41 protein-coding genes (1 of these 41 cut by a window edge) are annotated in these 40,764 nt (G+C 24.9%); 9 read left to right on the top strand and 32 right to left on the bottom strand.

Features of this window, described 5'->3' with window-relative positions; translation table 11 throughout:
• Positions 1 to 263: 263 nt before the first annotated feature.
• The 6 genes from AYC60_RS01290 to AYC60_RS01265 are packed head-to-tail and all read left to right on the top strand — an operon-like array spanning position 264 to position 4,909.
• Positions 264 to 800, top strand: coding sequence for an NUDIX hydrolase (locus tag AYC60_RS01290; RefSeq protein WP_067320332.1), 537 nt, complete (start codon positions 264 to 266; stop codon positions 798 to 800).
• Entirely contained in the window at positions 790 to 2,244 is a 1,455-nt protein-coding gene (gene mgtE, locus AYC60_RS01285; protein ID WP_067320327.1) for a magnesium transporter, read from the top strand. The genes AYC60_RS01290 and mgtE overlap by 11 nt, the downstream gene beginning before the upstream one ends.
• Positions 2,245 to 2,252: 8 nt before the next feature.
• Positions 2,253 to 2,684, top strand: a complete 432-nt coding sequence (locus AYC60_RS01280; RefSeq protein ID WP_067320325.1) for a hypothetical protein — start codon at positions 2,253 to 2,255, stop codon at positions 2,682 to 2,684.
• The gene (locus AYC60_RS01275) at positions 2,677 to 3,348 is read left to right on the top strand and encodes a M48 family metallopeptidase (RefSeq protein ID WP_231724607.1); all 672 of its coding nucleotides are present in this window, start codon (positions 2,677 to 2,679) and stop codon (positions 3,346 to 3,348) included. Before AYC60_RS01280 ends, AYC60_RS01275 begins: the two co-directional genes overlap by 8 nt.
• A 17-nt stretch (positions 3,349 to 3,365) precedes the next feature.
• A complete protein-coding gene (locus tag AYC60_RS01270; RefSeq protein WP_067320323.1) occupies positions 3,366 to 3,869 on the top strand; it encodes a peptidylprolyl isomerase in 504 nt (167 codons plus the stop codon).
• Positions 3,870 to 3,877: 8 nt separating this feature from the next.
• Positions 3,878 to 4,909 (top strand): M42 family metallopeptidase, encoded by a 1,032-nt coding sequence (locus tag AYC60_RS01265; RefSeq protein ID WP_067320322.1) that lies wholly within the window; start codon positions 3,878 to 3,880, stop codon positions 4,907 to 4,909.
• A gap of 24 nt (positions 4,910 to 4,933) precedes the next feature.
• Here the strand turns inward: AYC60_RS01265 and AYC60_RS01260 are convergent, their stop codons facing one another.
• The 20 genes from AYC60_RS01260 to AYC60_RS09435 all read right to left on the bottom strand — a co-directional run bounded on the left by AYC60_RS01260 (position 4,934) and on the right by AYC60_RS09435 (position 26,304).
• Positions 4,934 to 5,554, bottom strand: coding sequence for a deoxynucleoside kinase (locus AYC60_RS01260; RefSeq protein WP_231724606.1), 621 nt, complete (start codon positions 5,552 to 5,554; stop codon positions 4,934 to 4,936).
• A gap of 118 nt (positions 5,555 to 5,672) precedes the next feature.
• Entirely contained in the window at positions 5,673 to 6,539 is an 867-nt protein-coding gene (locus AYC60_RS01255; RefSeq protein WP_067320319.1) for a tRNA 2-thiocytidine biosynthesis TtcA family protein, read from the bottom strand.
• Between the two features lie 42 nt (positions 6,540 to 6,581).
• Entirely contained in the window at positions 6,582 to 7,766 is a 1,185-nt protein-coding gene (gene coaBC / locus AYC60_RS01250) for a bifunctional phosphopantothenoylcysteine decarboxylase/phosphopantothenate--cysteine ligase CoaBC (RefSeq protein ID WP_067320317.1), read from the bottom strand.
• 340 nt (positions 7,767 to 8,106) lie between these two features.
• A complete protein-coding gene (locus AYC60_RS01245; protein WP_067320313.1) occupies positions 8,107 to 9,561 on the bottom strand; it encodes a bifunctional ADP-dependent NAD(P)H-hydrate dehydratase/NAD(P)H-hydrate epimerase in 1,455 nt (484 codons plus the stop codon).
• Entirely contained in the window at positions 9,558 to 10,451 is an 894-nt protein-coding gene (gene galU / locus AYC60_RS01240; RefSeq protein WP_067320310.1) for a UTP--glucose-1-phosphate uridylyltransferase GalU, read from the bottom strand. The genes AYC60_RS01245 and galU overlap by 4 nt, the downstream gene beginning before the upstream one ends.
• A gap of 1 nt (position 10,452) precedes the next feature.
• On the bottom strand, positions 10,453 to 11,310 hold the full coding sequence (gene truB / locus AYC60_RS01235) for a tRNA pseudouridine(55) synthase TruB (RefSeq protein WP_067320307.1): 858 nt from the start codon (positions 11,308 to 11,310) through the stop codon (positions 10,453 to 10,455).
• 38 nt (positions 11,311 to 11,348) lie between these two features.
• Positions 11,349 to 12,878: a sensor histidine kinase gene (locus tag AYC60_RS01230; protein ID WP_067320304.1), complete on the bottom strand. Its 1,530-nt coding sequence runs from the start codon at positions 12,876 to 12,878 to the stop codon at positions 11,349 to 11,351.
• Complete coding sequence (locus AYC60_RS01225) at positions 12,865 to 13,539, bottom strand: response regulator transcription factor (protein WP_067320303.1); 675 nt, start codon at positions 13,537 to 13,539, stop codon at positions 12,865 to 12,867. The genes AYC60_RS01230 and AYC60_RS01225 overlap by 14 nt, the downstream gene beginning before the upstream one ends.
• A 17-nt stretch (positions 13,540 to 13,556) precedes the next feature.
• Positions 13,557 to 14,876: a peptidase U32 family protein gene (locus tag AYC60_RS01220; protein WP_067320300.1), complete on the bottom strand. Its 1,320-nt coding sequence runs from the start codon at positions 14,874 to 14,876 to the stop codon at positions 13,557 to 13,559.
• A 9-nt stretch (positions 14,877 to 14,885) separates the two neighbouring features.
• Positions 14,886 to 16,280 carry a replicative DNA helicase gene (dnaB, locus tag AYC60_RS01215; protein WP_067320298.1) on the bottom strand — a complete coding sequence of 465 codons (1,395 nt, stop codon included), beginning with the start codon at positions 16,278 to 16,280 and terminating at the stop codon, positions 14,886 to 14,888.
• 13 nt (positions 16,281 to 16,293) lie between these two features.
• On the bottom strand, positions 16,294 to 16,746 hold the full coding sequence (rplI, locus tag AYC60_RS01210) for a 50S ribosomal protein L9 (RefSeq protein WP_067320295.1): 453 nt from the start codon (positions 16,744 to 16,746) through the stop codon (positions 16,294 to 16,296).
• An 11-nt stretch (positions 16,747 to 16,757) separates the two neighbouring features.
• On the bottom strand, positions 16,758 to 18,125 hold the full coding sequence (dnaX, locus tag AYC60_RS01205) for a DNA polymerase III subunit gamma/tau (RefSeq protein WP_067320293.1): 1,368 nt from the start codon (positions 18,123 to 18,125) through the stop codon (positions 16,758 to 16,760).
• The gene (locus AYC60_RS01200) at positions 18,103 to 18,777 is read right to left on the bottom strand and encodes an HAD family hydrolase (RefSeq protein WP_067320290.1); all 675 of its coding nucleotides are present in this window, start codon (positions 18,775 to 18,777) and stop codon (positions 18,103 to 18,105) included. Before AYC60_RS01200 ends, dnaX begins: the two co-directional genes overlap by 23 nt.
• Positions 18,777 to 19,493, bottom strand: coding sequence for a hypothetical protein (locus tag AYC60_RS01195; protein ID WP_067320289.1), 717 nt, complete (start codon positions 19,491 to 19,493; stop codon positions 18,777 to 18,779). Before AYC60_RS01195 ends, AYC60_RS01200 begins: the two co-directional genes overlap by 1 nt.
• A 1-nt stretch (position 19,494) precedes the next feature.
• Positions 19,495 to 20,325 (bottom strand): Rossmann-fold NAD(P)-binding domain-containing protein, encoded by an 831-nt coding sequence (locus AYC60_RS01190; RefSeq protein WP_067320286.1) that lies wholly within the window; start codon positions 20,323 to 20,325, stop codon positions 19,495 to 19,497.
• A complete protein-coding gene (locus AYC60_RS01185) occupies positions 20,322 to 21,014 on the bottom strand; it encodes a pseudouridine synthase (RefSeq protein ID WP_067320283.1) in 693 nt (230 codons plus the stop codon). The genes AYC60_RS01190 and AYC60_RS01185 overlap by 4 nt, the downstream gene beginning before the upstream one ends.
• A gap of 39 nt (positions 21,015 to 21,053) precedes the next feature.
• Entirely contained in the window at positions 21,054 to 21,428 is a 375-nt protein-coding gene (locus tag AYC60_RS01180; RefSeq protein ID WP_067320280.1) for a hypothetical protein, read from the bottom strand.
• Between the two features lie 84 nt (positions 21,429 to 21,512).
• Positions 21,513 to 24,716 (bottom strand): ABC transporter permease, encoded by a 3,204-nt coding sequence (locus tag AYC60_RS01175; RefSeq protein WP_067320278.1) that lies wholly within the window; start codon positions 24,714 to 24,716, stop codon positions 21,513 to 21,515.
• 3 nt (positions 24,717 to 24,719) lie between these two features.
• Complete coding sequence (locus AYC60_RS01170; protein WP_067320276.1) at positions 24,720 to 25,238, bottom strand: hypothetical protein; 519 nt, start codon at positions 25,236 to 25,238, stop codon at positions 24,720 to 24,722.
• Between the two features lie 13 nt (positions 25,239 to 25,251).
• Complete coding sequence (locus AYC60_RS09435; protein ID WP_067320274.1) at positions 25,252 to 26,304, bottom strand: thymidine kinase; 1,053 nt, start codon at positions 26,302 to 26,304, stop codon at positions 25,252 to 25,254.
• A 127-nt stretch (positions 26,305 to 26,431) separates the two neighbouring features.
• On the opposite strand from AYC60_RS09435, the gene AYC60_RS01160 reads away from it, so the two are divergent.
• Together AYC60_RS01160 and AYC60_RS01155 are read left to right on the top strand one after the other, a co-directional pair.
• Complete coding sequence (locus AYC60_RS01160; protein WP_067320271.1) at positions 26,432 to 26,953, top strand: C40 family peptidase; 522 nt, start codon at positions 26,432 to 26,434, stop codon at positions 26,951 to 26,953.
• A gap of 68 nt (positions 26,954 to 27,021) precedes the next feature.
• The gene (locus tag AYC60_RS01155; RefSeq protein WP_067320266.1) at positions 27,022 to 29,064 is read left to right on the top strand and encodes a glutamine synthetase III; all 2,043 of its coding nucleotides are present in this window, start codon (positions 27,022 to 27,024) and stop codon (positions 29,062 to 29,064) included.
• 68 nt (positions 29,065 to 29,132) lie between these two features.
• On the opposite strand, the gene AYC60_RS01150 is transcribed toward AYC60_RS01155, so the two are convergent.
• Genes AYC60_RS01150 through lepA form a run of 3 tightly spaced genes read right to left on the bottom strand, consistent with a single transcriptional unit; the run spans position 29,133 to position 32,192 of the window.
• Positions 29,133 to 29,795, bottom strand: a complete 663-nt coding sequence (locus AYC60_RS01150) for a trimeric intracellular cation channel family protein (protein ID WP_067320263.1) — start codon at positions 29,793 to 29,795, stop codon at positions 29,133 to 29,135.
• The gene (locus tag AYC60_RS01145; RefSeq protein WP_067320259.1) at positions 29,767 to 30,381 is read right to left on the bottom strand and encodes a 3'-5' exonuclease; all 615 of its coding nucleotides are present in this window, start codon (positions 30,379 to 30,381) and stop codon (positions 29,767 to 29,769) included. The genes AYC60_RS01150 and AYC60_RS01145 overlap by 29 nt, the downstream gene beginning before the upstream one ends.
• A gap of 11 nt (positions 30,382 to 30,392) precedes the next feature.
• Positions 30,393 to 32,192: a translation elongation factor 4 gene (gene lepA / locus AYC60_RS01140; RefSeq protein ID WP_067320257.1), complete on the bottom strand. Its 1,800-nt coding sequence runs from the start codon at positions 32,190 to 32,192 to the stop codon at positions 30,393 to 30,395.
• 122 nt (positions 32,193 to 32,314) lie between these two features.
• On the opposite strand from lepA, the gene mscL reads away from it, so the two are divergent.
• Complete coding sequence (gene mscL / locus AYC60_RS01135; RefSeq protein WP_067320255.1) at positions 32,315 to 32,713, top strand: large-conductance mechanosensitive channel protein MscL; 399 nt, start codon at positions 32,315 to 32,317, stop codon at positions 32,711 to 32,713.
• A 26-nt stretch (positions 32,714 to 32,739) separates the two neighbouring features.
• Here mscL and AYC60_RS01130 read toward each other — a convergent pair whose 3' ends face one another.
• From AYC60_RS01130 to uvrA, 9 genes are all read right to left on the bottom strand, one after another.
• The gene (locus AYC60_RS01130; protein ID WP_067320339.1) at positions 32,740 to 33,414 is read right to left on the bottom strand and encodes a peptidylprolyl isomerase; all 675 of its coding nucleotides are present in this window, start codon (positions 33,412 to 33,414) and stop codon (positions 32,740 to 32,742) included.
• Between the two features lie 4 nt (positions 33,415 to 33,418).
• On the bottom strand, positions 33,419 to 33,778 hold the full coding sequence (locus AYC60_RS01125; RefSeq protein WP_067320252.1) for a hypothetical protein: 360 nt from the start codon (positions 33,776 to 33,778) through the stop codon (positions 33,419 to 33,421).
• Positions 33,779 to 33,841: 63 nt separating this feature from the next.
• Positions 33,842 to 34,777, bottom strand: coding sequence for a dihydroorotate oxidase (locus tag AYC60_RS01120; RefSeq protein WP_067320249.1), 936 nt, complete (start codon positions 34,775 to 34,777; stop codon positions 33,842 to 33,844).
• Positions 34,778 to 34,794: 17 nt separating this feature from the next.
• The gene (locus AYC60_RS01115; protein WP_067320246.1) at positions 34,795 to 35,241 is read right to left on the bottom strand and encodes a low molecular weight protein-tyrosine-phosphatase; all 447 of its coding nucleotides are present in this window, start codon (positions 35,239 to 35,241) and stop codon (positions 34,795 to 34,797) included.
• A 30-nt stretch (positions 35,242 to 35,271) separates the two neighbouring features.
• Positions 35,272 to 35,469: a Maf family protein gene (locus AYC60_RS09540; RefSeq protein WP_082762531.1), complete on the bottom strand. Its 198-nt coding sequence runs from the start codon at positions 35,467 to 35,469 to the stop codon at positions 35,272 to 35,274.
• 182 nt (positions 35,470 to 35,651) lie between these two features.
• The gene (locus tag AYC60_RS01110) at positions 35,652 to 36,473 is read right to left on the bottom strand and encodes a purine-nucleoside phosphorylase (RefSeq protein WP_067320243.1); all 822 of its coding nucleotides are present in this window, start codon (positions 36,471 to 36,473) and stop codon (positions 35,652 to 35,654) included.
• Positions 36,474 to 36,485: 12 nt separating this feature from the next.
• Complete coding sequence (rlmD, locus tag AYC60_RS01105; RefSeq protein ID WP_067320240.1) at positions 36,486 to 37,877, bottom strand: 23S rRNA (uracil(1939)-C(5))-methyltransferase RlmD; 1,392 nt, start codon at positions 37,875 to 37,877, stop codon at positions 36,486 to 36,488.
• Entirely contained in the window at positions 37,874 to 39,016 is a 1,143-nt protein-coding gene (locus tag AYC60_RS01100) for a pyridoxal phosphate-dependent aminotransferase (RefSeq protein WP_067320238.1), read from the bottom strand. Before AYC60_RS01100 ends, rlmD begins: the two co-directional genes overlap by 4 nt.
• Before the next feature lie 8 nt (positions 39,017 to 39,024).
• Positions 39,025 to 40,764: the 3' portion of an excinuclease ABC subunit UvrA gene (gene uvrA / locus AYC60_RS01095; protein WP_067320230.1), read on the bottom strand. The gene runs 1,077 nt beyond the window's last position; 1,740 of the gene's 2,817 nt are visible here — the last part of the coding sequence; its start codon lies beyond the right edge, outside the window — the gene reads right to left on this strand; the stop codon is at positions 39,025 to 39,027.

Below are 40,764 nucleotides of genomic sequence, written 5' to 3'. Positions count from 1 at the left end.
TTAATAAGTTAAGTAATGAAGAGATAGAATATATACAAGACTTTATGAATAATTATCCAAGAAAAATTTTTAATGGTAAAACATCAAAAAATATTTATTTTGAAAATAAAAATGCAGCATAAATTCAATTATACTGCACTATAAAATTTTTATTATTTAATTTTGGACATTTCTAATTTCTACTTACAATTTAAAAAGGTTGCTTTTATTTAATTAATTATAGTATAATATTTATGTAAATTTAGGAAAAAGAGGTGATTAAAATGGAAATGCCAATAAAAGATGGTTTTAAATTTTTAAAGGGAGCTATAAAGTATCATCCTACAACCAAAGTTCCGCTGGAATATATAATTAAAGATGATGCTGTTTGTTTAACTGTTTTTGATGAGAATTTAGATAAAGTTTTATTAGTAGAACAGTATAGACCAGGTGTAGATAAGGCTATTTTTGAAAATGTTGCTGGTATTATAGATCCAGGTGAATCTCCTTTTGTAGCTGTAAATAGAGAATTAAAAGAAGAAACAGGTTATAGTCCTGAAGATGTAGTAGATTTTGTTTCTATGAAAAATCCTATGCTTGTAGATCCATATATGACACAATATATATATTTTTATGCTGCAAGACTAAAATCCAATGATATTATACCAGGAGAAACTGACTTTGATGAGGCAGAGGATATTAAATCACATTGGATAAATATTGATGAAATAGAAAACTATTTAATAGATATGAAAACTCTTCTTTCTATAAAATATTTTTTACCTATATTAGAAGAAATGAGGGTGAAAAATGAAAAATAATTTAGATATAGAAAAATTAACACAAGAAGAAATAGAAACTCTTAAACAAGAAATTAAAAGTAGATTAGAACATGAAGATGAGGAAGAATATTTTGAAGAAGATATAGATACAGAAGAAATAGCAGAGGATTTACAAAATTTAGAATCTGAAGAAGAAGTAGAAGAATTTGTTGAGGAACATCATACTGTAGATATAGCAGATTCATTTTATGAAATAGAAGATGATAATGAATTATTAAGAGTATTTAACTTATTTAGTGAAGAAGTTAAAATAGAAATATTTGAAGAAGCTGATGAAAAATTACAAGTACGTATTTTAAATTTATTAGATTTAGATGAAACAATAGATATTTTATCATATTTACCACCAGATGATGTTGCAGATATTTTGGGTTCTCTTGAACTTAGAAAGAGTAAAGAAATACTTGATAACATGAAGAGATCTGATGCTAATAAAATTAGATTACTTTTAGGATATGCAGACGATACAGCCGGTGGGATAATGACCACTCAATATATAGCTTTCAAAAAAAATCTTAAGATTAAAGATATAATGGAAAAAATTAAAATTATAGGACCTAAAACAGAATACATAGAAACAATATTTGTTTTAGATGAAGAATCAAGACTTTTTGGTGAAGCGGATTTAAGGGATATCTTAACTGCTTCAGATGATACTTTACTTGAGGAGATTACAGATGAAAATATAATTTATGTTGATCCATATTATGATCAGGAAAAAGTAGCACAAATAGTTTCTAGATATGGATTAAAAGTTGTACCTGTTGTAAATAGAAAAGGTAATATGCTAGGGATAATAACAATAGATGACGTTATTGATGTAATTAATGAAGAAAATACAGAAGATATCTTGAAAATGCACGGGGCTGGAGATGATGAAACACTAGAAACAACTTTAAAAGAAAGTGTATCAAAAAGATTACCGTGGCTTGCAATAAATTTAATAACAACTTTCCTTGCATCATTTACAGTAGGTTTATTTTCAAATACAATAGATGCTGTAGTTGCTCTTGCAGTTTCTATGCCTATAGTTTCGGGTATGGGTGGTAATGCAGGAACTCAAAGTTTAGCTGTTACAATTAGATCAATTGCCTTAGATGAAAGCGATAGTGATGATAGTTGGAATATATCTCTTAAATATATAGCATTAGGATTTATAAACGGTATTATTTTAGGAATAATATGCGGTATTGCAATCTATTTCTTTTATAAGAGTTTTTATTTAAGTTTTGTTATTTTCCTGGCTATGATAGGAAACTGTGTTATAGCTTCTCTAGTAGGTTATCTTATACCAGTTGGTCTAAAACTACTTAAAATTGACCCGGCAATGGCCTCAGCAGTAGTATTAACAACTATTACTGATATATGTGGATTTTTCTTATTCTTAGGTCTAGCAACAGTATTTTTAGATAAATTGGTTTAGGAGTATTAATGGTAAGGTTTATAATAATATTTTTATTAACTAGTTTAGTTATTAAAGGTTCAAGAAAAATAATAGAAAACTATAATGATAAGTTTGAAAAAGTTATGGGAATAGATAATGAATTGGTAATAGTAAAAAGAGATTTATTTGGTATAAAAAATATTTATATAGATTTATTTAATATAAAAGATTTATTAATTCGTTCACTTTCATTTAACTCAAATTATGATGGTGTTAAAATTCAAAAATTTAAAATGGTATTAGTCTTTTTAGATAAAAAAATTTTTATTAATAAAAAAGATAATGTATTAAAAATAGTAAAAGCTATAAAAGTTTTGGACGAAAATTTGTATTATAAATTACTAGATAAAACAGTTTTTGTTTTAGATCCAATAAGATTAACTCTTGAAAAAGAGATGGAGGACATTAATATTGGTTGAGAATATTTTAGGATATGAAGTTGAAAGAAAAAAAGTTAAGAATATTAATCTAAGAATAAGAAGTGATTTAAGTATATACATATCTGCACCATTACATATTGATAGATATTATATAGAACAATTTATTTTATCTAAAAAAGATTGGATAGATAGTAATATTAATAAAATAAAGAAATATAAGAAAAATAGTGTTGATGAGACTTTTGAAACAGGGACAACTGTGAAACTTTTAGGAAAATTTTATAAAATACATATTATTGAGAGTAATTACGATAATGTAAATAGGGAAGAAGATAAAATAATAATTAATACAAAAAATAATGAATTTAATTATAAAAAGAAATTAATGGAAATTTTTTATTATAAAGAAGCTGAAAAATTATTTAAACAAAGAATAGAAAATTATCTATTAATAATGAATGAAAAAATTGAAAGATTGATTGTTAAAACTATAAAAGGTAAATGGGGATATTGTGTACCAAATAAAGGCATAATAGCGTTAAACACTAATTTAATTAAAAGAAGTTTATTTGAAATAGATTATGTAATAATACATGAATTAGCGCATTTAAAACATCCAAATCATAGTGTTAATTTTTATAGACATGTAGAGAAATATATGCCTAATTATAAAGAGGCAGAATTAAAATTAAAATATAAATAAGGAAAAGAGAGGTAAAAATGAAAATTAAAATAACAACTAATAAAGGAATAATAAATTTAAATTTATTTGAAGAAGCGGCACCAGTAACTGTGGTTAATTTTGTAAATTTAATCAACAGAGGTTACTATGATGGATTAAAATTTCATAGAGTAATAGAAGATTTTATGGCTCAAGGAGGAGATCCAACGGGAACAGGAATGGGTGGACCTGGGTATGCATTTGGAGATGAAGTATATAATGGATATGTATTTGATAAACCAGGTTATTTAGCAATGGCTAATGCAGGTCCAAATACTAATGGTTCTCAATTTTTCATAACAACAGTGGTTACAGAGTGGTTAAATAATAACCATACAATTTTTGGAGAAGTTGTTTCAGAAGAAGACTTAGAAGTTGTTAAAAAACTTGTAACTGGAGATATAATGGAAAAATTAGAAATCGTTGAAAACAATGAAGAATTTTTAAAAGAAAATGCTCATGTTATAGCAGAATTTAATAAAGCTTTAGATAAAAATAAATAGGAGAAATAATGAATACATTAGATTATTTAGTTAAATTAACTAATATCCCTTCACCAACAGGATATACAAAAGAAATAATGAAATATATATTTGATGAAGTAAAAAAACTAGGATATAAACCAGCATATACAAATAAGGGTGCAGTATTAGTTACATTAAATGGTAAAGATGACGATAAGCATCGTATTATTACAGCACATTTAGACACTTTAGGTGCAATGGTTAGAGCAATTAAACCAAGCGGTCGTTTAAAAATAGATCTAATTGGTGGTTTTACATATAATTCAATAGAGGGTGAAAATTGTAAAATACATGTAACTAAAAACAATAAAGTAATAGAGGGAACTATTTTATTACATCAAACTAGTGTACATGTATATAGAAATTCAGGAACAATTGAAAGAAATCAGCAAAATATTGAAGTTAGAATAGATGAAAAAGTTAATAATGAAAAAGAAACAAGAGAACTTGGAATAGAAGTGGGAGATTTTATTTCGTTTGATCCTAGAACTGTAATATTAGATAATGGATTTATAAAAAGTAGACATCTAGATGATAAAATAAGTGCTGCAATAATGTTAAATCTATTAAAAGAATATAAAAATAACAACGTTTTATTACCACAAACTACACATTTTTATTTTAGTAATAACGAAGAAATAGGTTATGGAGCAAATTCTAATATACCGGAAAAAGTAGTAGAGTATCTTGCTATAGATATGGGAGCTATGGGTGATGATCAACAAACAGATGAATATACAGTTTCTATTTGTGTTAAGGATGCATCTGGTCCTTATCATTACGAATTACGTAATCACTTAGTTGAACTATCAAAGAAAAATAATATACCATATAAACTTGATATATATCCTTATTATGGTAGTGATGCATCAGCAGCTATTAGGGCTGGTTTTGATATTAAGCATGCATTAATTGGTGCTGGAGTTGAATCTTCACATTCATATGAAAGAAGTAATGTAGACTCAATAAATGCAACTGAAAAATTAGTAGATGTATATTTAAAAAGTAATATATTATAAAAATAGGCTATTCGTTAGAATAGCTTATTTTATTTGAAGTTTTGATAATTTTTTATCTATTAGATTTAAAATATATTCTCTATCTTTTTCATTGTTTACAAAGTCAATTTCATCAACATTAATAGTAATAATTTCAGAAATGTTATAATTCTTAAAATATTCTCTATAATGTCTATCTAAACTTTCCCAATAATCTCTTGGAACAATTTGTTCGTAATCTCTACCTCTTTTTTTAATTTTTGAAAGAGCAGAGTCAACAGAAGTTTCTAAATAAATCATTAAAGCAGGTTTTTCAACATGTTCTAACATATTAAAAAGTAATTCTTCGTATAACTCAAATTCTTCTTGAGTCATATCCCCATCTTCAACAAGCATTTTTGAAAAAATAACATCTCCATAAATAGATCTATCCATAACACATTTACCTAATTGTGATGCATTTTTTATCATTTGAAATCTTTTATTTAAAAAGAAAATTTGTAACGGGAAAGCCCATCTTTTTCTATCATAATAATATTTATCTAGAATAGGATTATCAACAACAGGTTCCTCATATAATATAGAATTATATTTTTCAGCTAATATTTTACCTAAAGAAGATTTACCAACACCAACAACTCCGTCAACACAGATTATTCCTTTCATTACACACTCCTTAACTTTTATTTTATTAAAATATTCTTTGTAATATTCAAATTGCATTATTTGTACTCCTAAAATGTTTTTCAATAGATTATACCATGATAGTAGGTTAAATCCAAATTTATTTTATTGTAAAATTATAATCATCTAAATATGAAAAATAGTCTTTTTTATATTTAAATCCAAGTATTTTCTCTACATTAACATTAAAAGTAGAAGAGAGTATTTTTTTCTTTATATTTGGATTTAATTTAGATAATTGATCAATTAATTCCTTTGTTTCACGCCTTTTACTTGAAGTTTTTTCTGCAGCAACTGTACAACCACAATTCATTGCTTGAATACCATTGTTTTTTGCAAATTTAATAATATTTTTTTCTTCAACATAAAATAGAGGTCTTATAAGTTCTATATCAAAATTATCGGACTTTAATTTAGGGAGCATAGTTTCAAATTTTCCCATATAAAACATAGACATTAGAGTCGTTTCAACCACATCGTCTAAGTGGTGTCCAAGCGCTAATTTATTGCATCCTAATTCAGTAGCCTTTGAGTATAACGAACCACGGCGCATTTTTGCACACATATAACAAGGATAATCTTTAGCTATTTTACCGGCGACTTCAAATATATTATCATCATATATTTCACAGGGGATATCTAAATGTTCAAGATTAAACTTTAGGTTATCTAAATTTCTTTGATTAAAACCAGGATTCATAGCAATAAACTTTAGCTCAAAATTTGTTTTAGAAGCCCTTTTAAGCTCTTGGAATAATTTTGCAAGTAAAAGAGAATCTTTACCACCTGAAATTGCTACAGCAATTTTATCATTTTCAGAAACTAAATTAAAATCCTTCAAAGCTTTTATGAAAGGAGACCATAAAAATTCTCTATATTTTTTTTGAATAGATTTTTCAATTAATTCAAGAGGCTGCAAAGGAACATTTGGAAGTATAAGTGGACAATTAGTTTGACCAAGTGACATATACGCCTCCTTTCTTATTATACATAAGATATATTATCGGACTTAAAATATAATGTTATCTAAAATATCTTTAGCAACAATTTCTTTATTATTTTCCTTAATATCAATCATATTTTTATCTTTATTAAAAATAACAACTTTATTATTATAAGAATTAAAACCTATTGTTGATTTTGAAATATCATTTAAAATAATATAATCTAAATTTTTACTTTCTAATTTCTTAGTTGCATTTTCTACAAAATCATGACTTTCTGCTGCAAATCCTATTAATTTAAAATTTCTAGGTTTAATTTCTGAAATTTTTTTCAGAATATCTACGTTTAATTCTAAATCTAATTTTAAATCTTTTAGATCATTTTTCTTTATTTTATTTTCTGAATAGTTTTTTATTCTAAAATCAGATACTGCAGCAACCATAAACATATAATCTATATCTTGGATATTATCCATAACAGCATCATACATTTCATTAGCATTATTAACATATATAACTTTATTTACACCTTTTGGTACTTTAAGCGTTTTAGTTGTGCTTATTAACGTTACTTCCGCACTATTAAGAGCAGCTATTTTTGCTATAGAATAACCCATTTTACCACTAGATTTATTAGAAATATATCTTACTGGGTCTATATTTTCTATAGTTCCACCAGCAGTTATAAGAATCTTTTTATTCTCATATTTATATGTTTTATTAATTATAAATGTTATTTCATCTACTATATCATCAACATCAGGTAACTTTCCAATACCATTATCCCCGCATGCTAGCAAACCAGAAACAGGCTTAATTATTGTATAATTATATTTTGTAAGTTTTTCTAAATTATCCTGTAATATAGGGTTTAAATACATGTTTGTATTCATTGCAGGAAAGAAAGTTACTTTCTTAGGATTGCATGCAGATATAAACGTTGACATAAAATCATCAGCAATACCATTTGCTATTTTACCTATTAAATTATATGTTGCAGGTATTATAAAAACAAAATCAGAATTTTTGGCTAATTCTATGTGAGAAACTTTAATTTCATCATTATCAAACATATCTATATATACTTTATTTTGAGTTAACGACTGAAATAATAATGGTGAAATAAGTTTCGAAGCTTTTTCGCTCATAACAACAGTTATATTAAAATTTAATTTTTTAAGCTTAGAACAAACGTCCAATGCTTTATAACAAGCTATTCCGGAAGTAACACCTATTGTAATATTTATCATTTTATCACCTCTTATAAATTATACAATAATAAGACCATAAATTCAATATAAGTTTACTTTTTATAATTCATAAGTTATACACTTATACACGAAGTCCAATAACAATCTGTGACAAACTATATTTATTTTTTAAAAATACAAATAAAAATGGTGTACTTACAAAAAATACATATTATAAGTTATTCACTTTTTCAAAAGTTATTCACATTAACTTAATTTGGTTTACATCTTGATTTAGTTGTTATATTAATATCACAACTCTAAAAAATGGTGTAATGTTTATATAACGAAATGTATAAAAAAAATACCACAAACCTTTATTTATGGTATTTTATTATATTTATATAAATAATTCTTTCATATATTTCCCAATATTATCAATAATATCTGTTGGATTTATTATATATTGTTTTTTAGATAATTCATCTGCAATATATCCGTGAAGGTACGTTCCTATTATTGCAGATTCTTTTAGTGTATAACCTTGTGCATTTAGAGATGATATCATACCTGTTAAAACATCTCCCATTCCTGCATTTGCCATGTAAGGATTTCCTGTATCAATTATATATACATCTACTCCATCACTTATGTATGTATTCTTTCCTTTTAATAGTACAGTTACTTTATTATTTCTACTATAATTTTGTATTACTTCTATTGGATCTTTTTTTATTAAATCTATTTCTGTATTGCTTATTCTTGAAAATTCCCCTGTATGTGGTGTAATTATTACGTTATTATGGTTATTAAAGTTTATTTTATTGCTTAATGCTCCTGCATCTATAACTAAATTTTTATTATCTTTATATTCTTCAATTATATTATAGATATATTCATTAAATTCCATTCCTGGACCTATTGCTATTGTTGTTGCTTTATCTAAATTATTTATGTCTCTTTCATAAATCACTTCTGGTACACTCTCAACAACTTTTTCTATTCCTTCAAAGTCCGATAATAAATATGTATAACCACTACCACATTTAACACATGATTTAGCTGCTAATTTTGCAGCACCAAAATATTTTTTAGAACCTGCAACAATAAATGTTTTCCCGTATGTTGTTTTATTATCCTCTTCTCTTCTTTTTATTTCTATACTTTTTATGTCATTTTTTTCAATAATAAATATGTTTGAAAATCTTTTTAGATCTTTATTTGGTAGTATAATATCCTTAATTACTTTTATTTCACCAGTATTAATACGTGAACTATAGTTTAAAAAACCATTTTTATATGTCATTATACTTAATGTTATATCTGCTTCTATACACGCTCCATAAGTATTTCCATATTTCGAATCTAATCCTGTGGGTATATCTATACTATATACTTTATATTGCGATAAATATTTATATTTGTTTATTTTATACACAATATCTTTGATATTTTTAGGTAATTCCTTATTTAAACCTATACCAAAAATTGCATCTACAACTACTTCGGTTTTCTGTAAATAAAAATCTAATTTATCAATATTATCTATAATTCTTATTCCTAAAGCAAGACATCTTTCATAATTAAGTTTACATTCATTGCTAATATAATCGTTATCAATCTTAAATATTATTACATCTTTATTATTTGCGTGTAACATTCTTGCAAGTGCATAACCATCTCCACCATTGTTACCAAAACCTGCTACAATTAAATAACTTTCAAAATTTATATCAATATTTTCATATAGTTTAAAAACTACATTTTCCATCAAAATGTCTTTACTTACTTTATATTCTTTTTCAATATATTCATCAATTTTTTGTGTAGTAATACTATCTCCAACAATTTTCATAATTCTACCTTTAAGTCTAATAAATATTTTCTTATTTTATCTTTCAATTCTGGATGTCTTAAACCAAATTCTACATTAGCCTTAAACATACCAAATTTATCACCGGTATCGTATCTTAAACCTTCAAATTCATAAGAATACAATTTTGAATCCTTGTTTTTAGCCATTTTCAATATAGCTGGTGTTAATTGTATTTCATAATCAACAGGTGCCTCTTCTTTTAAATATTTGAATATTTCTGGTTCTAATATATATCTTCCTAATGCAGCATATTGACTAGGAGCATTTTCGATACAAGGTTTTTCAACAAAATCGTCTATTTCATAAGTATTTTCATCAATTTTTTTCCCTTGTTTAATAATTCCATATTTATTTAAATCTTTTTTTGGTACTTTCTGTACACCTATTATACTTCCACCACCATTTTTTTCATATACATTAATTAATTGTTTAGAAACAGGAATTTCTCCTTTTTCTTTATTTGTATAAATTATATCATCTCCTAATAATATTAAAAATGGTTCATTTGCAACAAAAGATTCAGCACACGAAATAGCGTGACCTAAACCAAGAGGTAACTTTTGTCTTACGTAGTACATATTTACCATTTTAGATATATTTTGTACTTCATTAAATAGCTTTTCTTTTCCTTTTTCTTTAAGTATTGCTTCTAATTCATAAGAATAATCAAAATGATTTTCAATAGATTGTTTATTTCTACCAGTAATAATTAGAATCTCTTGTATACCACTTTCAATTAATTCTTCAACTAAATATTGTAATGCTGGTTTATCTACTATACTAAGCATTTCTTTTGGTTGTGCTTTTGTAGCAGGTAAAACCCTTGTACCAAGTCCCGCAGCAGGGATAATTGCTTTACGAATTTTCATATTATCTCAACTCCTTAAAGTATTTACTCCTTTTTATATAATAAGTATAGCCTATTTTTTTTATAATTTCTACTATTCCAATAAATTTTTTATCAAAATATACCTTTAAATATTTATCTACAATATTCTTATCCTTTAATTCTATAATTTTTGTCATACCATTATATAGATGTTTATATAAAATTTGATCTACATTAATTTTTTCGTATTTGAATATATTTTCTACATCTATTTTTTTATTTACATCATCAAATGTAAAATCATCTATTTTTTCTCTAACTAATTTAGTCATAGTAGCATAAGTTTTTAAATCACGTCCTATATCTCTAACTAATGATCTAATATATGTTCCGCTACTTACATCAGTTCTAAATGAAATTATTTTACCGTTTATATTAACATCGTATATATCAGATATAATAACTTTTCTACCTTCTATTTCTATTTCTATACCTTTTCTAGCTAAATTATATAATTTTACACCATTTTTTTTTATTGCTGAAAACATAGGTGGTATCTGAATAATTTCTCCTTTATAGTTAGATAATACTTGATTTAGTGTATTAATGTCTATATCAAAATCATTTATAACTTTATTTGTTATTTCACCTTCAAGATCAAAAGTACTAGTTTCATAACCTAGCTCCATTTCTACATAATATGTTTTAGAATGTTTCATTAAGTAATCTGAAAATTTAGTTGCATTATTTGCCATAACTATCATTAATCCTTCGGCCATAGGATCTAAAGTTCCTGCATGTCCAACTTTTTTAATCCCTAATTCTTTTCTATACTTTTGTATATATGAAAATGATGTAATATTTTTAGGTTTGTTTAGTATTATTATATAATCTTCCATTTTTTCTCCTTTTCAAAAAATAGGCAATATTTAATTGCCTAATTATTTGAAATATTATTAATTATTATTGTAATTTTTGTTCCAACATTAATTTTTGATTCCATAGTATATTTTTGATTTTGTATTTCTAATATTCTTTTGAAAATAGATAAACCAAGTCCATTACCACCTGTTTCTTTATTACGTGATTCATCAACTCTATAAAATCTATCGAATATTTTTTCAATTTGATCTTCATCTATACCAAATCCTTCATCTCTTACTACAAAATAACCTGTATTTTCATTTTTATCGTATATAGATGAAATATATACATTTGAATTATCAGGTGAATATTTTAGTCCATTTTCTATAACTATTCTTAATGATTGTAGTAATAAGTTTTCATCCGATATAAATTCAAAATTATCATTTCTCTCTACTAATACTTTTTTATTTTGAGTAACAAGGCTATAATCTGATTCTATTTGATGTAGTATTTTAGAAGAATTAACATTCACTTTATTCAACATCTTAATATTATTTTCATCACCACGAGATAAAAATAGTAAAGAAGTAATAAGTTTAGTCATATTTTCACTTTCTTTAACTATAGAATCTGTAGACTCTATCAGTAATTCATTTCTAGGAGTTTCAATTTCCTCTTTAGTAAGCGATTTTATGTATCTTCTATTTATTAATTCAGCATAACCTTTAATTATTGAAATTGGAGTTCTAAGTTCATGAGAAACATCTGAAATAAACCTAGATTGTTTATCAAATGTAAGGTTTATCTTATCAAGCATTTCATTTATAATATTAGTTAAATCATATAATTCATCTTTAACTTCAAAATTTGGAATTCTACGTGATAAATCACCACTTGAAATTTCTTTTGAAGTTTTAATAATATTTTTAATAGGTTTTAGTATTCTATTACTTATAACTCTAGATGTTAAAAATATTAATATTAATCCTAATAAAGCACTTACTAAAAATAATATTTTTAATGTATTTATAGTTTTTACATGCTGATCTATATTTTTTAATATATATATTTCAAATATAGCTCCTTTTATATTTTTAGTTAATTTTACTACAGAAAAATTAGATGATTCTGTACTATTATTATTTAATACTATAGTATTAGGTATAAGTATATTTGATTTAATATTTCCAAAAGTTTTAGATAAATTATTTATATTTATTTCAAAACCAGATGTATTAATAGGTATAACGTCAACATAATTTTTTGAAACTATATGTAATATATATCTAAAGTCTTCTTCTCCTGGATTGAAAGGTTTAGGATAAACTATACTTTGTTCCTTTATCTCAGGTTCAAATTTTAATTTTAGTTTTTTTTCATTGTATTTATTAGTATAATCCTCTATTCTTGAAAAATAAGCATTAATTTCATTAACTTTTGCTGAATATTGAAAAACTAATGTATTATTATTTTGCCCATTTAATATTAAAAATAGAATTACAGTTGAGAATAATGTAATAAATATAAATACAAAACTAAATGTTATAGTAATTCTATTTTTTATTCCATAAAATTTTTTAAAGTCTTTATTTGAATACAAATCCTATTCCTCTTTTAGTTTGAATGAATTTTCTAGAATAAGGCTTATCAATTTTATCTCTTAAATATTTAATATATAAATCAAGAATATTGTTATTACCAATTTGATCAAATCCCCAGACTTCCTCTAAAATATTATCTCTGTTTAGTACTATACCTTTATTTAAGACTAAGTAGTCTAAAAGGTCGAATTCTTTTTTCGATAGAGGTATTAATTCACCATCTCTATAAACTTCGTGGGCAGTATATGATATTCTTAAATCCTCAAATACAAAATCTTCTTTCTTTTCATTTTTCTTTTTGGCACGTCTTAATAAAGCTTTTATTCTTGCTATTAACTCTTCATTAGAAAATGGTTTAGTGATATAATCGTCAGCACCATAATCAAAAGATATTACTTTATCTGTAATTTGATCTTTAGCTGTTAAAAATATTATCGGTACATCAGAGTCTTCCCTTATTCTCTTACAAATTTCAAACCCATTCATTTTAGGTAGCATAACGTCAAGTAAAATTAAATCAAAATGATTATATTTTGCTGCTAATAACCCTTCTTTTCCATCATTTTCAATTTGAACATCAAATCCTTCAAATTTTAATTCTACTTCGATAATTCTTGCTATTTTAACATCATCTTCTATAATTAAAATTTTCTCCTTCATGATAAAACTCCTTTTCTTTAATTATTTCTACCACAAGAACATTGTTTAGGTACAAATCCTGAATTAGATTGATCTGTTTGAGAAATATCCATATCTGAATCTGAAACACCTTCAGGTAATTTTACTCTAATTAAATCTAATTCTCCCATCTCTATTTCCGTTTCTATAACAGCAATAGTATTAGGATGTACAATTTCTTCATATTCTTCTGTTTTTAAATTATAAAAATTATTTACTCTAAATTTAATAGGATCAACATTTGGTCTTACTAGCTCTAATTCTACTTCAGAAGCTATAATTCTATTTCTTACCTGTATTTTATATTTATTTTTATCAACTTTTTCTAAAACATTAGCAACTAATTGGTAAGTTTGAGAGTAAGATGAACTTGTGTTGTAATTTTGATCAAACTCACTAGTAGATCCGAAAAAGAATCCAGATGAATAAAGTCTATGACTTATAGTTTGTAATTCATATAACCATTTAGGGTTATATGAATAATTTCCTGAATAATAAGCATCTATTGCTTCTCTATATTGTTTTGTTACTGTAGAATTATAATAAATAGATTTCATTCTACCTTCTATTTTTAGTGAATCGACACCAGCTTCTAAAATTTTATCTATAAATTCTATAGTACATAAATCTTTAGCATTGAATATAAATGTTCCACCCTCATCTTCAACTATATCATGTGCACCTGTTTCTTCGTGTCCTTCTGCAATTACTTTATAGTTCCATCTACAATCTTGAGCACATATGCCTCTGTTTGCATCTCTAGATGTAAAGTAATTACTTAGTAAACAACGCCCTGAAACAGCCATACACATTGCACCATGAATAAATACTTCAAGTTCAATATCAGGTACTTTTTCTTTTATTTGTTTTATTTCATGTAAAGACATCTCTCTTGCTAATATTACTCTAGAAGCACCCATATCTCTATAAGCTTTTACTGTCATCCAGTTTGTAGCATTTGCTTGTGTACTTACATGTATCTCAAGATTTGGTGCATGTTCTCTAACTTGTTGTATTATACCTAAATCTCCAACTATTACAGCATCTACATTAGCTTTTTCTAAAAATTTAATAAATTTAGGAATATAATTAACTTCTTGATTATGTGCAAAAATATTTAATGTTACGTAAACTTTTTTACTTAATGAATGAGCATATTCAACTGCTTCAGTTAATTCTTTGTCAGTAAAGTTTGCGCTCATTCCTCTTAAATTAAAACCTCTTCCCCCTATATATACAGCATCTGCTCCAAAATGAAATGCTGCTTTTAACTTCTCCATATTACCAGCAGGTGCAAGTAGCTCTGCTTTTTTTACCATTGTTCCTCCTTAATCTTCATCCTTTAAACTATTATAATAATTATATTCTTCTTCATTAGTAGGATTTCTAAACTTTTGTTTTGATTTATCAAAAAATAATAACATTCCACCAGTTTGACCGTTTCTATGTTTTGCTAATAATAGTTCAATAGGGAAAAATTGATTTGAATTTTCTGCTATATTTTTCTTTCTTGTTTGATGATATTCAGGGTTATATATAAATAACACTTGATCTGCATCTTGTTCTATAGATCCAGATTCTCTTAAATCTGAAAGTATAGGTCTTTTATCTTCACGTGAATCTACTTTTCTAGATAATTGTGATAAGGCTAAAATAGGAACATTTAATTCTTTAGCCAGTAGTTTTAATCCTCTAGAAATCTCTGAAATTTCTTGTTCTCTACTTCCAGATTTACCACTACCTTGAATTAATTGTAAATAATCTATTATAATTAATCCTATTTCTTTTCCTTTTCTTTGTACATTTCTACAAGTATTCTTAATATTAGAGATAGTTGGTGTAGCACCAGCATCTATTAATATATCTAATTTTGAAAGTTCTTGTAAAGCATTAGAATACTTATTAACTATTTCAGGCTTTGCTATAAATGAAACATCTTTTATTTGCTCTAAATCAATTTCTCCTTTTATAGCTATTAGTTTTTTTAGAAGTTCTTGTTCTCCCATTTCCAAACTAAAAATTAATACTTTTTTTTGTTGCTCTGCCACATTCAAACCAATATTTAATGATAAAGTTGTTTTACCTACAGATGGTCTTGCAGCAAGTATAATTAAATTACTTGGATGTAATCCTTTTGTGTATTCATCATATCTAATATATTTAGTTTTAACTTTTGTTTCTATTAATGGATTATTTCTTAAATCTTCTATTCTATTTAATTCATCAATTACTAATGAACTAATTCCAATAACTCCATTGTTATTTAAATCATCAAATAGTTCACTAATTTTTAATTGTGAATTTTCTAATATTAATTTTGATTCTTGGTTATTGAATAATTGTTTAGTAATATCTCTTGATAATTCATATAATTTTCTTTTTTTAGAATATTCTAATATGTTTTCTATATAAACATCAACACCAGAAGAATGTACTGTTGATAATAAAATATTATTTAAAAATTCTTCTCCACCAATTTTTTCAAGAACGTTATTATTTTTTAAATAATCTATAAATAAGTTAATATCTAAATTTTCAGTATCTTTTTCATTAGTATAGTTAATTAAATTAGTATATATGATTCTATTTTTTTCATTAAAGAAATCATTAGGTTTTAATTTTTTAGTTGCTGAATACAGTAATGATGGTTCAAGAAAAAAAGAACCTATTATTACTTTCTCTAATTCAAAATTATTTAATCCTTCAAAGTTATTTATTTCCATATTAATACCTCTATTATAAACTAACTACATTTACTGTTAATATAGCTTTTATTTCTGCATATAACTTAACCTCTACTTTATGTTGGCCTATAGATTTTAATCTAGCATCATTACCCATTTTCTTTTTATCTATTTGTATATTTAATTGTTCTTTAACAGCTTCTTCTATTTCTTTTGCACCTAAAGATCCAAAAACCTTACCATCTTTTCCTACTTTTACTTTTAATACAATACTATTATTTTCAAGTTTTTCTTTTAATTCATTAGCATGAGTAACTTCTTTTTCTATGTTTTTAGATATTTTATTTTTTTTATTTTCCAATTTATTTATATTTTCAGGTGTTGCTGGTACAGCCTTATTTTGTGCAAATAAAAAATTATTAGCATAACCATCTTTTACTTCTATTATTTCATCTTTTTTTCCTACACCTTTAATATTTTCTTTTAAAATTACCTTTACTTTCATTTCAATCTCCTTTATCTTTCTAAAGCATTAAATATAGAAATTATTTTATTTTTTATTTTTTCGTTAAATTCATCATCAATATTATTATTACTTCCTTCAATAAGTATGTTATATTTGTATCCAAACTTACGTTCTATCTCTTTTTCTAAAAAATCAATAGAATTTTCAGAATTTAAATATTGGAAAAAATAATTAGAATTATTATTAATAATTGTAATGTTATTATTATTTACAGATATTGTCGTATCTTTAATTAGATTGTAGTACCTTTGACTTCCTAATTCTTGAAGATGTTTTTTAAAAATATCCCATTTATCTTCATTAAATTCAATCCCATTAGTACGTACTTCTATTGTTCTAACTTCATGTTTAGTGTCTGTAATTAAGTTACTTATTATTATATATGCAATTAATCTCTTGTCTTCTTCATTTTTATATTTAACCAAAATTTCAAGTATATTAGAAATAATCTTTATTTTAGTTTCAATTTTAATATCTTCTTGTTTAGCAAACTTACAAAAATCTCTTAAAAATTGATCAATTTGTATTCCTTCTACCCATAAATTATCTATAAAAGAAATCAAATCATTTTTTTCTTTATTTAATATAAGTGATAAAAATTTCTTATGTACTACCTGTGATACAACACCTAAAGCTTTTTCAGTTAATTCAATAGTAATTTTATCTTCATTATAATAATTTGAAATCACCTGTTCATAGATAGAAAATGAATCTCTTGCAGAACCTTCAGATTTTGAATAAATTAATTTTAGACTTTCATCATCTATATTAATTTTTTCAGTTTCTGATACTTTTCTTAACATTTCTAATATATCTTTTTCACTTATAGTTTTAAAATCATATCTTTGACAACGAGAAATTACCGTATCAGGAATTTTTTCTATTTCAGTAGTTGCTAAAATGAATATTATATGTTTTGGAGGTTCTTCTAATATCTTTAATAAAGCATTAAAAGCTTCTTTGGTTAACATATGTACTTCATCGATTATATATATTTTCTTTCTAGATTTAACAGGTAAATATCCCGTACTTTCTTTTAAATCTCTAATTTCATCTATACCTCTATTAGAAGCGGCATCAATTTCAACAATATCTACCGATATTCCTTTTGTAATTTCAATACAGTTTTCACAATTATCACAAGGTGTAGATGTAATTTCAGTATGACAGTTTACACCTTTTGCTATTAATCTTGCAATAGTTGTTTTACCTACACCACGAGGTCCATTAAAAAGATAAGCATGAGATAATTTATCGTTATCTAATGAATTTTTTATAGCCCTTACTATATGTTCTTGTCCATATAGTTGTGAAAAATTTTGAGGTCTGTATTTTCTATATAGTGTTATATTCTCCATTTTTTATCTCCTCTAGTAGTTTTATTACTTCAAGTAGGTTATCTAATGTTTTAAAACATAATTTATCAGTTTCATCTGTAGGTATTAATAAATCAGGTATCATTACAGGAATAGCACCTGCTTTATGCGCAGCTCTAATACCATTATATGAATCTTCAAGAACTATACAATCACAAGGATTTAATCTAAAGTGTTTTATAGTTTTTAAAAATATTTCTGGATTAGGTTTACTTTCTAATACTTCTTCTCCAGATATAATAAAATCAAAATATTGATATAATTCTTCATTTTTTAATAATTTATGAATTTTGTTTTTTTGAGATGATGAAGCTATAGCAAGTTTAATATTTTCATTTTTTAAATAACTTATTAACTCTTTAACTCCTTTTTTTACACCAATTTTTCTTTCATCACTTAATTTCATTATTTCTTCTTCTATAGTTTTAAATATTTTTTTAAAATCTAAGTTTGGAAAATGAGATTTATAGAATTTAACGCATGCTTCATTATTAGTTCCAATAACACTATGCATTTGTTTTTCTGTTATATCAATGTTATTTGTTTTTGCAAATTTTACTGCTTGTCTTATGTACTCTTTTTCAGTGTCAAATATTAATCCATCCATATCAAAAATACATAATTTAATATTCATTATAACACAACCTTTAATAATTTTTTTTGATCCTCTGTAAGGTAATTAATAGCAAGATTCTTTTTAACAGCTTTATCAAATAAAGTTATATAACTTCCTTTTGTTTCATCAGGTTCCATAATATAATCACCTTTTTGAAGATAATTTGACAATTCAGGTATAGTATCTTTAAGTTTATAAATTATACCAAATTGTTTTTCTAAATATTCTAAGTCTATAATATGTAAAAGTTTAGAATCAGTATTTTTCATTTCTTTTAATTTAGAATTATCAATTAAAAGATAAAAAATATTATCTAAACCAATAGTGAATCCGACTATTGATTTTTTTTCTTTTCTAAGGTTATAGTTTATCTCTGAAATTAAAATATTTATCAAAACGTCTTCATATTCATTTTCTTTTTTTTCGAAATCTTCAAAGTCAATATTATTTAATAATGGTAAAAAATCATTTACCAATCTTTTTAAACCTTTTGTATAATTTTTTGATTTATAATTATGAAAATATGCATTTGTTTCTTCAACAGCTAAGTAATAAAAAAATGTTTCAAAATTTTGAATTTCACCTTCTGTGTCTTCAAAGCCTATATACTCTAATACAGCGTTTTTCAAATCTTTATTATAACTATCCACTGCTCCTTTATATACATCATATTCTATATTAAATAATCTTGCAAAATTATGTAATTTTTCATATTCAATGTTTAAATCTTCCATATTATATATTTCCTTTCAATAATTTTAAAAATTCTTTGGATGTATTTATTTCTTCTACTTCATTTTTGGGTCTTGGATTTATTTTTTTATCTACAAAAACATGTAATTGTTTAATAAATTCATTATAGAAAATATCTTTTCTATCAAATATCATAAGTAGCATTAAAATCATCTCTATAATTGATAGGTCTATTCCATAAATTATATTAGCACCCTTACTTTTAAATTGTTTTAAAAAGGTACTTTCTATAGGTATTTTAACTAAATCTAATACATATTTAGAATTTATATTAGTATCATTTTTTAAAGGACTTTGATCTAAAGTATATATATTTCCTACATCTGTTAAATTTATAATTAAATCTAAATTTGACAATCTTTCTATATCTAAAAAGTTTTTAAAATAGTCTCCTTTGTCTAATTTTATGCTATTATTTTGTTTTATTGATGAGATGTGAAACTTTGAAGCTTTAAGCTCCTTAAGTCCTTCATAAATTTGCTTAAAATACTCATTTGTTTCTAAAATTAATATGTTTGAATTTTCAATTTTAAAATTGGCATACTTCATTAATTCTATAAAAGAAAGTTTTTTTAAATTTATTTCTTGTATAACTCCATCTACATTAAAATAAAAGTCAAACTTTTGTTTATTGTATAAATTATCCTCAAAAAAAACTGCATCATATTCTTTTAAAAATTCATCTATTGTAACATCCAAATAAGATACATAAAATATTTCAGAATCTAAATTTTTAACTTCTTTTATTCTATTATGTAAAACTCTATAAATGTCAAAATTAATTTTAGTCCCAACGTATGCTATTTTTTTCATAATAATCCTTCCAATTCTTCTACAGTAAGCTCTCTGTACTCTCCTAGTTTTAAATTTTCATCTAATATTAGTGATCCCATTGAAATTCTTTTTAAATACATTACTTTGTTATCAACTGCTTCAAACATTCTTTTTATTTGATGAAATTTCCCTTCAGTTATGGTAATAAATACTTTATCAGAATCTATTTTAGAAATTTTTGATGATTTAGTTATTATATCATCACCAATATCAACACCAGATTCAAGTATCCCAATTTGAGAACTATTAATAATATCTCTTAATTCAACATAATACTTTTTTTCTACATGTTTTTTTGGCGATAAAAGGTTGTGTGCTAAATTTCCATCATTAGTTAATAGTAATAGTCCTTCTGTATCAATGTCTAACCTTCCAACGGGAAATAAATTATATGTTTTAAAATCTGTAATTAAATCTAAAACAGTTTTTTGTTTTAAATCTTCTGTAGCACTAATATATCCTTTAGGTTTATTTAACATAATATACCTAAATTTCGTGTAATTTATTATATTGTTTTCATATTTAATAACATCTTTTATTTCATCAATTTTCATATCATTGGACTTTACAATAATATCATTAACAGTAATTTTTCTTAATTTAATTAATTCTTTTACTTCTTTTCTAGTACCTATACCACTATTGGCTAAAAATTTATCTAATCTCATATTATTCCTTTAAGTAAAGGGGATGCATAAATACATCCCCTAATTTTTAATTTCAAAAATTCCTGGCTTTGATGATTTACTTTTCTCAATCAAATATTCTATTAAAGTTTGAAATTCCTTGTTAGAATTCTTATCGTATATATCTGGTAAATTCTCAAAACTTTGATTTTCAACTATATATTTTTTTACTTTATCTTTTTTTTCTCTAAATACACTATCTTTTGTAGATAACTTAACACCTTTATCATCTATTTTATCAAAGTCGACAGAAAGAATTTTAGAGTTTTTTATAATAATTCTCATAGTTAATGTATAACCATCTTTTTTATGTGCAACTTCATATTTACCGTCATTGAAATTTGAAAAAGATGTAATACCAACAAAAGTCAGAAATATTAATAAAAGTCTTTTCATAAATACCATCCTCCTATTCTTTAATATTTTATCATATTTTTGCTATTTTTTCAAATAAAAATGCCACAATAGTGGCATTAGTAATTATTCCATTTTCAAAGCTTCTATCATATTTATATTTTTTAGTTTTCTATGTATTAATAACATTGAAATGATAGAAAATAATAAAGTTAAAAATATTGAGTAAATATATGGACTATATCCAATATTTTCAACGAAAACAGTATTAGTTTTTTTCATAGAATATAATATTATTTTATGTAAACCTTTACCCAGTATTAATCCAATAAATATACCTACAAATGTTAATGCAAGTATTTCTTTATAAATGTATAAAGAAACCTCTGAAGGGTAAAAACCAATAACTTTTATTGTTGCGAGTTCTCTTTGTCTTTCATTTACATTTATTTCTAATAAACTATATGTCACTACTATAGAAAGCATAGCTGAGAGAACAGTTATAAATATTACTATGAAGTTTAAGCTCTCGCTAATTTTATCAAACACTAGTTTATACTCTTTATTAAGTGTAATTGACTGGATTTCATCATTATTTAAAATATAATCCATATCTTTATCTGAATTTTTTACAACCAAATTATTTATTTTATATTTTTTATTAAATTTCTTTTCATAATAATCTTTAGTAATAAAAATATAATTACCCTGATAATTATCAATAACATTTGATATATTAAAATTATATTCATTTCCTATATAATCTTTAACTAAAATACTCTCTCCAATTTTTTTATCTAATAAACTTAAAGCTCTACTAGAAATTAAAGCACCATTTGAATCTAAATCTGATGAAAGATAAAAGTATTTATCAATATTAATTTTATCGATAATGTATATTTTTATTCTATTTTCACGTTTTTTTGTTAAAAATTTTCCATTAATACTTTGAAGTGGAATATTCTCAAAATTTTTACTAACAAGATTTATGATATCATTTATTTCTACTTCATTTAAATGGTTTTTTAAATTTATTTCAGAATGAAAATTTCTAATTTTATTATATTGTAATTCTGAAATTTCTGAAAATGAATTTTTTATAGCGAATCCAAGAAAGATTAATGATGTGCATCCTGCTACTCCAAGTAAATTCATTATCATTTTCCCTTTATACCTAAAAATATTTCTCAAACTTATTTTATTAGAAAAAGATAAATTATTCCATAAAAACTTTATTTTCTCAAGTAATATTTTAGTACCATTTTTAGGAACTTTAGGTTTTAAAAGATCTGCAATTACGTGATTAAAATCTGATCTTAAAGAAAGAAATACAGATAAAAATGTTGATAATATTGAAGCAAAAACACTAATAATTATTATTTTTTTATCTAAAATTATGAATAATTTATCAAAAGATGAAATAGAACCTGCTTTAAATGCTGTATAGATGTATTTTGGAATAAAATATGTTCCAAAATATATACCAAATAATATTCCTAATATAGTAGGAATTAAGGCATAAATATAGTATTTTTTAGAAATTACTTTTTTAGAATAACCTAAAAACATATACGTACCTATACTATTTCTTTGTTCATCTACCATTCTTGTCATAGTAGTTGTAGAAACAAGTACGACAATCAAATAAAATATTAACGGAAATATTTTAGAAATTACATTCAAGCTCTCCACACTTTCAATATATGAAGAATAACTTGGATTGTCTATTCTAGTATTTACAAAATAAATTGCATTAAGCTCGCTAAGTTTACGTTTATTAACCTCTACTTCTTTTATAGACTCATTTAATTTATCAAAAGCTTTTATTTTTTCAGTATTAAATTTTTTTTCAGCATCAATAATTTCATTTTTATTTTTTTCAATTTCTTTTTTACCAATATTTAGTTTATTTAAGTTTTTAGTGTATTCTTTATTATATTTATTTTTTTCTTCAATAAGTTTATTATAACCAGATTCAATTTTATCAATTCCTAACTCAATACTTTTTAACCCATTGATTAAATCACTTTTATTTTTTAAAAGTTCTTCTTTTTTATTTGTTATATAATTTAAATTTTCATCTAATTCTTTTTTATTTTGTAAAATGATTTCTTTCTCAAGATTTAATTTATCTTCACCATTTTGAATTTCTTTTAAAGCTGCATTTATCTTATTTTTTGCATCTTCTATTTTAGAACTAGAGAAAAATAAATTAGGTTTTAAATTATCAACATTTATTTTAGACTCTAAAACTTCTTTTTTTGATTCATTAATTTTATTTTCATTTTCTTTAATAATTTCTAATCCATCTTCAATTTTAGAATAGCCTTCTTTTATCTTAATTTCATTTGTTTCTAGTTCTTTTAAACCTTCTTCTAATTTTACCAATTTTTCTTTAAGATCATAATGTTTTTCAATTAATTCAACTTTTTGTTTATTTATTTTATCTTCGTTATATTGAAATTTTTCGTTAGCACCTTCAAATTGATTAAATTTTTCTTGTAAATTTTTTTCAACTATTTCTATTTTTTCTTTTGCAGAAAGGATTTTTTTTTGATTATTTTCAATCTCGTTCTTTGATTCAAATATTTTTTTTTCAGCATTAGATATTAATGAATAATTATCTTTTAAAAATTCTTTTAGTTTATTTTGTGCATTTTTATATATAGCATTTTCTAAATCTATTTTCTTTTCAAAAACATACTCATTATATTTTTTATCATAAGTAGGAAGATCGGTATTCAATTTAATATTAGCAAAATTATAGTCCTTATTTTCAAAATAAGATACATCAACATAAGCTTCTACATCTACTGCACCATATCCGCTAAAAGCAGGATTTTTTGAATTTAAAAATCTATTTTCAACATTTTCAAAATAACCTACAACTTTAAAATTATTTATTTTAAAATTCAAAGGATAAGTATATTTTAATTTATATTCTATTATAATTTCATCTCTATTTTCTGGTAATTTACCTTCCATTACTTTTATTTTTGAAATATTTTCTGGTATGTTTTTTAAACTCATTAATTTTTTAGTATTCTCAATGAAAATTTCATCATTATATCCATATTCTATTTCGGATATATATTCTAAATTATTTAATATTTCCAAATCATCTTTATTTAGAGCAATATTTGAACTTACTTTTATATCTGCAACATTGAATTCTTGATATAAATTATTAATGGTGTTGTACATATCTTTGTTTAGAACATTAAGTCCAATAAATGTGGATATACCCAATAAATTTATAATAAATATTGCTAAGAACCTAGTTTTGGATTTAAAAAATTCACGAATAATATCCTTATTATTCGTTTTCATATTTTATTTCCCTAATTCATGATAAATATCGTTTAATCTTTGAACAACATTAAATAATCTTTTTCTAAATTTTTCTACTGTAATTTTACTTACTTCTTCTCTAGAAATTTTAGCTAAACTTAAGTATTTATTAGTATTTTGAATTTCAACAGTTTTTGATATTGTATATTTTTTGTTTTCAACTATTTCTTTAGCTACTTCTTCTGCAATTAACTTCATAGTTTCGTAATCAAAATTAGTACCCGATAACTTTGTTTCTTCTAATAGTGTTTTTAATTTTGAATAAGAATAATCATAAATAGAATTTTGTAAACCTGATATTGCGTCGATTTTCACATCTTCTATAGTAACCATTCTATCTGATACAACAGCTAAGTCGTTTTCGTAATCAAATGCATCTTTCATTATTTCTTTAGTAGCTTTACTTGTAAATATTCCACCTAAATATTCATCTGATGATAATCTAGTATATGAAAAACTATTTAATGATATAAATGCAAATAGTAAAAATATTTTTTTCATCTTAAATTCCTCCTTAAATTAATATAGCTTTTGAATTTATAATATCTTCTATTTTTTTAATATTTTCTTTTTTTTCTGGGTTATTAGATGTAGTGAAATAAATTTCTTCTAAATTTAAATCTGCTTTTCTAATAGTTTCATGTGAAATTAAAACTTCATTTATCATTCCACGTCTATTTCTAGAAATCAGAATAACAGACGAGATTTTTCTATATTCTGCCATTAAATCTATTATACTATATTCACCTTCAATTGGAATTAAAGGACTTTTAACAATTCTAATAAATAAAATATCACATTCATATGATGATTTTTCTATAGTATTTCTTAAATCAATAACTGTTTCATCATTTTTAAATATACTTATAGTTTTTGTTGTTAAATTTAGATTTTTAGATTGTATGTAATTTTCAACTTCTTCTTTTCCAGCGTTAATATCAGTACCAAATAGGAAGTATATTTTTGCTCTCTTATCTCCTCTATCTCTTACAATATGATGTCTTCTACATCTAGCTTCATAATTTTCGCTTGCTCCAACCATAACTATAGGATCATCCCTATATGCAGGTTCTCCATTTATCAATCTTTGACTTGCATATGCATCTTTACCACAAACCATACATATTGCCTTTAATTTAATAATTGAATCAGCATAAGTTAATAAATCTGGCATAGGATGAAATGGTTCAGCTTTAAAATCTAGATCTAAACCAGCAACTATTACCCTTTTCCCTAAATCTACGTATTTTTTACAAAATTCTACTACTTCTTTTCCAAAAAATTGGACTTCATCTATTCCTATTACTTCTACATCTGGATGATTAGAAATTATTTTTTCCATTTCTTCTACATTAGATGCAGGATAAGCACCTATGCTATCTTGGCTATGTGAGAAAATCCCATTTTCGCCATATCTTTTATCTATAGAATGTTTAAATACTAAAACATTTTGCTTAGTAAATGATTCTCTTCTTAATCTTCTTATTAATTCCTCACTCTTACCTGAAAACATACTTCCGCATATTACTTCAAGTCTTCCCACATTATCACTATTTTTTAAAAACATTTTATTACTCTCCTTTCTTTTTTTTATTATATCATAAAAACATTAATATGTAATACAAATTATTTTTTTATTTCAATTAATTGACATATTTAATATAATAAGATATAATTTTCATGAGGTGGTAAACATGAAGAAGATTTTAATATTTTTATCTTTATTTTCATTTCTTACTTTCTCTAGAACTGAATCTGATGATAGATTAAATAAAATATTGGATGAATTGATACAAGTTTCAGAACATAATGTTGAAATTTCAAAAGAGGAAGAAGTATTACTTAGAGATAAAATTATAGAATTTGCTAAAAATAATTTAGGTAGACCATATTCTTGGGGTTCTGTTGGTCCCAATAAATTTGATTGCTCTGGATTTGTTAACTATGTATTCTCAAAAAATACATCTATAAAATTACCTCGTGTATCAAGGGATATGGCTACATATGCTCAAAAGAAAAAAATCGATGATTTAAGAATAGGAGATTTGCTATTTTTTGATACTACAAATAAAAATAGTACTGTAAACCATGTTGGTATTTATATTGGAAATAATGAGTTTATTCATGCATCTTCTGCGCAAAAGAAGGTTACTATTTCCACAATCGCAACTGGATTTTATAAGAAAACATTTAAGTGGGCAATTTCGCCCTTTTAATAAACTGCTGCTTTAGCAGTTTTTTTCATTGAAATAATTATTAAATATATAGAAAGGTAAGGTAATAAATGGAAAATATTATGAAAATTTTTGGTGAAAATGCTTTCACTGAAAGTAATTTGAAGAAACGTGTTCCTAAAAAAGTCTTTGAAGAATTCAAAAAAGTTCAAAAAGGTGAAATAGAATTAACTAAAGAGAATGCTGATCTAATAGCTACTGCTATTAAGGATTGGGCAACTAAAAGAAATGCTACTCACTTTTGTCATTGGTTTCAACCTTTAACAGAGTTAACTGCTGAAAAACATGATTCTTTTATTGAACCTCACGGAGATAAAGATTTTATTTACAGATTTTCTGGTTCTAATTTAATTAAAGGTGAATCTGATGCTTCCTCTTTTCCAAATGGTGGATTAAGATCTACATTTGAAGCAAGAGGATATACTGTTTGGGATACAAATTCTCCTCCATTTATTAAGGAAAATGAACTAGGTGCAACTTTATATATTCCTACTTCATTTATATCATATAATGGTGAAGCATTAGACAAAAAACTACCTTTATTAAGATCTATGGACGCTGTTAATAAATCAGCAACAAGATTATTAAATTTATTAGGTTACACTGAAGTTAAAAATGTTATTCCTACACTAGGAGTTGAACAAGAATATTTTTTAATTAAGAAAGAACATTTTGATAAAAGAATAGATATAATGTTTACAGGTCGTACTCTTTTTGGAGGTAAAACACCTAAAAATCAAGAAAGTTCTTTTCATTACTATGGTAAGATTAAAGATAAAGTACTTAATTTTATGGCTAATTTAGACTATGAATTATGGAAAGTTGGTGTATCAGCAAAAACAAGACATAATGAAGTTGCACCTAATCAATTTGAAATAGCATCAATATTTGATGTGGCAAATTTAGCAGCTGACCAAAACCATATAGTTATGGAAACTTTAGAAAAGTTAGCTCTTAAACATGGTTTTGTTGCTTTATTACATGAAAAACCTTTTTCTTATGTTAATGGTTCAGGTAAACATAACAATTGGAGTCTTGCTACTGATACTGGTGAAAATTTATTTGATCCTAAATCCCCTACTTTTATGGTATTTTTATCAGCTATGGTTGAGGCTGTAGATAGATATTATCCAATACTTAGAAGTATGATAGCAAGTTGTTCTAATGATTATAGACTAGGTGGTCACGAAGCTCCACCAAGTATAATTTCAGTATTTTTAGGGTCTCATCTTACAGATAAATTTAAAGATGCAAAATTAAGTTTAGTCGATGATAAAATTGTATATGGTTCTAAAGATAAAAAAATAAAGAAAAATGTTACTATGATAAATATTAATCAAGATTTTGATGATAGAAACAGAACTTCTCCATTCGCATTTACAGGAAATAAATTTGAATTTAGAATGCCAGGTTCTACTTCTTCACCAGCTAATACATCTATGGTTATCAATGCTATAATATCTACTGTATTAAATGAATATTCTGATAAATTAGAATCTTCTAAAAATATAGAGAAAACAATTAATAGCATAATAAAAGAGTCAAATAAAAAACATTCAAGAATCATATTTAATGGCGATGGATATAGTAAATTATGGCATGAAGAAGCTGAAAAAAGAGGGTTAAAAAATATTTCTAACACTTATGAAGCTTTACAATTCTATCTTGATAAAGATATAATAAAAATGTTTGAATCTAACAATGTTTTAAACAAGGTGGAATGCCATTCAAGATACAAAGCATTTTTAAATAGATATGTTGATAATAGGCTTACAGAATGCAATACTCTAATTTATATGATAGATAAATATATATTGAATTTTACATATAAATATATACCTACAATTTTATTTGAAGAAGAACAAAATGAAATAAAAACATATTCAAACTATCTATTACACTATAAAAAAGAATTAGCACAATTATTACAACAAATTAATGAAATAGATTTTGAAGAAAAAGCAAGATTATTAAGTAAAGATTCTATAATTCTTGAAGCAAAAATCAGAAAAGTTATTGATTATTTAGAATCAAAAATCCCAGTAGAATACTGGACTATTCCAACATATACAGAATTATTATTTACATTATAATAAAAAAAGGAATTATTTCTTAACGATATAATTCCTTTTTATATATAAAATAAAATTAGGTTATTCCCTTATTTTGGTAAACTTAATTTCTTATTTATTACTATTAATCTTATTATTAATACTACAAAAAATATTATTATTGTTGTTTTAATCTCACTAATTTTTAAATCTACTATCATATATTTATATAAAAATCCTGCTATTACACATAATATTGCATAAATATCTTCTTTAAGTATAAATGGTGTTTCATTTGCTAATAAATCTCTTATTATACCTCCACCTACAGATGTTATCGTAGACATTATAATTATACCTATAGTATTTAAATTATTTTGTAATGCAATATTTGCTCCTATAGATACAAAAAGTGAAAGACCTACTGCATCAAAAACTAATACAAACATAATAGCTGTTTTTACAACATTTTCATCAAATTTTGGTTTAAAAATGAAATAAGGTATGTATGTAATTAATGCTGTTGCTATTGCAAGGTAGATATCATGTGGATTAATTAATGCTGAAGGTATTTTATTTAAAATAACATCCCTCATTACTCCCCCACCTACAGAAGTCACAATTGCAAGAAATGTAACTCCATATAAATCGTGATCATGTTTAATACCCTTAAATACACCTGAAAGTGCAAAAGAAATAATTCCTACAAAATTAGCTAAATAGAAAAATGTGTTGAAATCCATACTATCTGAATTTAGTTGAAATATTATCAACTAAAAATCTCCTTACTTTTTTTTGTCCTTCTGGATATTTTAACATTTTATACATAACTCTTGCCATAATTAATACATCATACATACTATTATGTAATTCTTTTTCATCTAAAGGTATATTGTAAAATTTTGCACATTCCATTAATTTGGGCCATTTATAATATTCTTGTGTATTATTTAATATTTTAACTATTTCTATATTTTCTATCATAGTATCAAATTGATATTTTAAATTAAAAGGAATAAATTGTCTATCAAACCTAATATTATGTGCTACATAATGCTCTGCATTATCACAAAAATTATAAAAATTATCTATATCTTCTTTAAAAGTTCTTGGATATTTCTCATTTGATTCTTCTCTTTTCTTTTCAATTAATTCATCGAATAATCCATTTATTTTTAAAGCATCAAAATTTGGTTCTTCTCCTTCATTTCTAAAATAGAATCTATCAAATTCATCTAATTTAATCATTTTATTATCTTCTGTATTATAGGTAATTTTCATTGCGGAAATTGACAATACAGAGTTAGTTGCATTTACACCATTAGTTTCAACATCAAAGAATATAACTTTTTTAATCATTTATTTCACCCTTAATCATTTAATTTAAGTACTGATAAGAAAGCTTCTTGAGGTATTTCTACATTACCTATTGCCTTCATACGTTTTTTACCTTCTTTTTGTTTTTCTAGTAGTTTTTTCTTACGTGTAATATCTCCACCATAACATTTTGCTAAAACATTTTTTCTTAAAGCTTTAACAGTTTCTCTTGCAATAACTTTAGTTCCTAATGCTGCTTGTAATGGTATTTCAAATTGTTGTCTAGGTATAACTTCTTTTAATTTTTCTACTATTGATCTTCCTCTATAATAAGCATTATCACTATGTGCAATAAATGAGAATGCATCTACTGCTTGACCACTTACTAATATATCAATTTTTACCAGATTTGATTCTCTAAACCCTATCATTTCATATTCAAATGATGCATAACCTTTAGTTCTTGATTTTAATTTATCATAGAAATCAATTACTATTTCAGCTAGAGGTAAATCATACACTATCATTGATCTATTTTCATCTAAGAAACTCATATTTACAAAAGTTCCACGTTTTTCTTGACATAATTCCATAACATTACCAACATAATCTTTAGGTACTATTATTGTACCTTTAATATATGGCTCTTCTATATGTTTTCTACCTTCAGGAAACTCTGCTGGGTTATCTATAACCAACATATTATTAGTTCCTTCAACAGTAACATGATACTCAACAGATGGTGCTGTAGAAATTAAATCAATACCAAATTCTCTTCTTAATCTTTCTACTATAATTTCCATATGTAATAGCCCTAAAAATCCACAACGGAATCCAAATCCTAAAGCTAATGAAGTTTCTGGTTGATAAGTTAAGGAAGCATCGTTTAATTGTAATTTTTCAAGTGCTTCTCTTAAATCTTCATAATCATCAGTTGAAATAGGATATACTCCAGCAAATACCATACTTTGTGCTGGTCTATATCCATCTAAAGCAAATTCTGTTGGATTTTTTACTGTTGTTATAGTATCACCTACTTGTGTATCTTTAATAGATTTTATACCAGTTATTATATAACCAACTGATCCAGCATTTAAATATTCCCTTTCTTTCATTTTTGGTGAAAATACTCCTACTTCTAATACTTCAAATTCTTTATTTGTAGACATTATTTTTATTTTTTCACCTTTTCTTATAGTACCGTCTAAAACTCTAATATATGTAATAACTCCTCTAAAATCATCATAATGTGAATCAAAAATTAAAGCTTTTAATGGTTTATTAACATCTCCTTGAGGTTCTGGTATATGTTTAACTATACCTTCTAATAAATCATCTATACCAAATCCTGTTTTTCCAGATACTAAAACAGAATTATCTGTAGGTAACCCTATTACATCTTCTATTTCTAACATTACCTTATCTGGGTCTGCAGAAGGTAAATCAATTTTATTTATTACTGGTAAAATTTCTAAATCATTTTCTAAAGCTAAATATACATTAGCTAAAGTTTGAGCTTCAATACCCTGTGCAGCATCAACAACTAACAATGCTCCATCACATGCAGCAAGTGATCTAGATACTTCATATATAAAGTCAACGTGACCAGGAGTATCTATTAAATTTAATTCATATTCATTTCCATCTTTAGCCATATAATTTAAAGTAACCGCTTGAGCCTTTATTGTAATACCCTTTTCTCTTTCAAGATCCATACTATCTAATAATTGTTCTTTCATTTCTCTTTGACTTACAGTACCTGTCATCTCTAATAGTCTGTCCGCTATTGTTGATTTACCATGATCTATATGTGCAATTATTGAAAAATTTCTTTTAAGTTTTCTATCTGACATTTTAACCTCTCTAATATGATTTTTATTATATTTTACCATAAATATATATAAAAATAAAGATGTATTGAAATGTAATTCTTTTTATTGTATAATAAAGTATAATATAAATTAAGGAGGAAATCATGTTAAAAGAATTTAAAGAATTTATTGCTAAAGGTAATATAATAGATTTAGCAGTTGGTGTAATTATAGGTGGTGCTTTTGGTAAAATAGTAGCTTCATTAGTTAACGATATTATTATGCCAGTTGTTGGATTAATTTTAGGAAATGTAGATTTCAAAACTTTACAAATTATTTTAAAACCAGCAGAAGGAGAAACTCCTGCTTTAGCAATAAACTATGGTATGTTTATTCAAAATATTGTAGACTTTTTAATAATAGCTTTAGTAATTTTCTTTGTATTAAAAGCTTTAATGAAAGTTAAAAAAGAAAAAGCTGCTGAAGAACCAGCACCAGCTGAACCTGTTATTACTAAAGATCAAGAGTTATTAACTGAAATAAGAGATTTATTAAAAAAATAAAAATGGAAGATTAATCTTCCATTTTTTTATTTTACTTCATAACCTGTAGCTTTTAATTTCTCAGTCCATTCTTTAACTTCTTTATCAAAGTTTCCTAAAAATTCATTTACATTATATCCTGAAATTTCTATATCCAATATAGAATCTTCTTGTCTTATTAATCTTGCTATAGATAAATCATTTCTATCTTTTAAATTGCCAATTATAGAGTAATCATTGTTATATTCTTCAGCCTTTTGTAAAGTAATAAAAATTTGTGAACCATTAGTATTTTTCCCTGCATTTGCCATAGCTAACATACCTGCTCTATCAAATTTCAAGAAACTAAATTCATCATTTAATAAATATCCAGGAGTACCTGTACCATCGCCTGCTCTATCCCCTGATTGTATAATATTATTTACACTTACTCTATGAAATTTTAAATTGTCATAATAATTGTTTTGAGCTAAAAAAACAAAGTTTGCAACTAATTTAGGGGCAGCTTCTGGGTAAAGATAAACTTTCATATCTCCTTTAGTCGTCTTAATAACTGCATCAAGTTTATAACTTTTCATTTTATTAGCAAATTTTTCTTCCTCAGTTAAATTAAATAATTTTTCTCCTAAAAAACTTGTTACGAATTTTTCTCCTGCACTACTACAACTAATAGTTACTAGTGAAAAACAAACAATAAATAATAATTTAATAATTTTTTTCATTTTTTTACCTATAGACATTGAAACCTTGTATAATATTTTCAATATCTACCTTTTCCTTTCTACTAAAATTAAAAATATGAAAATTAAATTCCTCTACTTTTAGAGAACTTAATAATTTTATTTCTTCCTTCTCATTTACTATTGCATCATATACAACTAATAAATCTAATACTTCGTCATTAGCACTAACAACTTCTACTATTTGAATTAATCTTCTAGAATTAATATTGAGACTTTCTTTTAAAACTTCATTAGCTAATTTTCTATTAGATACAGCGTTGTATAAGTTTGATTCAAGATTATTTAATACGACACCAAATAAAATGTTTGGTTTTTGCATTTTTTTTATTTTAACTATTGCCATTAATTCTCCTTCCTCTACAAGTAATTTTATCATATTAGTTTGAGGAATTCAATTAATATTATCTTAGTCCATATATTTTAACTTACCTCTAAACTCTTCTATACTACTATAGCCCTTTTCTTTCATTATTTCTTTTAATTCATTAGTAATTCTTGAAAATACTTCAGGACCTTCTTTATGTAGTGTAGTTCCAATTTGAACCATTGATGCACCGCAAAGTATATGTTCGAAAACATCTCTACCAGTTAATACTCCGCCTGTACCTATTATATTTATATCTTTTCTTATTCTTTTATAAAATGCATGAACATTTGCTAAAGCTGTTGGTTTAACATATTCTCCGCCTATTCCACCAAAACCATTTTTAGGTTTAATAACAACTTTTTCATCTTCAATTACTAACCCATTTCCTATACTATTAATGCAGTTTATAAATACAATTGGAAATTTGTTAAATATTTCTGCAGCTTGATCAAAATGTACTAAATCAAAATATGGAGGTAATTTTAAACCAAGTGGTTTATTAAAATATTCAAAAACTTCTTTTAAAATAGTTTCTGTAGTATCAAAATCATAGGCTATCTGTGGTTTTCCTGGAACATTAGGGCAAGATAAATTTAATTCAACTAATCCTTTGAAGTCACTATTTTGTACTTTTTTTAATAAGGTATGAGTTTCTTCCTTACTTAAACCAACTAAAGAAAATATAAATGTTCTATTTGGATATTTATCTTGTAATTCTAATAAATAGTCTAGATAATAATCAAAACCTAGATTTGGTAATCCCATAGAATTAATACTACCAAGTTCAGTATCTTTATAACGTGGAGTTGGGTTACCTTCTCTAACATTAAGTGTAGCAGTTTTAGTTACAAATGTTCCAGCTTCAGAATTAAGAACTTTTTCTAATTCTTCTTTATCATAACAATAAACTCCTGCTGCATTCATAATACAATTATTAAATTCAAAATTTCCTATTCTAGTTTTAGTAGTTATCATAAATCCCTCCAATAATTTTATTTTATTTTTTTTATAAAAGCTTCAAGACCTTTCTTTATATCTAAATATGTTTTTTCAAAATCATTTGTATACCATGGATCAGTAATATCATCATTAGTATTATTAAAATTTAATAACTTATATACTTTATCGTTTTTATGTTTTAAAAATCTTTCAATATTTCTAATATTATTTTCATCCATTGCTATAATATAATCAAAATTTATAAAATCTTCTCTAGTAATCTGTCTAGCATAATGTTCAACTATTGGTATATTTTTTTCCTTTAGTTTTTTAACAGTACCATAATGTGGTGGATTACCAATCTCTTCAGTACTCGTTGCTGCAGAATCTATAAGAAAATCATCATAGCAATTCATATTTTTTACCATATTTGTAAACATGGATTCTGCCATAGTACTTCTACAAATATTACCATGACAAACAAATAAAACTTTTATCATATTTTACTCCCAGTTATATTTATTATTTCATTATATAATTTGACCCATAACATTTTGATATGAACCATCAATTTTATCTACTAAAATTACTCCAACATCTTGTATTCCATATGCTCCAGACTTATCATATTCCTTATAATTATCAACATAAAATTTAATATTTTCAATAGAATTATTGCAAAAATATACATCATATACTTTAGCTTTCGATAATTTTTTGTAAGTAATATTGGATCTGTAATATTTAAACCTTCACAGTATTTTTTTATGAAAATCCTATATTTGGATTTTAAAGTATTCAAATAACAGTGAAAGTATTTCTTTTCTTCTAGGTGAAGCACTAGCTAATATTATTTTTATATTATTCCTTTTTTATATAAGAAAAACCGACTAAAATTAATCGGTACTTTTTATTTTTTTAATTGTCTAATAAATTCTTCCATCCATTTACATAACTTTTTACTTGTTTCCTCAGCTATTGCAACAACTTCTTCGTGTGAATGAGAACCCACACGTAAACCTGTTGCCATATTTGTTATACAAGATATTCCTAATGTTTCAATTCCAACATAATTTGCAACTATAGTTTCAGGAACAGTTGACATACCTATTGCATCGCTTCCTGAACGTCCATACATACGTATTTCTGCTGCCGTTTCATAATATGGGCCTTGAAAAAAAGTATATACTCCATTTTTAGTTTCTATTCCTAAATCATCAGCAATACTTTTAGCCATATTTCTTAACTTTAGACTATATGGTTCAGACATATCTGGAAAACGAACTCCAAACCTTTCATCATTTGAACCCCTTAAAGGATTATCACTCACCGAATTAATAAAGTCATCTATTATCATTAAATCTCCAGGTTTAAAGTTAGGATTAATTCCTCCACATGCATTTGTAACTATCATTTTTTTAATATTTAATAATTTCATTACATAAACAGGGTAAGCAGTTTCTTTCATTGTAAATCCTTCATAATAATGAAACCTACCTTGTAATGCAAGTACTTTTGTATTTCCAATTTTTCCATAGACTATATTACCAGCATGTCCCACTACTGAAATAACAGGAAAATTAGGTATATCTTTATATGGAATATAAATTTTTTCCTCCATAATATCTACTAATTTTCCTAATCCACTCCCTAAAATTACTGCTACATCTATTTCTGTATTAATAATTGAAGAAATATAATCAGCACTTTCTTTTACTTTGTTATAAAACATTTTACTTCCTCTCTATATTTTAGATAATAAGACTACAGTTTCTAAATGAGGTGTATAACCAAACATATCAACACATACAAGCCTTTTTAATATATAATCATTATCTTCAAATATCTTTAAATCATCTGCTAAAGTTTTTGGATTACATGATACATATATTATATTATCTATGCTATATTCTACTAATTTTAATATTGTTTTTTCACCTATTCCACTTCTAGGTGGATCTACTATTATTATATCAGGTTTAATATTTTCATCATCTAAAACTTTTAATTTTTCAAAAACATCACCTGCAATAAATTTGGCATTTTTAATCCCGTTTTCTACAGCATTTTCATTTGCTTTTATCACTGCTTCCTCTATAAGTTCTATACCATAAACCTCTTTTGAGTACTTAGCAACAATTTGACCTATAGTTCCAGTACCACTAAATAAATCAAATACTATAGGTTTTTCATCTTCTTTTGTTATATATATTAAATTATCTATAACTTGTTGATAAAGCTTTTCAATACCAAAGGAATTAGTTTGAAAAAAAGAATATGGACTAATTTTGAAATATAAGTCAAATATTTTTTCTCTAATATCTCTACTACCATGTAAAATTATTTCTTTATCTGCTTTTACAGAATCAGATTTATCATCATTTATTGTATGAATAATAGATTTTAATTCCATATTTAAATCAAGTTTAAGTAAACCATTTTTATATTCTTCAATAATAGAAAAATCTCCCTGTGATGTTGTAACAATATTAACCCCAAGTTCTCTTGTTTTTTCACCTTTTCTAATCACTAAATTACGTAAAAATCCTATATGAGTCAGTCTATGATAAAAAGGTATATTTTTACTTGAAAAAAAATAATTAGTAAATTTAGTTATATTTCTAAAATTTTCATCCATTAATTTACATTCATTTACATTAACAATGTCATGAAACGAATTTTTTTTATGTAATCCTAAAATAGTTGGACCATCTTTAAATTCATTACCAAAACTAAATTCCATTTTATTTCTATATTCTTTATTCTTTTCCATAGTAACAACGGGTAAAGTAATATATGCTCTATTTTTTATACTATTTTCTATTAATTTATATACAAATTTTGCTTTAAGGTTAGCCTGTTCTTCATAATTAAGGTATTGAAAAGTACAACCTCCACAAGTATTAAATTTTTTACAAAATGGTATAGAAACATTTTCATCAGAATCAACAATTTCTATATTTCTAAGTTCTATTTTATTGTTTTTTATCTTACCTATACTAGCTTTTATAGTTTGACCTGGTACTACATTCATGTTAGCAAAACATTTTCTTTCATCATTTTCTAAATAACCATATGGTTTAGAAGGAAAATCAATACCAGATATTTTTAAGCTTATTATTTCACCTTTTTTCATTTGCATTCATTCTCAACATATTTTCTTAGTCTTTCCATTGCCTCATCTATAACATCATCACTTTGAGTAACTGATAATCTAAAAAATCCTTCTACATTGAAACAAATACCAGGAACTATTCCTAACTCAGTTTTTTCTAATACATCTAAGGCAAAATCAAGAGAATTTTTATCTGAAAACATTGTATAATCAACAAATAAATAGAAAGCTCCTTTTGGCTCAATTACTTTAAAACCTATTTCTCTTAATCCTTTAGTCATACGTATTAATTTAGCTTTATTTACTTCAACAACATCTTCCCTAGTAGGAATATGCTCACAGGCATAAATTGCACCTAATTGTCCTACTGTATTAACACCAGTCATAGTATATTGTCCTACCTTATTCATATTATCAATAATTTCTTCAGATGCAAGTGTATAAGCTACTCTATACCCTGTCATTGAATGTGATTTAGAAAAACCATTAATAACTACTATTTTATCAATTAAATCTGTGTATCTTGCAAAAGAATGATATTCATCAAATGCAAGTACTGAATATATTTCATCACTTAATAAATATATTTCGTGTTTTCTTAATAATTCAGCAACCTTATCCATTTCTTCAAGAGGCATAACTGTACCAGTTGGATTGTTTGGATAAGTTAAAATGATAACCTTTGTTTTTGGAGTAATATATTGTTCTAGAATTTCAGCTGTTAATTCAAAATCAACGTGTTTTAAATCTATAAAAACAGGTTTAGCATCCATTAATAAAATATTAGGTTCATATCCAGGATAAGTTGGTGTAGGCATAATTACCTCGTCACCTGGTTGTAATACAGTTCTTAAAAATGATGATATACCTTCAGTAGATCCTGCATTTGCTAATGCATTTTTCCAAGTATAATTTGAACCATAAAGTTTATTATAGTATTTAGCAACTGCCTCTCTATATTCTATAGCACCACCTGTATTTGTATACCCAATTTTTTGATTTAAAGTGATATCTGACATATATTTTTTTAATTCATAAGGTATATCATTACCTGGTTCCCCTATAGTCATATTGATACCATTTTTAAAATCAGGCATTCTAGCCGAAATTTGTCTAATAATTGAAATTTGTAAATTCTTTACTACTTCATTGATGTGCATATTTCCTCCTATTTATTTATATGTTTTTTTAAAAATTTACCTGTATATGAATCTTTATGTTTCATTATTTTATCCGGTGTGCCTTCAACAACTATATATCCACCTTTATCTCCACCTTCAAGACCTATATCTATAATATAATCAGCACATTTAATAACATCTAAATTATGCTCTATTACAACAACACTATTTCCCTTTGAAACCAATCTATCTAAAACTATCAATAGTTTTCTTACATCCTCAAAATGTAAACCAGTTGTTGGTTCATCTAGTATATACATAGTACCTTCTTTTGCAACTTTAGATAATTCTGATGCAAGCTTTATTCTCTGTGCTTCTCCTCCAGAAAGTGTTGTAGCTGGTTGTCCAAGTGAAATATAGTCCATTCCAACATCTATTAAAGTTTGTAATTTTCTTTTAAGTGAAGGAATTGCTTCAAAAAATTCAAAAGCATCTATAACACTCATATCTAATACTTCAGAAATATTTTTACCTTTGTATTTAACTTCTAAAGTTTCTTTGTTATATCTTTTACCTTTACACATTTCACATTCAACATAAACATCTGGTAAGAAGTTCATTTCTATTTTATTTATACCTGCTCCAGAACAAGTTTCACATCTACCACCTTTTACATTGAAAGAAAATCTACCTTTATCAAATCCTCTTATTTTAGCATCGTTAGTTTCTGAAAACAATCCTCTAATATCATCAAATATTTTAGTATATGTAGCAGTATTTGACCTAGGAGTTCTACCTATAGGACTTTGATCAATGTTTATAACTTTTTTTACATTATCTATACCCTCTACTTTACCATGTGATAATGGAAATAAAGTTTTTTCATTAAGTCTATTGTGTAATATTGGGTAAAGCGTTTGATTTATTAAACTAGATTTACCACTACCACTTACACCTGTAACAACAGTAAATATTCCTAATGGTATTTTTAAATTTACATTTTTTAGATTATTTCCAGTACAGTTATTAATTTTTAAATATTCATTAGATTTTCTAATTTTTTGTGTCTTATTAATCTGAATTTCTTTATTAAGATATTTAGCTGTTAATGTTTTACCATCATTTATTATATCAGCAGGTGTACCACTTGCAATAATTTCTCCTCCGAACTTTCCTGCACCAGGTCCAATATCTATTAAAAAATCAGATTCTATCATAGTATCTTCATCATGTTCAACAACTATTAATGTATTACCTATATTTTTTAAATCTTTTAAAGTTTTCAGTAATTTATCATTATCTCTTTGATGTAATCCTATACTTGGTTCATCTAAAACATATATTACTCCAGTAAGCCTTGACCCAATTTGTGTTGCAAGTCTTATACGTTGTGATTCTCCTCCAGAAAGTGTTTTAGTCATCCTATCTAATGATAAATAATCAAGTCCAACATTAATTAAAAATGAAAGTCTATTCTTTATCTCTTTTAAAATTTCCTCAGCAATTTGTTTTTCTTTATCGGTTAATTTTAAATTTTCAAAAAATTCTAATGAATTTACAATACTCATATTAGTTACATCAATAATACTTTTATCATTAATAGTAATTGAAAGTACAGTGTCATTTAATCTTTTACCTGCACATTTAGAACATTTAGTTTCTATCATATATCTATTTTGTATCTCTTCTCTATTTGATTCACTCATAGATTCTTTATGTCTTCTTTTTACAAGATTAATTAACCCTTCAAATGTTCTAAAACCATCATAATTATATTCTTTTGTATG

The sequence above is a fragment of the Streptobacillus felis genome, from assembly GCF_001559775.1.
Taxonomy (GTDB): Bacteria; Fusobacteriota; Fusobacteriia; order Fusobacteriales; family Leptotrichiaceae; genus Streptobacillus; species Streptobacillus felis.
This window is presented reverse-complemented; position numbering and strand designations above follow the sequence as displayed.

What these genes read in the sequence shown, in the direction of transcription:
- AYC60_RS01185 (WP_067320283.1), bottom strand. Translation starts at nt 21,014, where the DNA reads ATGAGATTAGATAAATTTTTAGCCAATAGTGGTATAGGTACTAGAAAA.
- AYC60_RS01245 (WP_067320313.1), bottom strand. Translation starts at nt 9,561, where the DNA reads ATGAAAATTGTTGGAGATAGTATTACTACACAAAAAATTGATGAATAT.
- AYC60_RS01170 (WP_067320276.1), bottom strand. Translation starts at nt 25,238, where the DNA reads ATGAAAAAAATATTTTTACTATTTGCATTTATATCATTAAATAGTTTT.
- galU (WP_067320310.1), bottom strand. Translation starts at nt 10,451, where the DNA reads ATGAAAATTCGTAAAGCAATTATCCCTGCTGCGGGACTTGGTACAAGG.
- AYC60_RS01130 (WP_067320339.1), bottom strand. Translation starts at nt 33,414, where the DNA reads ATGAAAAAAATTATTAAATTATTATTTATTGTTTGTTTTTCACTAGTA.
- coaBC (WP_067320317.1), bottom strand. Translation starts at nt 7,766, where the DNA reads ATGATAAATATTACAATAGGTGTTACTTCCGGAATAGCTTGTTATAAA.
- AYC60_RS01100 (WP_067320238.1), bottom strand. Translation starts at nt 39,016, where the DNA reads ATGCACATCAATGAAGTAGTAAAGAATTTACAAATTTCAATTATTAGA.
- AYC60_RS01120 (WP_067320249.1), bottom strand. Translation starts at nt 34,777, where the DNA reads ATGATAACTACTAAAACTAGAATAGGAAATTTTGAATTTAATAATTGT.
- dnaX (WP_067320293.1), bottom strand. Translation starts at nt 18,125, where the DNA reads ATGGAGAATATAACACTATATAGAAAATACAGACCTCAAAATTTTTCA.
- AYC60_RS01260 (WP_231724606.1), bottom strand. Translation starts at nt 5,554, where the DNA reads ATGAAAGGAATAATCTGTGTTGACGGAGTTGTTGGTGTTGGTAAATCT.
- AYC60_RS09435 (WP_067320274.1), bottom strand. Translation starts at nt 26,304, where the DNA reads ATGTTTTTAAAAAATAGTGATAATGTGGGAAGACTTGAAGTAATATGC.
- AYC60_RS01255 (WP_067320319.1), bottom strand. Translation starts at nt 6,539, where the DNA reads ATGTCACTTGGTCAAACTAATTGTCCACTTATACTTCCAAATGTTCCT.
- rplI (WP_067320295.1), bottom strand. Translation starts at nt 16,746, where the DNA reads ATGAAAGTAAAGGTAATTTTAAAAGAAAATATTAAAGGTGTAGGAAAA.
- AYC60_RS01290 (WP_067320332.1), top strand. Translation starts at nt 264, where the DNA reads ATGGAAATGCCAATAAAAGATGGTTTTAAATTTTTAAAGGGAGCTATA.
- AYC60_RS01195 (WP_067320289.1), bottom strand. Translation starts at nt 19,493, where the DNA reads ATGGAAGATTTAAACATTGAATATGAAAAATTACATAATTTTGCAAGA.
- mgtE (WP_067320327.1), top strand. Translation starts at nt 790, where the DNA reads ATGAAAAATAATTTAGATATAGAAAAATTAACACAAGAAGAAATAGAA.
- AYC60_RS01220 (WP_067320300.1), bottom strand. Translation starts at nt 14,876, where the DNA reads ATGGTAAAAAAAGCAGAGCTACTTGCACCTGCTGGTAATATGGAGAAG.
- dnaB (WP_067320298.1), bottom strand. Translation starts at nt 16,280, where the DNA reads ATGGAAATAAATAACTTTGAAGGATTAAATAATTTTGAATTAGAGAAA.
- AYC60_RS01115 (WP_067320246.1), bottom strand. Translation starts at nt 35,241, where the DNA reads ATGATAAAAGTTTTATTTGTTTGTCATGGTAATATTTGTAGAAGTACT.
- mscL (WP_067320255.1), top strand. Translation starts at nt 32,315, where the DNA reads ATGTTAAAAGAATTTAAAGAATTTATTGCTAAAGGTAATATAATAGAT.
- AYC60_RS01200 (WP_067320290.1), bottom strand. Translation starts at nt 18,777, where the DNA reads ATGAATATTAAATTATGTATTTTTGATATGGATGGATTAATATTTGAC.
- AYC60_RS01225 (WP_067320303.1), bottom strand. Translation starts at nt 13,539, where the DNA reads ATGAAGGAGAAAATTTTAATTATAGAAGATGATGTTAAAATAGCAAGA.
- lepA (WP_067320257.1), bottom strand. Translation starts at nt 32,192, where the DNA reads ATGTCAGATAGAAAACTTAAAAGAAATTTTTCAATAATTGCACATATA.
- AYC60_RS01145 (WP_067320259.1), bottom strand. Translation starts at nt 30,381, where the DNA reads ATGATTAAAAAAGTTATATTCTTTGATGTTGAAACTAATGGTGTAAAT.
- AYC60_RS01160 (WP_067320271.1), top strand. Translation starts at nt 26,432, where the DNA reads ATGAAGAAGATTTTAATATTTTTATCTTTATTTTCATTTCTTACTTTC.
- AYC60_RS01175 (WP_067320278.1), bottom strand. Translation starts at nt 24,716, where the DNA reads ATGAAAACGAATAATAAGGATATTATTCGTGAATTTTTTAAATCCAAA.
- AYC60_RS01190 (WP_067320286.1), bottom strand. Translation starts at nt 20,325, where the DNA reads ATGAAAAAAATAGCATACGTTGGGACTAAAATTAATTTTGACATTTAT.
- AYC60_RS01265 (WP_067320322.1), top strand. Translation starts at nt 3,878, where the DNA reads ATGAATACATTAGATTATTTAGTTAAATTAACTAATATCCCTTCACCA.
- AYC60_RS01125 (WP_067320252.1), bottom strand. Translation starts at nt 33,778, where the DNA reads ATGGCAATAGTTAAAATAAAAAAAATGCAAAAACCAAACATTTTATTT.
- AYC60_RS01110 (WP_067320243.1), bottom strand. Translation starts at nt 36,473, where the DNA reads ATGTTTTATAACAAAGTAAAAGAAAGTGCTGATTATATTTCTTCAATT.
- AYC60_RS01270 (WP_067320323.1), top strand. Translation starts at nt 3,366, where the DNA reads ATGAAAATTAAAATAACAACTAATAAAGGAATAATAAATTTAAATTTA.
- AYC60_RS01180 (WP_067320280.1), bottom strand. Translation starts at nt 21,428, where the DNA reads ATGAAAAGACTTTTATTAATATTTCTGACTTTTGTTGGTATTACATCT.
- rlmD (WP_067320240.1), bottom strand. Translation starts at nt 37,877, where the DNA reads ATGAAAAAAGGTGAAATAATAAGCTTAAAAATATCTGGTATTGATTTT.
- truB (WP_067320307.1), bottom strand. Translation starts at nt 11,310, where the DNA reads ATGGAAGATTATATAATAATACTAAACAAACCTAAAAATATTACATCA.
- AYC60_RS01280 (WP_067320325.1), top strand. Translation starts at nt 2,253, where the DNA reads ATGGTAAGGTTTATAATAATATTTTTATTAACTAGTTTAGTTATTAAA.
- AYC60_RS01155 (WP_067320266.1), top strand. Translation starts at nt 27,022, where the DNA reads ATGGAAAATATTATGAAAATTTTTGGTGAAAATGCTTTCACTGAAAGT.